General features: G+C 71.6%; 54 protein-coding genes and 1 pseudogene (3 of these 55 only partly in view). 36 read left to right on the top strand and 19 right to left on the bottom strand.

The window, feature by feature from the left end:
• On the top strand, positions 1-42 hold the 3' portion of the coding sequence (locus tag LRD69_RS04425; RefSeq protein WP_277325230.1) for a helical backbone metal receptor. It extends 687 nt beyond the left edge of the window; only the last 42 of its 729 coding nucleotides appear in the window; the start codon falls outside the window, past its left edge; the stop codon is at positions 40-42.
• On the opposite strand, the gene LRD69_RS04420 is transcribed toward LRD69_RS04425, so the two are convergent.
• On the bottom strand, positions 1-1,123 hold the 5' portion of the coding sequence (locus tag LRD69_RS04420) for a TDT family transporter (protein ID WP_277325229.1). 20 nt of this gene lie to the left of the window's left edge; the window shows 1,123 of its 1,143 coding nt (coding positions 1-1,123); it begins with the start codon at positions 1,121-1,123; the stop codon falls past the left edge of the window. The two genes, LRD69_RS04425 and LRD69_RS04420, sit on opposite strands and share 62 nt — an antisense overlap.
• A gap of 70 nt (positions 1,124-1,193) precedes the next feature.
• Between LRD69_RS04420 and LRD69_RS04415 the strand changes: the two genes are divergently transcribed.
• The gene (locus tag LRD69_RS04415; RefSeq protein ID WP_277325228.1) at positions 1,194-2,123 is read left to right on the top strand and encodes a LysR family transcriptional regulator; all 930 of its coding nucleotides are present in this window, start codon (positions 1,194-1,196) and stop codon (positions 2,121-2,123) included.
• A 259-nt stretch (positions 2,124-2,382) separates the two neighbouring features.
• Positions 2,383-3,351, top strand: a complete 969-nt coding sequence (locus LRD69_RS04410; protein ID WP_277325227.1) for an aminoglycoside phosphotransferase family protein — start codon at positions 2,383-2,385, stop codon at positions 3,349-3,351.
• An 18-nt stretch (positions 3,352-3,369) separates the two neighbouring features.
• On the opposite strand, the gene LRD69_RS04405 is transcribed toward LRD69_RS04410, so the two are convergent.
• A complete protein-coding gene (locus LRD69_RS04405; protein ID WP_277325226.1) occupies positions 3,370-4,065 on the bottom strand; it encodes a gamma-glutamyl-gamma-aminobutyrate hydrolase family protein in 696 nt (231 codons plus the stop codon).
• Positions 4,066-4,174: 109 nt separating this feature from the next.
• Between LRD69_RS04405 and LRD69_RS04400 the strand changes: the two genes are divergently transcribed.
• The 4 genes from LRD69_RS04400 (at position 4,175) to LRD69_RS04385 (ending at position 8,713) form a co-directional block, all read left to right on the top strand.
• Positions 4,175-5,536 carry a glutamine synthetase family protein gene (locus tag LRD69_RS04400; RefSeq protein WP_277325225.1) on the top strand — a complete coding sequence of 454 codons (1,362 nt, stop codon included), beginning with the start codon at positions 4,175-4,177 and terminating at the stop codon, positions 5,534-5,536.
• Positions 5,537-5,544: 8 nt separating this feature from the next.
• Positions 5,545-6,909, top strand: a complete 1,365-nt coding sequence (locus LRD69_RS04395) for an aldehyde dehydrogenase family protein (RefSeq protein ID WP_277325224.1) — start codon at positions 5,545-5,547, stop codon at positions 6,907-6,909.
• Positions 6,910-6,915: 6 nt separating this feature from the next.
• Positions 6,916-7,704: a 3-oxoacyl-ACP reductase gene (locus tag LRD69_RS04390; protein ID WP_277325223.1), complete on the top strand. Its 789-nt coding sequence runs from the start codon at positions 6,916-6,918 to the stop codon at positions 7,702-7,704.
• A gap of 97 nt (positions 7,705-7,801) precedes the next feature.
• Entirely contained in the window at positions 7,802-8,713 is a 912-nt protein-coding gene (locus tag LRD69_RS04385; RefSeq protein WP_277325222.1) for a DUF2510 domain-containing protein, read from the top strand.
• 18 nt (positions 8,714-8,731) lie between these two features.
• Here the strand turns inward: LRD69_RS04385 and LRD69_RS04380 are convergent, their stop codons facing one another.
• Complete coding sequence (locus LRD69_RS04380) at positions 8,732-9,934, bottom strand: amino acid deaminase/aldolase (protein ID WP_277325221.1); 1,203 nt, start codon at positions 9,932-9,934, stop codon at positions 8,732-8,734.
• 537 nt (positions 9,935-10,471) lie between these two features.
• Here LRD69_RS04380 and LRD69_RS04375 point away from each other — a divergent pair.
• Together LRD69_RS04375 and mycP are read left to right on the top strand one after the other, a co-directional pair.
• A complete protein-coding gene (locus tag LRD69_RS04375) occupies positions 10,472-11,359 on the top strand; it encodes a hypothetical protein (protein ID WP_277329619.1) in 888 nt (295 codons plus the stop codon).
• A complete protein-coding gene (gene mycP, locus LRD69_RS04370; protein ID WP_277325220.1) occupies positions 11,356-12,561 on the top strand; it encodes a type VII secretion-associated serine protease mycosin in 1,206 nt (401 codons plus the stop codon). Before LRD69_RS04375 ends, mycP begins: the two co-directional genes overlap by 4 nt.
• A gap of 79 nt (positions 12,562-12,640) precedes the next feature.
• Here the strand turns inward: mycP and LRD69_RS04365 are convergent, their stop codons facing one another.
• Complete coding sequence (locus LRD69_RS04365; RefSeq protein ID WP_346771896.1) at positions 12,641-13,537, bottom strand: serine hydrolase; 897 nt, start codon at positions 13,535-13,537, stop codon at positions 12,641-12,643.
• 146 nt (positions 13,538-13,683) lie between these two features.
• Between LRD69_RS04365 and LRD69_RS04360 the strand changes: the two genes are divergently transcribed.
• A complete protein-coding gene (locus LRD69_RS04360; RefSeq protein WP_277325218.1) occupies positions 13,684-14,415 on the top strand; it encodes an SseB family protein in 732 nt (243 codons plus the stop codon).
• Positions 14,416-14,508: 93 nt separating this feature from the next.
• Here LRD69_RS04360 and LRD69_RS04355 read toward each other — a convergent pair whose 3' ends face one another.
• Complete coding sequence (locus LRD69_RS04355) at positions 14,509-14,871, bottom strand: DUF1844 domain-containing protein (RefSeq protein ID WP_277325217.1); 363 nt, start codon at positions 14,869-14,871, stop codon at positions 14,509-14,511.
• 356 nt (positions 14,872-15,227) lie between these two features.
• Here LRD69_RS04355 and infC point away from each other — a divergent pair, with 356 nt between their 5' ends.
• The 9 genes from infC to LRD69_RS04310 all read left to right on the top strand — a co-directional run bounded on the left by infC (position 15,228) and on the right by LRD69_RS04310 (position 25,217).
• Positions 15,228-15,926, top strand: a complete 699-nt coding sequence (gene infC / locus LRD69_RS04350; RefSeq protein WP_277325216.1) for a translation initiation factor IF-3 — start codon at positions 15,228-15,230, stop codon at positions 15,924-15,926.
• A gap of 120 nt (positions 15,927-16,046) precedes the next feature.
• Positions 16,047-16,241, top strand: coding sequence for a 50S ribosomal protein L35 (gene rpmI, locus LRD69_RS04345; RefSeq protein WP_030918579.1), 195 nt, complete (start codon positions 16,047-16,049; stop codon positions 16,239-16,241).
• Between the two features lie 114 nt (positions 16,242-16,355).
• Positions 16,356-16,739 (top strand): 50S ribosomal protein L20, encoded by a 384-nt coding sequence (gene rplT, locus LRD69_RS04340; RefSeq protein ID WP_277325215.1) that lies wholly within the window; start codon positions 16,356-16,358, stop codon positions 16,737-16,739.
• A gap of 133 nt (positions 16,740-16,872) precedes the next feature.
• Positions 16,873-17,715 (top strand): RNA methyltransferase, encoded by an 843-nt coding sequence (locus LRD69_RS04335; RefSeq protein WP_277325214.1) that lies wholly within the window; start codon positions 16,873-16,875, stop codon positions 17,713-17,715.
• 132 nt (positions 17,716-17,847) lie between these two features.
• Complete coding sequence (locus LRD69_RS04330) at positions 17,848-18,978, top strand: ATP-binding protein (protein WP_277325213.1); 1,131 nt, start codon at positions 17,848-17,850, stop codon at positions 18,976-18,978.
• A 145-nt stretch (positions 18,979-19,123) separates the two neighbouring features.
• The gene (gene pheS / locus LRD69_RS04325) at positions 19,124-20,263 is read left to right on the top strand and encodes a phenylalanine--tRNA ligase subunit alpha (protein WP_277325212.1); all 1,140 of its coding nucleotides are present in this window, start codon (positions 19,124-19,126) and stop codon (positions 20,261-20,263) included.
• The gene (gene pheT, locus LRD69_RS04320; protein WP_277325211.1) at positions 20,263-22,776 is read left to right on the top strand and encodes a phenylalanine--tRNA ligase subunit beta; all 2,514 of its coding nucleotides are present in this window, start codon (positions 20,263-20,265) and stop codon (positions 22,774-22,776) included. Before pheS ends, pheT begins: the two co-directional genes overlap by 1 nt.
• 505 nt (positions 22,777-23,281) lie before the next feature.
• Positions 23,282-24,622: a transcriptional regulator gene (locus LRD69_RS04315; RefSeq protein WP_277325210.1), complete on the top strand. Its 1,341-nt coding sequence runs from the start codon at positions 23,282-23,284 to the stop codon at positions 24,620-24,622.
• 64 nt (positions 24,623-24,686) lie between these two features.
• Positions 24,687-25,217: an NUDIX domain-containing protein gene (locus tag LRD69_RS04310; protein ID WP_277325209.1), complete on the top strand. Its 531-nt coding sequence runs from the start codon at positions 24,687-24,689 to the stop codon at positions 25,215-25,217.
• Positions 25,218-25,308: 91 nt separating this feature from the next.
• On the opposite strand, the gene LRD69_RS04305 is transcribed toward LRD69_RS04310, so the two are convergent.
• Positions 25,309-26,169, bottom strand: a complete 861-nt coding sequence (locus LRD69_RS04305; protein WP_277325208.1) for a 3-hydroxybutyryl-CoA dehydrogenase — start codon at positions 26,167-26,169, stop codon at positions 25,309-25,311.
• 188 nt (positions 26,170-26,357) lie between these two features.
• Between LRD69_RS04305 and LRD69_RS04300 the strand changes: the two genes are divergently transcribed.
• Positions 26,358-27,650, top strand: a complete 1,293-nt coding sequence (locus LRD69_RS04300; protein WP_277325207.1) for a family 10 glycosylhydrolase — start codon at positions 26,358-26,360, stop codon at positions 27,648-27,650.
• A 62-nt stretch (positions 27,651-27,712) separates the two neighbouring features.
• Here LRD69_RS04300 and LRD69_RS04295 read toward each other — a convergent pair whose 3' ends face one another.
• Complete coding sequence (locus LRD69_RS04295) at positions 27,713-27,925, bottom strand: DUF1918 domain-containing protein (protein ID WP_277325206.1); 213 nt, start codon at positions 27,923-27,925, stop codon at positions 27,713-27,715.
• A gap of 78 nt (positions 27,926-28,003) precedes the next feature.
• Positions 28,004-28,915, bottom strand: a complete 912-nt coding sequence (locus LRD69_RS04290) for a DMT family transporter (RefSeq protein ID WP_277325205.1) — start codon at positions 28,913-28,915, stop codon at positions 28,004-28,006.
• Between LRD69_RS04290 and LRD69_RS04285 the strand changes: the two genes are divergently transcribed.
• The 4 genes from LRD69_RS04285 (at position 28,914) to LRD69_RS04270 (ending at position 32,711) form a co-directional block, all read left to right on the top strand.
• The gene (locus tag LRD69_RS04285; protein ID WP_277325204.1) at positions 28,914-30,392 is read left to right on the top strand and encodes a PLP-dependent aminotransferase family protein; all 1,479 of its coding nucleotides are present in this window, start codon (positions 28,914-28,916) and stop codon (positions 30,390-30,392) included. The genes LRD69_RS04290 and LRD69_RS04285 overlap by 2 nt on opposite strands.
• A gap of 195 nt (positions 30,393-30,587) precedes the next feature.
• Positions 30,588-30,836, top strand: a complete 249-nt coding sequence (locus LRD69_RS31025; protein ID WP_346771895.1) for a hypothetical protein — start codon at positions 30,588-30,590, stop codon at positions 30,834-30,836.
• A 33-nt stretch (positions 30,837-30,869) separates the two neighbouring features.
• Positions 30,870-31,445: a histidine phosphatase family protein gene (locus LRD69_RS04275; RefSeq protein ID WP_277325203.1), complete on the top strand. Its 576-nt coding sequence runs from the start codon at positions 30,870-30,872 to the stop codon at positions 31,443-31,445.
• Between the two features lie 114 nt (positions 31,446-31,559).
• Complete coding sequence (locus LRD69_RS04270; protein ID WP_277325202.1) at positions 31,560-32,711, top strand: serine hydrolase domain-containing protein; 1,152 nt, start codon at positions 31,560-31,562, stop codon at positions 32,709-32,711.
• Between the two features lie 138 nt (positions 32,712-32,849).
• Here LRD69_RS04270 and LRD69_RS04265 read toward each other — a convergent pair whose 3' ends face one another.
• The 3 genes from LRD69_RS04265 to LRD69_RS04255 all read right to left on the bottom strand — a co-directional run bounded on the left by LRD69_RS04265 (position 32,850) and on the right by LRD69_RS04255 (position 34,606).
• A complete protein-coding gene (locus LRD69_RS04265; RefSeq protein WP_277325201.1) occupies positions 32,850-33,041 on the bottom strand; it encodes a DUF1059 domain-containing protein in 192 nt (63 codons plus the stop codon).
• Between the two features lie 98 nt (positions 33,042-33,139).
• On the bottom strand, positions 33,140-33,880 hold the full coding sequence (locus tag LRD69_RS04260; RefSeq protein WP_277325200.1) for a Clp protease N-terminal domain-containing protein: 741 nt from the start codon (positions 33,878-33,880) through the stop codon (positions 33,140-33,142).
• A 228-nt stretch (positions 33,881-34,108) separates the two neighbouring features.
• Positions 34,109-34,606 carry a peptidylprolyl isomerase gene (locus LRD69_RS04255; RefSeq protein ID WP_277325199.1) on the bottom strand — a complete coding sequence of 166 codons (498 nt, stop codon included), beginning with the start codon at positions 34,604-34,606 and terminating at the stop codon, positions 34,109-34,111.
• 544 nt (positions 34,607-35,150) lie between these two features.
• Here LRD69_RS04255 and LRD69_RS04250 point away from each other — a divergent pair.
• Positions 35,151-36,425, top strand: a complete 1,275-nt coding sequence (locus tag LRD69_RS04250; protein ID WP_277325198.1) for a hypothetical protein — start codon at positions 35,151-35,153, stop codon at positions 36,423-36,425.
• A gap of 12 nt (positions 36,426-36,437) precedes the next feature.
• Here LRD69_RS04250 and LRD69_RS04245 read toward each other — a convergent pair whose 3' ends face one another.
• Together LRD69_RS04245 and LRD69_RS04240 are read right to left on the bottom strand one after the other, a co-directional pair.
• A complete protein-coding gene (locus tag LRD69_RS04245) occupies positions 36,438-36,569 on the bottom strand; it encodes a hypothetical protein (RefSeq protein ID WP_277325197.1) in 132 nt (43 codons plus the stop codon).
• 622 nt (positions 36,570-37,191) lie between these two features.
• Positions 37,192-37,749 carry a TetR/AcrR family transcriptional regulator gene (locus tag LRD69_RS04240; RefSeq protein ID WP_277325196.1) on the bottom strand — a complete coding sequence of 186 codons (558 nt, stop codon included), beginning with the start codon at positions 37,747-37,749 and terminating at the stop codon, positions 37,192-37,194.
• 126 nt (positions 37,750-37,875) lie between these two features.
• Here LRD69_RS04240 and LRD69_RS04235 point away from each other — a divergent pair, with 126 nt between their 5' ends.
• From LRD69_RS04235 to LRD69_RS04225, 3 genes are all read left to right on the top strand, one after another.
• A complete protein-coding gene (locus tag LRD69_RS04235; protein WP_277325195.1) occupies positions 37,876-38,559 on the top strand; it encodes an SDR family oxidoreductase in 684 nt (227 codons plus the stop codon).
• 67 nt (positions 38,560-38,626) lie between these two features.
• Entirely contained in the window at positions 38,627-39,688 is a 1,062-nt protein-coding gene (locus LRD69_RS04230) for a hypothetical protein (protein WP_277325194.1), read from the top strand.
• 506 nt (positions 39,689-40,194) lie between these two features.
• The gene (locus LRD69_RS04225; RefSeq protein ID WP_277325193.1) at positions 40,195-41,061 is read left to right on the top strand and encodes a GNAT family N-acetyltransferase; all 867 of its coding nucleotides are present in this window, start codon (positions 40,195-40,197) and stop codon (positions 41,059-41,061) included.
• Between the two features lie 135 nt (positions 41,062-41,196).
• Here the strand turns inward: LRD69_RS04225 and LRD69_RS04220 are convergent.
• From LRD69_RS04220 to LRD69_RS04210, 3 genes and pseudogenes are all read right to left on the bottom strand, one after another.
• Positions 41,197-41,429, bottom strand: a pseudogene (locus tag LRD69_RS04220) (IS701 family transposase); the annotation flags it as partial.
• A gap of 395 nt (positions 41,430-41,824) precedes the next feature.
• Positions 41,825-42,823, bottom strand: a complete 999-nt coding sequence (gene gap / locus LRD69_RS04215) for a type I glyceraldehyde-3-phosphate dehydrogenase (RefSeq protein WP_277325192.1) — start codon at positions 42,821-42,823, stop codon at positions 41,825-41,827.
• Positions 42,824-42,929: 106 nt separating this feature from the next.
• Positions 42,930-43,886, bottom strand: a complete 957-nt coding sequence (locus LRD69_RS04210) for a helix-turn-helix domain-containing protein (protein ID WP_277325191.1) — start codon at positions 43,884-43,886, stop codon at positions 42,930-42,932.
• Positions 43,887-44,176: 290 nt separating this feature from the next.
• On the opposite strand from LRD69_RS04210, the gene LRD69_RS04205 reads away from it, so the two are divergent.
• The gene (locus tag LRD69_RS04205; RefSeq protein WP_277329618.1) at positions 44,177-46,387 is read left to right on the top strand and encodes an AAA family ATPase; all 2,211 of its coding nucleotides are present in this window, start codon (positions 44,177-44,179) and stop codon (positions 46,385-46,387) included.
• A gap of 249 nt (positions 46,388-46,636) precedes the next feature.
• Entirely contained in the window at positions 46,637-47,989 is a 1,353-nt protein-coding gene (locus tag LRD69_RS04200) for an MFS transporter (protein ID WP_277329617.1), read from the top strand.
• 265 nt (positions 47,990-48,254) lie between these two features.
• Here LRD69_RS04200 and rox read toward each other — a convergent pair whose 3' ends face one another.
• A complete protein-coding gene (gene rox, locus LRD69_RS04195; RefSeq protein ID WP_277329616.1) occupies positions 48,255-49,682 on the bottom strand; it encodes a rifampin monooxygenase in 1,428 nt (475 codons plus the stop codon).
• Positions 49,683-50,800: 1,118 nt separating this feature from the next.
• Here rox and LRD69_RS04190 point away from each other — a divergent pair.
• A complete protein-coding gene (locus LRD69_RS04190; RefSeq protein WP_277325190.1) occupies positions 50,801-51,076 on the top strand; it encodes a hypothetical protein in 276 nt (91 codons plus the stop codon).
• Between the two features lie 162 nt (positions 51,077-51,238).
• On the opposite strand, the gene LRD69_RS04185 is transcribed toward LRD69_RS04190, so the two are convergent.
• Complete coding sequence (locus LRD69_RS04185) at positions 51,239-51,568, bottom strand: DUF6193 family natural product biosynthesis protein (protein ID WP_277325189.1); 330 nt, start codon at positions 51,566-51,568, stop codon at positions 51,239-51,241.
• A 199-nt stretch (positions 51,569-51,767) separates the two neighbouring features.
• Here LRD69_RS04185 and argC point away from each other — a divergent pair, with 199 nt between their 5' ends.
• From argC to LRD69_RS04160, 5 genes are all read left to right on the top strand, one after another.
• Positions 51,768-52,796 (top strand): N-acetyl-gamma-glutamyl-phosphate reductase, encoded by a 1,029-nt coding sequence (gene argC / locus LRD69_RS04180; protein WP_277325188.1) that lies wholly within the window; start codon positions 51,768-51,770, stop codon positions 52,794-52,796.
• 88 nt (positions 52,797-52,884) lie between these two features.
• Positions 52,885-54,039, top strand: coding sequence for a bifunctional glutamate N-acetyltransferase/amino-acid acetyltransferase ArgJ (gene argJ, locus LRD69_RS04175; protein ID WP_277325187.1), 1,155 nt, complete (start codon positions 52,885-52,887; stop codon positions 54,037-54,039).
• Entirely contained in the window at positions 54,036-54,974 is a 939-nt protein-coding gene (gene argB / locus LRD69_RS04170; protein WP_277325186.1) for an acetylglutamate kinase, read from the top strand. The genes argJ and argB overlap by 4 nt, the downstream gene beginning before the upstream one ends.
• On the top strand, positions 54,971-56,182 hold the full coding sequence (locus LRD69_RS04165) for an acetylornithine transaminase (protein ID WP_277325185.1): 1,212 nt from the start codon (positions 54,971-54,973) through the stop codon (positions 56,180-56,182). Before argB ends, LRD69_RS04165 begins: the two co-directional genes overlap by 4 nt.
• A gap of 10 nt (positions 56,183-56,192) precedes the next feature.
• Positions 56,193-56,729 (top strand): arginine repressor, encoded by a 537-nt coding sequence (locus LRD69_RS04160; protein ID WP_277325184.1) that lies wholly within the window; start codon positions 56,193-56,195, stop codon positions 56,727-56,729.
• Between the two features lie 16 nt (positions 56,730-56,745).
• Here LRD69_RS04160 and LRD69_RS04155 read toward each other — a convergent pair whose 3' ends face one another.
• Positions 56,746-57,011: the 3' portion of a L,D-transpeptidase family protein gene (locus LRD69_RS04155; protein WP_277325183.1), read on the bottom strand. It continues 442 nt past the right edge of the window; only the last 266 of its 708 coding nucleotides appear in the window; its start codon lies off the right edge, out of view — the gene reads right to left on this strand; it ends in the stop codon at positions 56,746-56,748.

The raw sequence follows: 57,011 nt of genomic DNA, 5'->3' as shown, positions 1-57,011 counted from the left end.
CTGGCCGGGGCGCCTGCGGTGCTGCGAGCAGCGCTCCGCTGAACAGCCCGCGCACCGTGCGCAGCCCCGCGGTCGCCCAGGCCGCCACCAGCAGTACGTACAGTGCGACGGCCAGCCAGGTGAACGCCGTCAGACCGGTGTGCCGGGCCAGTCCCGCAGCGCCCGTGACGCACGTACCGACCGGGAACGTGAAGCCCCACCAGGTCATGCCGAACGTCATGCCGTCCCGTGCGGCCCGCACCACCATCGCGGTGGCCAGCGCCAGCCACAGCAGTGCGAACCCCATCACCGGCACGCCGTACAGCACGGCGAACGCCCCGAGCGCGGAGACGTACGGCGCCGGGATCGCGCCCGGCGCCACATCGGCGAGCTGATTGACCGCGGTCGTCGACTGCCCCAGCGGACCCAGGACCAGGAACAGCGTGGGGGCCAGGGCCGGCGGCAGCGGCCCGTGGTGGACCAGCCGCGCGAAGATCAGCGGCAGCATCACCAGCGTCGCCAGCAGGCTCAGCCCGAACATCGCGTAGCAGGCGAGCAGCATCGCCTCCCGCCACTGACCGGCGGGCAGTTCCGGCACCAGCAACGGGCCGAGCGCCGCGGAGACCATCGGCGCCACCACCGGCAGCAGCCAGACCGGCGACGCCGTACCGGGCGCCGGACGGTGGCGCACGACCATCAGATACGGGATCGCGACCGCGGCGACCAGGCCGACGGCCGTGCCCGCGGTGTAGAGCACCACGTCCACGGCGAGGGCCGCCCGATGCCCGACGACGTCCCCGCCGACCACCAGGGTGGAGCCGCCGACGGCCAGCAGCGCCATCGAGAGGCAGCCGTAGAACGGGGCGACGGCCGGGTCGAGGAGATGGGCGCGGGCCTGGTCGCGGTGGGCCATCCAGTGTCCGGTGCGGCCGGCGAGAACGGCGACGAGAAGCACCGCCGCGAGCATCCACACCAGCACGCAGGCCGTACGCAGCCCGGGGATGTGCACGGGCAGCGCCGCACCGGCGCTCGCGACGATCGAGGTGCCCATCACCGCGGCGTACCAGTTGGGGCCCAGATGCCTCAGGGACGGGAACCGCAGCGCGGTGGAGTACGGGGCGAGAACGCGCGGAAAGATGGCCATGCCACGATCCTGTTTCCGGGTGCCCCCTCCCGCCAGGGATCTCGTCTCTATGAGGTCATAAGCTGGCTTTATGCCCAGCGACGCACCGGAACCGGTCCTCCTCTCCCACCGGGTTCCCGATCTCGGAGCCCTGGAGCTGCTGCTCGCCGTGGCCCGGCACGGCAGCCTCGGTCGGGCCGCGCGGGACGTCGGCATCACCCAGCCCGCCGCGAGCAGCCGCATCCGGTCGATGGAGCGGCAGCTCGGCGTGGCCCTCCTCGACCGCTCGCCGCGCGGCTCCCGGCTCACCGACGCGGGCGCGCTCGTCACCGACTGGGCGCGCCGGATCGTCGAGGCCGCCGAGGCGTTCGACGTGGGCGCGCAGGCGCTGCGCGACCGGCGCGACTCCCGGCTCCGGGTCGCCGCCTCCATGACCATCGCCGAATATCTGCTGCCCGGCTGGCTGATCGCGCTGCGCACGGGACGGCCGGACACCGCGGTCTCGCTGCTCGCCGGCAACTCGACGGCGGTGGCACAGCGGCTGCGCGCGGGGGAGGCCGACCTCGGATTCGTGGAGGGCCTGTCCGTGCCGGAAGGCCTCGACGGTACGGTCATCGCCCACGACCGGCTCGTCGTCGTGGTCGCCCCGTCGCACGCCTGGGCAGCCCGCCGCACCCCGCTGACCCCGCAGGAGCTGGCCGCGACCCCGCTGATCCTGCGCGAGCGCGGCTCCGGCACGCGGCAGGTCCTGGACGCGGCGCTCGCCGTGCACGGCGGTCTGGCGCAGCCCCTGCTGGAACTGTCGTCGACGACCGCGGTGAAGGGTGCGGCGGAGAGCGGCGCGGGCCCGTGCGTACTGAGCGAACTGGCCCTGGGGGAGGAACTGTCGTCACGCCGACTCGTGAAGATCCCCGTGGCGGGAGTGCGGCTGCGACGCCAGCTGCGCGCGGTGTGGCCCTCGGGCCACCGCCCCACGGGGCCGGCGCGCGACCTGCTGTCGCTGACGGCAGGCGGGGCCTGAGGGCTGTCCCGTAATCCCCGGTGGATCAGCGCGCGGCGTCAGATGCGGTGCATCGCAAGGCGGAGGGGCGTTCTCATACCGGTTGCATTCGGGCGTCCCGGCAACGCGGCGAGGTGCCACAGCTGTCGTCGTGCGCCCGCCAGGGATGACGGGACAGCCCTTGGCGGGCGGAACGTCAGGAACACGGGGGAGGCGTGACGCCCTACGCCCCCTCATAAACCGGTTGGCCGGACCCCCGCCGGAGGCCGAGGATGCGCAGATGGATGTCACCGCGCCGCCCGCGACCGGCGTACGCCACCGGTGGGCCGACCTACCGGACTCCGTGCGCAGCGCCGTCGAGTCGATCCTCGGCTCCCGCGTCGTCGACGCGCGGAGCCAGAGCGGCGGCTTCTCGCCGGGCGTCGCGGCCCGGATCCGCCTCGCCGACGGCCGGCGTGCGTTCGTGAAGGCGGTCAGCGCCGCGACGAACCCCACCAGCCCCCGTCTGCACCGCGCCGAGGCCCGCAACACCGCGGCCCTCCCGGCCGGCGTTCCCGCACCACGACTGCTGGGCTCGTACGACGACGGAACCAGCGTCGCCCTCGTCCTTCAGGACATCGACGGCCGCCGGCCCCGCATCCCCTGGATCCCCGCCGAGCTCGACCGCGTCCTGAGCGCGATCGGCGAACTGAACCGGACCCTGACCCCGGCCCCCATCGAGGCGCCCGCCGTGGCCGACAGCGAGGCCGAGTCGTTCACCGGCTGGCGCACCCTGCGCGCCGCGCGCGACGCCGGGCAGCCGTCCGGCCGGCTCGACCCGTGGGCGGTATGCCACCTCGACGTCCTCGCGGAACTGGAGTCCGGCTGGGCCGGGCCCGCCACCGGCGACAGCCTCGCCCACGGAGACCTGCGCGCCGACAACATCCTGCTCACCGACGACCGGGTCGTGTTCGTCGACTGGCCCCACGCGCTGCGAGCCGCGCCCTGGTTCGATCTGCTGGCGATGCTGCCGAGCGTGGCGGCCCAGGGCGGCCCCGACCCGGACACCGTGTTCACCACCCACCCTCTGGGACGCGCCGCCGACCCGGAGGGCGTGAACGCGGTGCTGGCCGCGGTCGCCGGCTACTTCGTCGCACATGCGCTGATGCCGGACCCGCCGGGGCTGCCGACCGTGCGGGCGTTCCAGGGCGCGCAGGGGACGGCGGCGCTGGCATGGCTGCGCGGCAGGCTCGGACGGCGCACGCCGTAGCCATCGGCCGGCGAAGGGTCAGCCGCGCGCCGCCTCCGCCACCAGCGCCCGCATCACCCGCAGGTCGTCGCCCATCTCCGGATGCCACTGCACCCCCAGCACCCACTTCGGCCCCGGGGACTCGACGGCCTCCACCGTTCCGTCCGCCGCGTGGGCCGACGCCACGAGGCCCGGAGCAAGCCGGTCCACGGCCTGGTGATGGTAGGTCGGCACGGGGGAGTCCTCGGGCACGATCGACGCGAAGCGCGTCCCCGGGACCGGCGTCACGACATGCTCGCCGAAGGCCCCGGCCGCGCCCAGCGGGTTGGTGTGCCCGTCCAGGTGCTGGACGAGCGTGCCGCCGAACGCCACATTCATCAGCTGCATGCCGCGGCAGATGCCGAGCACCGGCGTACCCGAGTCCAGGGCGGCTCCGATCAGGGCCAGTTCCCAGGCATCGCGCTCCGGCGCGGGCGGCCCGGTCCGCGGATGCCGGTCGGCCCCGTACCGTGCCGGGTCCACATCGGGCCCGCCCGCGATCACCACCGCGTCGAGCCGGGCCACCACCGAAGCCGCGAGGTCCGGATCGTCCGGCGGGAGGACTGCGGCCAGACCGCCCGACGCGCGGACCAGGCGTGCGTAGCCCGCCGGCAGCAGCGTCGCGGGCAGGTCCCACACACCCCAGCGCGCCGAACCCTCCAGATAGGCGCTGATTCCGATCAGCGGACGGTTCATCCGATCCCTCTCTCGCACGGCACGCGGAACGCATGCGCACCGTATCCAAATCCCTTGCGCTACCCATAGGTTTGGATCATCTTCCGGCCTGCGAGGAGAGGATCCATCCGTGTCCGACCGAACAGCCCCGCTCGCCGTCGAGGAACTGCGTGTCCTTGTCGGAAACGGTGAGATCGACACCGTGGTCCTGGCCTTCCCCGACATGCAGGGAAGGCTGCAGGGCAAGCGATTCGCCGCCGGCTTCTTTCTCGACGAGGTCCTGGAACACGGCACCGAGGGGTGCAACTATCTGCTCGCCGTCGACACCGACATGAACACCGTCGACGGCTACGCCATGTCCTCCTGGGAGCGCGGATACGGCGACTTCGCCATGCGCCCCGACCTCACCACCCTGCGCCGCGTCCCGTGGAACGACGGCACGGCCATGGTCATCGCCGACCTCGCCTGGGAGGACGGTTCGCCCGTCGTCGCCGCGCCCCGCCAGATCCTCCGCCGTCAGCTGGAGCGCCTCGCCGGGCACGGCTTCACCGCCCACGTCGGCACCGAACTCGAATTCATCGTCTTCAAGGACACCTACGAACAGGCGTGGGACCGCAACTACCGTGGTCTGACCCCCGCCAACCAGTACAACATCGACTACTCGGTCCTCGGCACCGGCCGTATCGAGCCCCTGCTGCGCCGCATCCGCAACGAGATGGCGGCCGCGGGCCTGACCGTCGAGTCCGCGAAAGGCGAGTGCAACCCCGGTCAGCACGAGATCGTCTTCCGGTACGACGAGGCCCTGGTCACCTGCGACCAGCACGCCGTCTACAAGACCGGCGCCAAGGAGATCGCCGCCCAGGAGGGCGTCGCACTCACCTTCATGGCCAAGTTCAACGAGCGCGAGGGGAATTCCTGTCACATCCACCTCTCCCTCCAGGACGCGGACGGGCGCAACGTCATGGCAGGCGAAGAAGGCGGCATGTCCCCGCTGATGCGCCACTTCCTCGCCGGACAGCTCGCCGCGCTGCGCGAGTTCTCCCTCCTCTACGCACCGAACATCAACTCGTACAAACGCTTCCAGCCCGGCTCGTTCGCTCCGACCGCGGTCGCCTGGGGCCACGACAACCGCACCTGTGCGCTCCGCGTCGTCGGCCACGGCCGCTCGATCCGGTTCGAGAACCGGCTGCCCGGCGGTGACGTCAACCCGCACCTCGCCGTCGCCGGACTGATCGCCGCCGGCCTGCACGGCATCGAGCAGAAGCTCGAACTCCCCGACCCCTGCGAGGGAAACGCCTACACCGCCGCCTACGACCACGTCCCCACCACACTCCGCGAGGCCGCCGAACTCTGGGAGAAGAGCGACCTGGCCAGGGCGGCCTTCGGTGAGGACGTCGTCGCGCACTACCGCACCATGGCGCGCGTCGAACTCGAGGCCTTCGACGCCGCGGTGACCGACTGGGAGCTCCGCCGCTCCTTCGAACGTCTGTGAGGCACTCCGTGATCACCGAGCATCAGGTACTCAACCCGGCGACCGAAGAAGTCGTCGCGATCGTCCCCGCCACCACCGCGGCCGAGGCCGACACCGCCGTGCGCCGCGCCGCGGCCGCCCAGCGCACCTGGGCGGCGATGGCCCCCGCCGACCGCGCCCGCCTGCTGCGCCGCTTCGCCGCGGCCGTCGACGAACACCGCGAGGAGCTGGCCCGGCTGGAGGTCCGCGAGGCGGGCCACACGCTCGGCAACGCCCGCTGGGAAGCCGGCAACGTCCGCGATCTGCTCGAATTCGCCGCCGGGGGAGTCGAGCGGCTCAGCGGCCGGCAGATCCCGGTCCCGGGCGGCATCGACCTCACCCTGCTCGAACCCCTCGGCGTCGTCGGCGTGATCGCCCCGTGGAACTTCCCGATGCCGATCGCCGCCTGGGGCGTCGCCCCCGCCCTCGCGGCAGGCAACGCCGTCCTCCTCAAGCCCGCCGAGACCACCCCGCTCACCGCACTGCGACTCGCCCAACTCGCCCTGGAAGCAGGGCTGCCCGAGCATCTCTTCCAGGTGCTGCCCGGAGCCGGTGCCGAAACGGGCAACGCCCTCGTCGAACACCCCGGTGTCGCCAAGATCGTCTTCACCGGCTCCACCCGGGTCGGCAAGCAGATCATGGCCAGGTGCGCCGAGCGTGTGAAGCGGCTCACCCTCGAACTCGGCGGCAAGAGCCCCAACATCGTCTTCGCCGACGCCGACATCGAGGCGGCCGCGGCCGCCGCCCCCATGGCGTTCCTCGACAACGCGGGCCAGGACTGCTGCGCCCGCACCCGCATCCTCGTCCAGCGCGCCGCCTACGACCGCTTCCTCGATCTCCTCGCCCCGGCCGTCGCCTCGGTCGTCGTCGGCGATCCGGCCGATGAGAAGACCGGGATGGGGCCGCTGATCTCCCGGGCCCAGCTGGACCGTGTGCGGTCGTACGTCCCCGAGGGCGCGACCGCGATCCGGGGCGCAGCACCCGAGGGCCCCGGCTTCTGGTTCCCGCCCACCGTGCTGACCGATGTCCGCCCCGACTCGCCCGTGGCCACCGAAGAGGTCTTCGGGCCGGTCGCCGTTGTCCTGCCGTTCGAGGACGAAGCCGACGCCGTCCGGCTCGCGAACGCGACCGAGTACGGTCTCGCCGGCTCCATCTGGACCCGTGACGTCGGCCGCGCGCTGCGCGTCTCCCAGGCGGTCCAGGCCGGGAACCTGTCCGTCAACTCGCACTCCAGCGTCCGCTACTGGACCCCGTTCGGCGGCTACAAGCAGTCCGGTCTCGGCCGGGAACTGGGCCCCGACGCCCTGGCCGCCTTCACCGAAACCAAGAACGTCTTCCTCAGCACGGAGGCCTGAACCAGTATGACGACCGACACCGAGAACATCTGCCGCCGCCTGGTCGGCCGCACCGCCGTCATCACCGGTGCCGGCAGCGGCATCGGCCTCGCCACCGCGCGCCGCCTGGCGTCCGAGGGTGCCCACATCGTCTGCGCGGACATCGACGAGACCGCGGGCAAGGCCGCGGCCGACGAGGTGGGCGGACTTTTCGTACGGACCGATGTCACCGACCCCGAACAGGTCGAGGCGCTCTTCAAGGCCGCCCACGACACCTACGGATCCGTCGACATCGCCTTCAACAACGCGGGCATCTCGCCGCCCGACGACGACTCCATCCTGACCACCGGACTGGAGGCATGGAAGCGCGTCCAGGACGTCAACCTCACCTCCGTCTACCTCTGCTGCAAGGCGGCCCTTCCCTACATGCGCCGCCAGGGCCGCGGCTCGATCATCAACACCGCGTCGTTCGTGGCGATCATGGGGGCGGCCACCAGCCAGATCTCGTACACCGCTTCCAAGGGCGGCGTGCTCGCCATGTCCCGCGAGCTCGGTGTCCAGTTCGCCCGCGAAGGCATCCGGGTCAACGCGCTCTGCCCCGGGCCGGTCAACACCCCACTGCTCCAGGAGCTGTTCGCCAAGGACCCGGAGCGAGCGGCGCGCCGGCTCGTGCACATCCCGGTTGGCCGGTTCGCCGAGGCGACCGAGATCGCGGCGGCGGTCGCCTTCCTCGCGAGCGACGACTCCTCGTTCGTCAACGCCTCCGACTTCGTTGTGGACGGCGGCATTTCCGGCGCGTACGTCACGCCCGTCTGATCAGGTCCTGTCGCGGGACCGCCCGGGGTCCCGCGACCGCCCGCCCCCAACAGCCCTCCCCCGGACCGGGGTCGGCGGCGAACCCTAGAGTGGAGGGATGAGCAACGCGACACCGCCCGGCTGGTATCCGGACACCTCCGCCCCGGGCACCGACCGGTGGTGGGACGGCTCGGCGTGGACCGCGCACACCCGCCCGAACACCCCGGCACCGCAGCAGCCGGTCCCACTCCCGTACGCGAGCGGAGGCAGCGGTGGCGGGGGCGGTGCCCGGACCGCGGCGATCGTGCTGGCCGCCCTGGTCGTCGTCGGCGCGGCGGTCACCGGAGCCGTCCTGCTGGGCAGGGGCGACAGCGGTACGGAGCCCAAGGCGTCCGGGCCGACGGGTTCCGCTCCGACCTCCAGCGCCACCGCCACGACCGGCGGGGAAGGGCCGGCGCCGGACCCGAAGCTGCTCGTCGACCAGCTCAACGGCATCACCCTGCCGATCCCGGACGGCTGGGAGAAGCCGGAGAGCACCGTGGAGAAGGCGCTCGCCATGCGCACGGTCGGCTCCTACACCTGCCCCGGCGCGTCCTCGGCCTTCTGCTACCACGGCACGGTGACCACCCGGACCGCGAACGAGACGGACACGACGTCCCCCGAGGCCCTGGCCGAGCGGGACATCGCCGACGCGGCCGACAGCGCGTACGAGGAGAACATCGTCGGCGTCCGGATCCACGGCGGCATCACGTCCCACGAGCAGCTGAGATCCGCATCGGTCAGCGTGGCCGGCCGCACGGGCTACGAGGTGCGCTGGCGGGTCCACACGGCCAAGGGCCCCGGCGGCTATGTGCAGTCGCTCGTCTTCCCGTCGACGGTCGGCAGCGAGTCGCCGGTCATCGTGCGCTACGCCTTCGACGCGGCACCGGACGGTCCGCCGCTCGCCCTCATGGACACCCTCACCCGGGCCATCCGGCCGATCGACGACAGCGCGACGAGCGGCGGCGTCGGCAGCTCCGTGGCCCCCTGACACCGGTCGGGAAGGACGTCAGAGGAACGTCTGTCCCTCGCCCCGGTACGTCGGCACGGTCGCCGTCACCCGGTCGCCCTCGATCAGCTGGAGCTCGGCGAAACGCTCGCACAGCTCCCCGGCCTTCGCGTGCCGGAACCACACCTTGTCACCGATCAGCAGATCGTCGGCCGGGGCGCCGAGCAGCGGCGTCTGCACCTCGCCGGGACCTTCCTGCGGGTCGTAGCGCAGCCCCTCCGGGAGATAGGGACCGGGCAGCCGGTCCGCGCCCGCGGCCCCGGACGCCGGGTAGCCGCCGCCGAGCACCGTCACCACCCCGACACCGGGCCGCCGCACCACGGGCTGTGCGAACAGCGCCGCCGGGCGGGCCGTGAACGACGTGTAGTTGTCGAACAGCCGCGGTACGTAGAGCCCCGACCCGGCCGCGATCTCGGTCACCGCCGCCTCCGCCGCCGTGTGCTGCACGCTGCCGGTGCCACCGCCGTTCACGAACTCCAGGTCCGGTGCCACCGCCCGCACCGCCCGGACCACCTCGGCGCGCCGGGCGGCCAGCTCCTTGCGGCCCGCGGCCTGCATCAGCCGGATCGCCCGGGAACGCAGCGGCCGCCCCGCGACCGCATCCCCGACCCCGGCGATATGCCCCTCGTACGCCATCAGGCCGACCAGCCGGAAACCCGGCCTGCGCACCACCGAGCGGGCCAGCTCCGCGAGCTGCGCGGGGGAGCGCAGCGGCGAACGCAGCGCGCCGATCCTGACCCGGCCGCCGAGCAGCTGCAGAGAGGTGTCCAGTTCCAGACAGACCCGGATCTCCTCCCGGCCGCCGGCCCGCGCCGCGTCGATCAGCTCCAGCTGCGCGTGGTCGTCCACCATCACCGTCACCGCGGCGGCCAGCTTCGGGTCACCGGCCAGCTCGGCGAAGGCGGACCGGTCGGCCGACGGATAGGCCAGCAGTACGTCGTCGAAACCGGCCCGGGCCAGCCACAGCGACTCGGCCAGCGTGAAGGACATGAGCCCGGCGAACCCCGGCCGTGCGAGCACCCGCTCCAGCAGCGCCCGGCAGCGCACCGACTTGCTCGCGACCCGGACCGGTTTCCCCGCCGCCCTGCGGACGAGGTCATCGGCGTTCGCATCGAAGGCATCCAGATCGACCACGGCGATCGGGGCGTCGAGATGGGCGGTGGCCCGGTCGTACCGGGTCCGGTCAGCGGCACGCGCAGTCATGGCCGCAGCTTGCCAGACACCTCTACCACTGGGTAGGGGGACGATCGGGGCAGATCCCCCGGGGTGCGGCGCCCGACTCCCACCGGGCCCGCCGGAACCCGTAGAGTTACGGCATGCGGTGACCAACGGGCCTGCCTGCGAGGGTGATCCGTGGGCGGTACGGAACGTGGACCAGGGGGGCGGATGAGTACCGAGGCGCAGCGCGCTGCCGTCCCGCCCCGACCGACGACGCCACCACGTCCGGCTGCCCCGCCGGACGAACCGCAGCAGACGTCACGCGCCGGCCACGAGTCGGCTCCGGCCACCCCCGCAGCCGAGCGCACCGCGCCCGCCGCCCTCGTACCGGCGTCCCCTGCCGCAGCCCCCGCCTTCCCGCACACGCAGGGGCCGAGGCCGGTCACGACGCCTTCGCAGGAGCCCGGACCGGACCCGGTGGAGACGACCACCAGGCTCCGTGTCGTGCCATCGGCCCCCACCACCCCGCCCCGCCCCGGGACGCCGCCGCCCACGGCGACCCGGCGCCGGCCCGTCGGTGCGGTGGACCTCACCCCGCGGCCCGGCGCGACCCCGCCGTACCCCGGTGGCCACGTCCCGCAGGTCCACCCCCATCCGTACCCCCGGCCCGAGACGCCCGCCGAGACCACCACCCGGCTGCGCCCCGTCCGCACCCGCCACCCCGCACGGGCCGCGGCCGCGGCGGCCTGCGTCGTGCTCGGGCTCGGACTGATCGGCGGAGCGGTCACCGGGAGCTGGCTCACCAGCGACTCCTCAGCCGACGGCGACGCGCGCAACTCCTACGCCACGGCCCGCACCGCCTGGCACAACGTCCCCGTGGACACGCTGTTCCCCCGCACCCTCAAGGGGGACGGCGCGGGGCCCGGCGGCGCGGACCGGGTCTGGACCCGGATCGCCGTCGCCCCGGACGGCGGCTGCACGTCGGCCCTCGACCCGCTGCTGCTCAAGACGCTCCGCCCGGTCGGCTGCGAGCGGCTGCTGCGCGCCACGTACAGGGATGCCACCTTCAGCAGCGTCACCACGGTCGGAATGATCTTCACCGAGGGTGACACCGAGGCCATGAGAGCGCTGAGCACCAGATTCTCCGACCAGCATCTCGACGCGCGCACCGACCTGATGCCCCGTACCTATGCCGTCGAGGACAGCGTTGCCGCGGGGTTCGGCGACCGGCAGCGCGCCAGCTGGACCGTCCATGTGCTGACCGAGGTGCCGGTCGTGGTGTTCGCCGTCTCCGGGTTCGCGGACGGGCGTGCGGTGACCGACCCGCAGCCGGCCGAGAAGGCGCTGGCCGCGGACGCGACCACGGCCGCCGCGCAGGCCGGCCTCGGCCATGAGGCCAAGGGCATCGCCGACCGGATCGAGCGCGGGCTGCGCCGGACCGTCACCGACCTCTCGGAGAATCCGCAATGAGCAGCCCCCGACGCCGTCGTCGTGCCCTCGGCGCGCTCTGCGCCGCCACGGCGTTCACCCTGGTCCCGGCCGTCCCCGCCCATGCGGACACCATCCGGCCGCAGCAGTGGGGACTGCAGGCGCTCCACACCGACCGGGCCTGGCAGACCACCAAGGGCAAGGGCATCACCGTCGCCGTCGTCGACACCGGGGTCGACGACAGCCTCCCCGACCTCGCGGGCCAGGTGCTGCCGGGCAAGGACCTGATCGGCTTCGGCGCCGAGCCCGGTGACCGGGCCTGGGCCCGGCACGGCACCGCGATGGCAGGGATCATCGCCGGCCGCGGTCACGGCGTCGGCCGCGCCGACGGTGTGCTCGGTATCGCCCCCGAGGCGAAGATCCTCCCGGTCCGGGTGATCCTCGAAGCCTCCGACCCGTCCCGTGCCAAGGCCCGCGAGTCCCGAGGCACGGCCCTGGCCGACGGCATCCGCTGGGCCGCCGACCACGGAGCGGACGTCATCAACCTCTCCCTCGGCGACGACAGCGCGTCCGCGCACCCGGAGGGCGGTGAGGACGCCGCCATCCAGTACGCGCTGAGGAAGGGCGCCGTCGTCGTCGCATCGGCGGGCAACGGGGGCGAGAAGGGCGACCACATCTCGTACCCCGCCGCCTACCCGGGCGTGATAGCGGTCGCCGCCGTCGACCGCTACGGCACCCACGCGGCGTTCTCCACCCGCCACTGGTACGCCACCGTCAGCGCCCCCGGCGTCGACATAGTCGTCCCCGCCCCCGACCGCCACTACTACATCGAGTGGGGCACATCGGCCGCCTCCGCATTCGTCTCCGGGGCCGTCGCGCTGGTCCGTGCCGCCCATCCGGGGCTGTCGCCCGCCCAGGTGAAGAAGCTCCTCACGGACACCGCCCGCAGCTCCCCGGAGGGCGGCCGCGACGACTCGCGGGGGTACGGGATCGTCGATCCGGCCGCAGCGATCGACGCGGGCGGCAAGCTCCGGCCGGCCGGCCTGCGGGCGGAGTCGGCCGAGGCAGCCGGCTCCGTGAAGGCCGGTTACCGCAAGCGGTACTTCGGGCCGGGCCCCACCGCGCGGCACGAGGACGACGGCCCGGCAGGGTGGCTCGCCCCGGCCGCGGGCGGCCTCGGCGCCGTACTGCTGGCGCTGGCCGTGCTGCTGTGGCGCAGCAGGAACCCGTCCGCGCGCCGCTGAAGCGACCCGGGCCCGTCCCGGCGACCTCGGCCCCGGCTCCCGGCCACCCCTCCGGCCGGCCACCGCCCCGTGTGCCGGTTCATGACGCGTTCCATCGCGCCCGCTCCAGTACCCCCACGGCGGCCTTCGCGACCGACTCGACACGCGCGATCCCCGTGGCCATCGTCTGCTGACCCGTGGAGAGCACCGCCATCAGATACGTGTGCCCGTGGGCGGTCACCTGCCCGATGCTGTTGATGTCCCACAGCCCGGTGGCGCTGCGCGGCATCCACCCGTTCTTCAGCGCCCATCGGCTGCCCGCAGCGGACACCCCCCAGTGCTGACCGGCCGAGACGTTCCGCATCAGCCCCTGCAGATACGAACGGGAGTCCCCGGTCAGCTTCGAGTCCGCGCCGAACACGGTCCTCAGCAGCACCAGCTGATCCGCCGCCGTGGTCTGCGTCAGTCCCCACCGGGGCGCCGCGGTCGTCATGGTCAGGCCGAAGCGCCTGTTCGCCGCGTCGAGCCCGGCCGCCCCGCCGATCGTCTGCAGCAGTGCGGTCGCGGCGTCGTTGTCGCTGTGCTCGATCATGGTGACGGCACGGCTGCGTTCGAAGGCGGTGAGGTCCCGTCCGTGGTCCTGGGCCTGGAGCAGCAGCGCCGCGAGGATGTCGACCTTGACGATGCTCGCGGTGGCGTACGTCCGGTGCCCGTACACCGCACCGGGCCCGTCGACGGCGTCCAGCACGGCGACCGACACCCTGGACCCACCGGTGAGATCCCTGGACCCACCGGTGAGCGGCGACACCGCCGCGGCCAGCTCCGCATCCAGATCCACCTCGGGCTCCTCGCTCGGCACCGCCTGGGCGGGCGGGCCCGGAGCCGGCTCCGCCGCCGACGACACGGACGCGACGGGGCCGGGCCCCGGATCCGACACCCGGCCCACCAGATACATGCTGCCCGCGACGGAACCGGCCAGCACCAACACGGTCGTCACGGAAGCGGACAGTGCGGACGTACGCATCTTCGTACTTGTCTTCGAAATCGGCAGGGGTGGGGAACCGGACGCCACGAAACGCACCTGACAGCGGGCCGTGGTCACCTGAAGGCCTCGTCGGAAACCGCACCGACTACGCTCGCCCTGTGGCGCAGAAGAACATTCCGGACTCCGGTTACTCCGACGACGATGGCACGGCCGACCCCGTATTGACCGCGGCACTCGCCGCCTGGGCCGACGACCGTACGGCCATCGGCCCAGTGCTCGAAGCACTCAGAGGGGCCCGGCTCCTGGTCCCCGTCGTCGCCGTCCTCGGGGAAGTGGAGGAGGACGAGGAGAGCGGTCTGCGCCGGGAGAAGACCAGCGACATGGCCGTGCCCACCCTCCAGGCAGGCGACCGCCGCGCCCTGCCCGCCTTCACCTCGACCGCGTCCCTGGCCCGCTGGGACCCGCAGGCCCGCCCCGTCGCCGTCCCCCTGCACCAGGCGCTGCAGGCAGCCGCGCACGAGAAGGCGGACACCGTGGTGCTCGACCTGGCGGGCCCCGTCGCCTTCGAGCTGACCGGCTCCGCGCTGCTCGCCCTCGCCGAGGGCCGTACCAGCGCCGACCCGCTGGACGACCCGGCGGTCACCTCCGCGGTACGGGAGGCGATCGCCGCCGAGCCCGCAGTGGTCCGCGCCCATCTCGTGCCGGGTCGGTCCGGCGGCACCCTCGCCCTGGTCCTGGCGCCCGACGCGGTCCCGGCCGAGGCGGCCCACCGCGTCGCGCAGTCGCTGGCCGCCGACGAGGTGCTGCGCGCCCGGCTGGTGCGGGGCCTGGATCTGGCGCTGCTTCCGGCCGACGCGAACATGCCCGGTGAGCCGCTTTTCGCACGCTGATCTCCCGGCCGGCCCGCGTACGCCGTGAGCCCCCTGCCCGGCCGGGCAGGGGGCTCACGATCGTGGAAAGGGAAACGGACGGGCGGCGGGTGCTCAGCCGAAGACGGGACCGGTGTACTTCTCGCCGGGACCCTGACCCGGCTCGTCCGGCACGAGCGACGCCTCGCGGAACGCCAGCTGCAGCGACTTCAGACCGTCCCGCAGCGGCGCCGCGTGGAACGAGCTGATCTCGGTGGTGCTCGCGTCGAGCAGGCCGGCCAGCGCGTGGACCAGCTTGCGGGCCTCGTCGAGGTCCTTGTGCTTGTCGCCGTCCTCGGTCAGCCCGAGCTTCACGGCGGCGGCGCTCATCAGATTGACGGCGACCGTCACGATCACCTCGACCGCGGGGACCTCCGCGATGTCGCGGGCCATGTCGTCGAAGTCGGGGGTTTCACTGCTGGGGGTCGCGTCACTCATGCGCCATACGATAGGCGCATGCCCGTACGCCCCCGTCCGCGGGAGTACCGACGGCGGCTGTGACCCTGCGCACGGGTTCGCACCATCCCGGGGGAGCTGCTAACCTTGTGTAACGACCGGCTGGGCAGCTATGTGCCCGGCCCACAAGTGGAGGCTCCGATCTCCCACCTGGCCGTCCTGTAGGACGGCGGGTCACCGGTCAGGTGGCGCCCATCGTTCCGTACGGACGATGGAGCCGCCCGATGCGCCCCGCGGTTGACCGCGGCGGTGTTCCGGTTTGCCAGGAGCCCCGCCTGTGTCCCGTCCGGGGCATTTTTGATGCGCTGGTGCGGTTGGTCTCACGAAACAGACGTTGCGTGGCTGTCCGCCAGACGGCCGCGTGGTGCTACCGAGGAGGATCCATCAGCGCCGAGCCCCGCATCAACGACCGGATTCGCGTTCCCGAGGTGCGACTTGTCGGTCCCAGCGGCGAGCAGGTCGGGATTGTTCCGCTTGCCAAGGCCCTGGAACTCGCACAGGAGTACGACCTCGACCTGGTCGAGGTGGCGGCGACCGCCCGTCCGCCCGTGTGCAAGCTCATGGACTACGGGAAGTTCAAGTACGAGTCGGCCATGAAGGCCCGTGAGGCGCGCAAGAACCAGGCGCACACGGTCATCAAGGAGATGAAGCTCCGGCCGAAGATCGACCCGCACGACTATGACACCAAGAAGGGTCACGTCGTCCGGTTCCTCAAGCAGGGCGACAAGGTCAAGATCACGATCATGTTCCGTGGTCGTGAGCAGTCCCGCCCCGAACTTGGCTTCCGACTGCTTCAGCGTCTCGCTTCGGATGTCGAGGAGCTCGGCTTCATCGAGTCGAACCCGAAGCAGGACGGCCGGAACATGATCATGGTTCTGGGCCCGCACAAGAAGAAGACCGAAGCCATGGCCGAGGCCCGTGAGGCCCAGGCCGCCCGCAAGGCGGGGCGTCAGGGTTCCACCCCCGACGCCGAGGCTGCCGAGGCTCCCGCCGAGGCGCAGCCCGAGGCTCCGGGCGAAACACCTTCCGAGGCGTGACCTCAGGGGGCGCCATCCAGGCGGCCCCGGGTCCCCTCGGGATCCCCACCAAGATCTGACGCCCCTGCTGTCCGGTGCCCGCACCGAGAGGGGCGCCACTGACGAGGAGAGAACGGCGCGATGCCGAAGAACAAGACGCACAGCGGTGCCAGCAAGCGCTTCAAGATCACCGGCTCCGGCAAGGTGCTCCGTGAGAAGGCCGGCAAGCGCCACCTGCTCGAGCACAAGTCGTCCAAGAAGACCCGCTCGCTGACCGGCACGGTCGTCGTGGCTCCGGCCGACGCCAAGAAGATCAAGAAGCTTCTCGGCAAGTGAGGCCCGGCCCCCGGTGAATCCGGGGGCGCGACCTCTGTCACACCGGGACCAATTCGTTTCCGGGCTGGGTGAGTCGATATCGTGAACACCAGCCCCGCTACAAGGAGTTAACAAGTGGCACGCGTCAAGCGGGCAGTCAACGCCCACAAGAAGCGCCGGGCAATCCTCGAGGCCGCCAGCGGTTACCGCGGTCAGCGCTCGCGCCTGTACCGCAAGGCCAAGGAGCAGGTCACCCACTCCCTGGTCTACAACTACAACGACCGCAAGAAGCGCAAGGGCGACTTCCGTCAGCTGTGGATCCAGCGCATCAACGCCGCTGCCCGCCAGAACGGCATGACGTACAACCGCCTCATCCAGGGTCTGAAGGCCGCCAACGTCGAGGTGGACCGCAAGATCCTGGCCGAGCTCGCGGTCAACGACGCCAACGCGTTCGCCGCCCTCGTCGAGGTTGCCCAGAAGGCCCTCCCGAGCGACGTCAACGCCCCGAAGGCCGCCTGATCCAGGGCACACTTCTTGGTTTTGAGCCGGACCCGCAGGCGCTCGTCGTCTGCGGGTCCGGTGCGTTGCACGACGTGCTCCGTATCTCCGCCCCGATCCGTACCTCCGCACGCAGAGAGGCCCGCCGCCGACCATGGGCACCCCCGAACTGATCTCCCCGCGATCGCCGCGCGTCGCCGCCGCCCGACGGCTGGCCAGGCGCAACTTCCGCGGCAAGGAGCGACGGTTCATCGCCGAGGGGCCACAGGCCGTGCGCGAGGCCGCCGAACACCGCGGCACCGACGGTGAGCCGACCCTGCTGGAGCTCTTCGCCACCGTCGAGGCGGCCGAGAGGTACGCCGACATCATCGCCGCCGCCCACACCGCCGGCGCCCGGGTGCACCTCGCCGACGGCGACACGCTCGCCGATGTGTCGCAGACCGTCACCCCTCAGGGGCTGATCGGCGTCTGCCGGTTCCTCGACACGCCGTTCGAGGCCATCGTCGCCGCGAAGCCCAAGCTGGTCGCCGTCCTCGCCCACGTACGCGACCCCGGGAACGCCGGTACGGTGCTGCGCTGCGCCGACGCCGCGGGCGCCGACGCCGTCGTCCTCACCGACGCCTCCGTGGACCTGTACAACCCCAAGTCCGTGCGTGCGTCGGTCGGTTCGCTCTTCCATCTGCCGGTCGCCGTCGGCGTCCCCGTCGAACAGGCCGTCCAAGGGCTGCGGGACGCGGGCGTGCGGATCCTCGCCGCCGACGGCGCGGGTGACGACGACCTCGACGACGAGCTCGACGCGGGCACCATGGGCGGGCCGACCGCCTGGGTCTTCGGCAACGAGGCCTGGGGGCTGCCGGAGGAGACCCGGGCGCTCGCCGACGCCGTCGTACGCGTACCGATTCACGGCAAGGCCGAGAGCCTCAACCTCGCCACCGCCGCGGCCGTCTGCCTGTACGCCTCCGCGCGCGCCCAGCGTCCCCGTCGTACCACCGGCTGACCGGCCCCGTACCCCGCCCCCCGGCGCATCGCAGCAGTGCGCCCCCACAGGGTGTCGCTCCGTCACCGACGACTAGTAGGGTGACGAACTCGGGGCCCACTGCACCGGTGCGAGAGGTGGGGTTACGGGAATATGGCTGTCGGCACGAGCGGGCCGCGCGAGACGCACGTCGACCGCGCGCACAGCACCGCGGCCGCCACCGCTGACGCGGACACGGCCGCAGCCGTCGATCCGGACGACCTGCCCGACGGCCTCGTCATCGCCGACGAGTCGGGCCGGGTCATCTGCTTCAACGCCGCCGCCACCCGGATCACCGCCGTCCCCCGGGCTGCCGCACTGGGCCGCCCGCTCGACCACGCACTGCCGCTGGAGGACCTGAAGGGCCGCCGCTGGTGGGCCCTGACCGATCCGTACGGCGGTCTCGCCACCCGGGTCGGCCAGCCCGAGCGCAACCTGCTGCTCCCCGGCGGCCGCGAGGTCCTGGTCTCCGCCCGGTACGTACGCGAGCGTCCCACCGGACCCGTGCGCCGGCTCGTGATCAGCCTGCGCGGCACCGAGGCCCGCCGCCGCACCGAGCGCAGTCACGCCGAACTGATCGCGACCGTCGCCCATGAACTGCGCTCCCCGCTGACGTCCGTCAAGGGCTTCACTGCGACGCTGCTCGCCAAATGGGAACGGTTCACGGACGACCAGAAGAGGCTGATGCTGGAGACGGTCGACGCCGACGCCCACCGTGTCACCCGGCTCATCGCCGAGTTGCTCGACATCTCCCGGATCGACTCCGGACGACTGGAGCTGCGCCGCCAGCCGGTCGACCTCTCCGCCGCCGTCGAACGCCACATCCAGGCCCTCATCGCGGCCGGCCAGGCCCCCGACCGCTTCCTCGTCCGCACCCGGCAGCCGCTGCCCGCCGTATGGGCCGACCCGGACAAGGTCGACCAGGTGCTGGGCAACCTGCTGGAAAACGCGGTGCGCCACGGCGAGGGAACCGTCACCATTGAGGTCGCACCCGCGACCAGCGACGAGAAGGGAACGGCCGTCACCGTGAGCGACGAGGGCCCCGGTATCCCCGAGGAGTCGATGGGCCGCGTCTTCACCCGTTTCTGGCGCGGGAGCAAGCGGGGCGGGACGGGTCTGGGCCTCTACATCGTCAAGGGCATCGTGGAGGCGCACGGCGGCACGATCACGGTCGGCCGCGGGCCCGGCGGCGGCGCCGAGTTCCGATTTATTTTGCCCGTGGGGGCGCCGGCCTACCTGGCCTGAGCCGCCCGCGGGCTTCTTCCACCCTCAGCGACCTTTAGACTCGACCTTTGGCACCTCTGTGTCCTCCAGTCGTCGAGCGGGGCCACGGGGGTCCGGGGTATCCCCCGGTAAGAGCAGTATCAGCCAATCGGAAGCACGGGAAGAGATGTCGGCACCGAACAAGTCGTACGACCCAGTCGAGGTCGAGGCACTGAAACCGGAAGAGATCGAGCGCATGCGGGACGAGGCGTTCGCCGCCTTCGCCGCCGCGGGTGACCTCGACGCGCTCGCCCAGGCGAAGACTGCGCACACCGGTGGAACCTCGCCGCTGTCGCTCGCCAACCGGGAGATCGGCGCACTGCCCCCGCAGGCCAAGGCCGAGGCGGGCAAGCGCGTGGGCCAGGCCCGCGGCGCCGTGAGCAAGGCCCTCGCCGCCCGTCAGACGGAGCTGGAGGCCGAGCGGGACGCCCGTGTGCTGGTCGAGGAGGCGGTGGACGTCACGCTGCCGTACGACCGCACCCCGGCCGGCGCCCGCCACCCGCTGACGACCATCATGGAGCGCGTCGCGGACGTCTTCGTGGCCATGGGCTACGAGGTCGCCGAGGGCCCCGAGGTCGAGGCGGAGTGGTTCAACTTCGACGCACTGAACTTCGTGCCCGACCACCCGGCCCGGCAGATGCAGGACACCTTCTTCGTCCAGGGCACCACGCCCGACGGGAAGCCGACCACGGGCGACGAGTCCGGCATCGTGCTGCGTACGCACACCTCGCCGGTCCAGGCCCGCACCCTGCTCGACCGCGAGCCGCCCGTCTACGTCGTCTGCCCCGGGCGGGTCTACCGCACCGACGAGCTCGACGCGACGCACACCCCGGTCTTCCACCAGATCGAGCTGCTGGCCGTCGACGAGGGCCTCACCATGGCGGACCTCAAGGGCACCCTCGACCACATGGTCCAGGCGCTCTTCGGCCCGGAGATGAAGACCCGGCTGCGGCCGAACTTCTTCCCGTTCACCGAGCCGTCCGCCGAGATGGACATGGTCTGCTACGTCTGCCGCGGCACCTCCGTCGGCAACCCGGACCGCCCCTGCCGCACTTGCGGCAGCGAGGGCTGGATCGAGCTCGGCGGCTGCGGCATGGTCAACCCCAAGGTGCTCATCGCCTGCGGCGTCGACCCCCAGAAGTACAGCGGATTCGCCTTCGGGTTCGGCATCGAACGGATGCTGATGTTCCGCCACAACGTCGAAGACATGCGAGACATGGTCGAGGGTGACGTCCGGTTCACCCGGCCGTTCGGGATGGAGATCTGATGCGCGTCCCGCTTTCCTGGCTGCGGGAGTACGTCGACCTACCGGCGACGGAGACCGGCCGTGACGTACAGGCCAAGCTCGTCGCCGTCGGCCTCGAGGTCGAGACCGTCGAGCAGATCGGCGCCGGACTCAAGGGTCCCCTGGTCGTCGGACAGGTACTGACCATCGAGGAGCTGGAGGGCTTCAAGAAGCCCATCCGCTTCTGCACCGTCGACGTCGGCTCCGCCAACGGCACCGGTGAGCCGCAGGAGATCGTCTGCGGAGCCCGTAACTTCGCCGTCGGCGACAAGGTCGTCGTGGTCCTCCCCGGCGCCGTGCTGCCCGGCGACTTCGCGATCGCCGCACGCAAGACGTACGGCCGCACCTCGCACGGCATGATCTGCTCCACCGACGAACTCGGCATGGGCGACGACGGCACGCACGGCATCATCGTGCTGGCTCCGGAGCACGAGGTCGGCACCGACGCGATCGAGCTGCTCCAGCTCGTCGACGAGGTACTCGACATCGCGGTCACCCCCGACCGCGGCTACTGCCTCTCCATGCGCGGCGTCGCCCGCGAGACCGCCATCGCGTACGGGCTGCCGCTGCGCGACCCGGCCCTCCTCGACGTGCCCGCGCCGAACGCGTTCGGCTACCCGGTGAAGGTGGCCGACCCGATCGGCTGCGACCGGTTCACCGCGCGCACCGTCGTCGGCCTGGACCCCGAGGCGCGTTCCCCGATCTGGATGCAGCGCAGGCTGCAGAAGGCCGGGATGCGCCCGATCTCGCTCACCGTCGACATCACCAACTACGTGATGCTGGAGCTCGGTCAGCCGCTGCACGCCTACGACCGCACCCGTGTCGACGGGCCGATCGGGGTGCGCCGCGCCCAGCAGGGCGAGAAGCTCACCACGCTCGACGGCACGGTCCGCGTCCTGGACGCCGAGGACCTGGTCATCACCGACAACCGCGGGCCGATCGGTCTCGCGGGTGTCATGGGCGGCGCCAACACGGAGATCGCAGACGCCCAGAACGGTGAGAACACCAGCACCGAGGTCGTCATCGAGGCCGCGCACTTCGACGCGATCTCGATCGCCCGGACCGCGCGCCGTCACAAGCTGTCCTCCGAGGCGTCCAAGCGCTTCGAGCGCGGCGCGGACCCGGAGGCCGCGGCCGCCGCCGCGCAGCGCACCGTCGACCTGCTGGTGCTCCTCGCGGGCGGTACCGCCGAGGCCGGTGTCACCGAGGTCGCGGTTCCGTCCGCGCCCCGCACCATCGCGATGCCCGCGGACCACCCCGACCGGGTGGCCGGGGTCGTGTACGGCCGCGAGACCGTCGTACGCCGCCTGCAGGAGGTCGGCTGCGACGCCTACGGGCAGGACGAGCTGCTCGTCACAGTGCCGTCCTGGCGGCCCGACCTGAGCGAGCCGAACGACCTCGCCGAAGAGGTCATCCGGCTGGAGGGCTACGAGAACCTTCCGTCGACGCTGCCGACGCCGCCGTCCGGGCGCGGGCTCACCGACCGCCAGCGGCTGCACCGCAGGGTCGGCCGGGCGCTCGCCGGAGCCGGCTACGTCGAGGCGCTGAACTACCCGTTCATCGGGGACGCCGTCCTCGACCAGCTCGGGTTCGACGCCGACGACGCCCGCCGCCGTACGGTCAAGCTCGTCAACCCGCTCTCCGACGAGGAGCCGGCGCTGCGCACCACGCTGCTGCCGGGCCTCCTCGGCGCGCTGCGGCGCAACGACGGCCGCGGCAGCCACGACCTGGCTCTCTTCGAGACCGGTCTCGTCTTCAGGCCGACGGGCGACGAGACCCAGGCCGTGCGCCTGCCCGTCGAGCACCGGCCCAGCGACGAGCAGATCGCCGAACTGAACGCCGCGCTGCCGCGGCAGCCGCGCCGTGCCGCGGTCGTCCTCGCGGGCGCCCGTGAGCAGGCCGGCTGGTGGGGCAAGGGCCGTCCGGTGGACTGGGCGGACTCCATCGAGGCCGCCCGTGCCATCGCCCGCGAGGCGGGTGTCGAGCTCACCGTCCGCAACGACCAGCACGCGCCGTGGCACCCCGGCCGCTGCGCCGCACTGTTCGTCACGGCGAACGACGCGGAGGCCCTCGTCGGGCACGCAGGTGAGCTGCACCCGCGCGTCATCAAGGAGCTCCATCTGCCGGAGCGGACCTGCGCCATGGAGATCGACCTCGACCTCCTGGAGCAGGCCGTCGACGGTGCGCTCCAGGCGCCGCGGATCTCCACCTTCCCGGTGGCGACCCAGGACGTCGCGCTCGTCGTCGCGCAGGACGTGCCGGCCGCCGAGGTGGAGCACGCGCTGCGTGCGGGTGCGGGTGAACTCCTCGAATCGCTGCGGCTGTTCGACGTCTTCACCGGTGAGCAGATCGGCGAGGGCAGGAAGTCGCTGGCGTACGCGCTGCGGTTCCGGGCGCCGGACCGCACGCTGACCGTCGACGAGGCCACGGCCGCCCGCGATGCGGCGGTCGCCCTGGCCGCCGAGCGGACCGGCGCGGTGCTGCGCGGAGCGTAGCGGCCGGCCGCGACGCCGTCGGGCCGCGCGGTGTCCTCGGCCGGGCGGGTCCGGGACAGGTCCGTCCGGTGGCCCGGGACGGACCGGGCGCAGAAGTGAGGAGGGGGCGTATCCGGATACCGGGTACGCCCCCTCCTTCTGTGCTCGCCGAACGGCGGCGGGACCGCACGCGGGCCCCGGTCCGGCCCGGGGGAACCCGGTTCCGGTACGGTCCCGCAGCCACCCTCCGATCAGTGGGCAGTGGGTCGTGCGATCCGGCGCCGTCCGTACTGCCACGGAGTGTCGGGCAGGTCGGCAGTGTTGAACGGCGCGGGTGCGGGTCGTCGACTGTACGAGGGGGAGCAGACGACCCGGCCGCCTCTTGCGAGGCGACTGATTCAACCGATCCGCGGCCCGGCGCAACAGCGTGCGCAGCGGGACGGTTCGGGCATTCCGTTCACACCCCGTGTGAAACGTGCTCCACTGGGGCGACACGTCACGAGGCGTGTCCGGCGGAGGAGGGGCAATGGAGCCCAACATTCTGCTTGAGGCCCTGATCGACGAGGCGGGTGTCTCCCGTGCGGGTCTCGCCGCGCACGTCAACCGGGCCGGGCGCGCCCGAGGGCTGTCCCTGCGGTACGAACACACCGCCGTGGCACGCTGGCTGAGGGGCCAGCGCCCGCGCGGCCGGGTGCCCGACCTGATCTGCGAGGTGCTCGGCAACCGGCTCCACCGGCCCGTTTCGCTCGACGACATCGGCATGGCGTCCCCCGGCGCCGGCGTGCCCGTACCGGGCTGCACGCTCACCGGATTCGTCGAACGGGCCACCGCGCTGTGGCGCTCGGACGAGCAGCAGCGCCCGCCCGTACACGCTGCAGCGGCCGTCACGGGCACGTCGGCGGTGATGCCCGTGTGGGAGTGGGAGAACCCGCCGGAGGACGCCGATGTCTCCCGTGACGGTACGACCCGGGTCTCGATGGCCGACATCGTCATGCTGCGTGCGGCCCGTTCCCACTACGAACTGATGTACCGCAGGGCCGGCGGCGTCGCGACCCGTTCCCGCATCGTCGGCTTCCTCAACGCGGAGACCGCCCCGCTGCTGCGCGGTGGCTACAGCGACGCGCTGGGCCGCCGGCTGCACCGGGCGACGAGCGGGCTGGTGGCCGTGGCGGGCATCTGCACCTACGACTCCGACGCGCACGGTCTCGCCCAGCGTTACTTCCACCAGGCGCTGCGGCTGGCCAAGGCGAGCGGGGACCGGGGACTCGGCGCGTATGTGATCGCCCTGCTGGTCAACCAGTCGCTGTTCCTCGGCGAGTACCGGCAGTCCGTCGCGTTCGCGGAGGCGGCGCTGCGGGCCGCCGGGCGCGACCTCACCCCCGCGCTGGCCGCCGACCTGTACGCGATGCAGGCCAAGGCGTACGCGCATCTCGGCGACGGCTCCAGCGCCATGGAACGCATCCGGTGCGCCGAGTCCGAGGCCGGCCGCATCCGCCCGGGGCACGAGCCGGACGAGACGGGGTACGTCGAGCCGGGCCTGATCAATGTGCAGGTGGCGGAGGCCTTGCTGCGCCTCGGTGATCTGCCCGGTGCGCGGGAGCACGCCGCCGTGGCGGTACGCACCCCGGCGCACGACCGGGGGCGCGTGCACCGGCTGGCCATGCTGACCCATATCGAGCTCCGGCAGGGGGAGGCGGACCGGGCGGCCGGTACGGCGACGGAGATGGCGCAACGGGCCGGAGGCATGGAGTCGCAGCGGCTGCGGGACCGGTTGCGGGCGGTGCGCGAGGACCTGGTCGCGAGCGGCTGTGCCGACGCGGGGCGGGCCGCCGAACTCATCGACGGGGCGCTGCGCGTCCCGCTCTGATGTTCCCCTCCGGGTTCGCTCCTGCTGCGATGTCGTCACCAACGTGTCGGAAGGTGGCAGAACTGTGCAGTGGACGAATCTGAACGAACAAACGGTGTATGAAAACCGCTGGTTCCGGGTCAATCTGGCCGATGTCGCACTTCCCGACGGCCGTCATCTGGACCACTACCTCGTGCGGCTGCGCCCCGTTGCCGCGGCAACCGTCGTCAACGAGGCCAACGAGGTGCTGCTGCTGTGGCGGCACCGGTTCATCACGGACAGCTGGGGCTGGGAACTCGCCGCGGGCGTCGTCGAGGACGGTGAGGACATCGCTGCCGCGGCCGCGCGGGAGATGGAGGAGGAGACCGGCTGGCGCCCCGGGCCGCTGCAGCCGCTGCTGACCGTGGAGCCGTCGAACGGCCTCACCGACGCCCGGCACCACCTCTACTGGGCGCAGGAGGCCAGCTGGACCGGCCCTCCCCAGGACGCCTTCGAGTCGTCGCGGCGTGAATGGATACCGCTCAAGCTGGTGCCCGACATGATCGTCCGGGGCGAGATCCCGGCCGCCAACATGGTGGCCGGGCTGATGATGCTCCATCACTTACGGCTCGGCTGAGGCCTGGTCGACGGCCTCGGCCTCGCGCGCACCACGCAGGCGGGGCCGGCCGGGGATGTCCCGGCCGGCCCCGCATGGGCTCGATCGGCGGTCAGGCGTACGGGTAGAAGCCCGAGCCCGTCTTGCGGCCGAGCCGGCCCGCGTCCACCATCCTCTGGAGCAGCGGGGGAGCGGCGTACAGCGGCTCCTTGAACTCGGCGTACATCGAGTCGGCGACCGAGGCCACGGTGTCCAGACCGATCAGGTCCGCGAGCTTCAGCGGGCCCATCGGGTGGGCGCAGCCGAGCTCCATGCCGTTGTCGATGTCCTCGCGGCTGGCGATACCCGACTCGAACATCCGGATCGCGGACAGCAGATACGGGATCAGCAGCGCGTTGACGACGAAGCCGGAGCGGTCCTGGGCGCGGATCGGGTGCTTGCCGAGCACGTCCTGCACCAGGGTCTCGGCGCGCTTCACCGTGTCGTCCGACGTGGTCAGCGCGGGGATCAGCTCGACGAGCTTCTGCACCGGGGCCGGGTTGAAGAAGTGGATGCCGATGACCTGATCCGGGCGGGAGGTTGCGACGGCCAGCTTCACCAGCGGGATGGAGGAGGTGTTGGAGGCGAGGATCGCGTCCCGCCGGGTCACCACCTGGTCGAGAACCTGGAAGATCTCGGTCTTGACCTGCTCGTTCTCCACGACGGCCTCGATGACGAGATCGCGGTCCGCGAACTCGCCGAGGTCGGTGGTGAAGCTGAGGCGGCCGAGCGTCTCGTCGCGCTCCGCCTCAGTGATCTTGCCGCGTTCGGCGGCTTTGGAGAGGGAGTTGTGGAGCCGGGTGCGACCGATCTCCAGGGCCTCGCCGGTGGTCTCGGCCACCTTGACCTCGAGGCCGCTGCGGGCGCACACCTCCGCGATGCCCGCGCCCATCTGGCCGCAGCCCACCACTCCGACGCGTGCAATGTCGGCCATAGAGTCCGTCACCTCGTGCCTTTCGCTGATCTCCGTTCGGCAGGTCCCGTCTGATTCCGGGCCTCGCCTCGACCCCCCGACGTTACTCCGCAAACTGCTGGTCATGACGGGCCGGGGCGGGCATGCTCTGCGTGACGCCCGACACCAGGGTGATGGATGAGCACATAGAGACGGCAGGTGCTTGGAAAATGCGGCAATTGGCCCGAAGAGGCTTTGTGGCGGGAGCGGCCGGAGTGGTCGCCGGAGTAGTGGCCGGAGTCACTGCAGCGGGGGACGCCGTCGCGGCCCCGCTCCAGGGGTCCGGCCGGCACGCTGCTCCGTCCCGGCACGACGCCCATGACCGTCGTGTCGCGCGGCGCGAGCTGCGGGGCATGTGGGTCGCCACCGTCGCCAACGTCGACTGGCCCTCGGTCCCCGGCCTCTCGGCGGCGGAACAGCAGGCGGAGCTGATCGCGTATCTCGACGCGGCGGTCGAGCGGCGGCTGAACGCGGTGATCTTCCAGGTGCGGCCGACCGCGGATGCACTGTGGCCCTCACCGTACGAGCCGTGGGCCCAGTACCTCACCGGTGTACAGGGCCAGGACCCCGGCTGGGACCCGCTGGGCACCGCCGTCCGCGAGGCGCACCGCCGCGGCCTGGAACTGCACGCGTGGTTCAACCCGTACCGGGTCGCCAACCACACCGACCTGTCCAGGCTGGTACCCACCCACCCCGCACGCCTGCACCCCGAATGGGTCCTGCCGTACGGCGGGAAGCTCTACTACAACCCGGGTCTGCCCGAGGTCCGCCGATTCGTCCAGGACGCCATGCTCGACGCGGTCCGCCGCTACGACATCGACGCCGTCCACTGGGACGACTACTTCTACCCCTACCCGGTCGCCGGACAGGTCTTCGACGACGACGCCACGTACGCGCAGTACGGCGCGGGCTTCCCGGACAAGGCCGCCTGGCGCCGGGACAACACCGACAAACTGGTGCGCGAGATGGCCGCGCGGATCAAGGACATCAAGAAGAACGTCCAGTTCGGGATCAGCCCGTTCGGCGTCTGGCGCAACGCCGCGACCGACCCGCTCGGCTCGGACACCACAGCCGGCGTGCAGACCTACGACAATCTGCACGCGGACACCCGCGGCTGGGTCAAGAAGGGCTGGATCGACTACATCTGCCCGCAGATCTACTGGAACATCGGCTTCACCGCCGCCGACTACGCGAAGCTGCTCCCCTGGTGGGACGACGTCGTACGGGGCACGGGCGTCGATCTCTTCATCGGTGAGGCGCTCTACAAGGCGGGCGACCCGGCCCAGCCCGCCGCCTGGCAGGACCCGGCGGAACTCTCCCGCCATATCGACTTCGCAGCCGCCTACGACCAGGTACGCGGCCACGTCTACTTCTCCGGCAAGGATGTCGTGACCGACCGGATCGGTGCGATGCAGCACGTGGTCACCGACCACTACCGCAACAGGGTGCGCCCGCCTCGCTGACCCGGGGGCCGGAGGGGGCGCACCGTGCGGTGACGCGGTCGGGGCGAGTCCGCCCGGAGGCCCTACAGGGGCTCCGGGCGCCGGTGCCGGACCTCGGTGTGCTGGACGACGGCGTCGGGGCCTGGTGAAACCAGGTGTTCGTGTCCGTCGTCGGAGCGGACGCGGTACGGGGGAGCGCCCCCGTCACCGAGCACTTCGACGATCTCTGCGACCCTGTCGTGCTGTCCCACGGTCCTGCCGTGCGTCAGCAGCCGGTCGCCCGGGTGTGCCTCCATCGGGAGTGACCTCCTCACGGGTGGCGGTCCTTGTCGACAAGTCTATGACCCGATGTGCTCGCGCACCGGCCGGACTGCTCAGGCCCCCGCCCGCTGGGTGGCCGCGATGCAGACGAGGACGGCAAGTGCCGCCACCGGCGCGGCCGCCGAGACCTTTTCGCCGAGCAGCAGGAACGACCACACCAGGGTCAGCAGCGGCTGTGCGAGCTGAAGCTGACTGGCCCGCGGAACGCCGATCTCCGCCATGCCGCGGTACCAGACGTACAGGCCGACGAAGGCCGACCCCGCGGCCACCCAGACCAGTCCGATGATCCCGTGCGCGGTCGGCCGTACCGGCTCGAAGCAGAGCGCGACCGCCGTGCCCGCCACCATCGGCGGCGCCGCGAGGATCAGTGCCCAGCCGATCACCTGCCAGCCCGGCATCGCCCGGGCCAGCCTGCCGCCCTCCGTGTACCCCGCCGCGCACACCAGCAGCGCGCCGAACAGATACAGATCGCTGACCGAGAGCGCCCCGCCGCTCTGCTGCACGGTGAAGGCGATGACCACGGCCGCCCCGGCCAGCGCCGCGATCCAGAAGCGGCGCGGCGGGCGCGTCCCGGTCCGCAACGACGAGAACACCGCCGTGGTCAGGGGCAGCAGCCCCACCACGACGGCTGCGTGCGACGACGTGGAGGTCTGCAGGGCCAGTGACGTCAGCAGCGGAAAACCCACCACCACGCCGCCCGCGACGACCACGAGCCCGCTCCAGTGGCGGCGGTCCGGTACCGGGACCCGTCCCGCGAGCAGCACGCCGCCCGCGATCAGCGCGGCGAGCAGGCTGCGCAGGGTCACCAGCGACCAGGGGCCGAAGCTCTCCAGCCCCCAGACAGTGGACGGGAACGTCAGTGAGAAGGCGACGACGCCGAGCCCGGCGAGAAGAGTGCCGCTGCGTCCCGCCTTGGGGGCAACCGCTATCGACGCGGAGTGGGTAGCGCTATCCTGTGCTGTCATGCAAGAGCGTAGCAGCGTTGCCGCATTGGCTCATTCTCTCCGTAGCGAGCTGAACCGCTACTCAGTGGGAGAGAAGCTGCCATCCAGTCGGGCCCTGGTGGAGCGCTTCCGGGTCAGCCCCGTGACCGTCTCCCGGGCCATCGCGCAGCTCGCAGCCGAAGGGCTCGTCGTCACCCGTCCCGGCTCCGGCGCCTTCCGGGCGCAGCCCCGTACCGATGTGCCCCCGCCCGGAGACACCTCCTGGCAGGAGGTCTCCCTCAGCGGCGACGGCGGCCCCGAGGTCGTGCCCCGCACCGTCGACGCCTCCGGTGTCCTGGTCACGCTTGCCGCGCCGCCCCCTGGCGTCATCGAACTGAACGGCGGCTATCTCCACCCCTCGCTCCAGCCCGAACGGGCCCTCGCCGCCGCTCTCGCCCGGGCCGGCCGGCGCCCCGGAGCCTGGGACCGGCCCCCCACCGACGGGCTCACCGAGCTGCGCGCCTGGTTCGCCCGCGAGATCGGGCCCTCACTCACCGCCGCCGACGTACTCATCACCGCGGGCGGCCAGAGCGCCCTGGCCACGGCCCTGCGCGCGCTCGCCCCGCCCGGCGCACCCGTTCTCGTCGAATCGCCCACCTACCCGGGCATGCTGGCCGCCGCCCGCGCCACCGGACTGCGCCCGGTGCCGGTACCGGTCGACGCCGACGGGGTGCGGCCCGAACTGCTCGCAGCAGCCTTCCGGGTCACCGGCGCCCGCGTCTTCGTCTGCCAGCCGCTCTTCCAGAACCCGACCGGCGCGGTCCTCGCCCCGGACCGGCGCAGGGCGGTCGTCCGGATCGCCCGCGAGGCGGGGGCGTTCGTCGTCGAGGACGACTTCGCCCGCCGCCTCGTGCACGACGACGCGGGCCCGCTGCCCGCACCCCTCGCCGCCGACGACCCCGACGGCGTCGTCGTGCACGTCTGCTCGCTGACCAAGGTCACCTCGCCCAGCCTCCGGGTGGGGGCGCTGGCCGCCCGCGGCCCGGTGCTGGAACGGCTGCGGGCCATCCAGGTCGTCGACAGCTTCTTCGTCCCGCGCCCGCTCCAGGAAGCCGCGCTCGAACTGGTCGGCTCCCCGGCCTGGGGTCACCATCTGCGGTCCGTGTCGACGGAGTTGAAGAACCGGCGCACCGCCATGACGGCCGCGCTACGGCTGCAACTCCCCGATTTCTCGCTCCCGTTCGTCCCCCCGGGCGGCGGCAGCCTCTGGCTGCGGCTGCCGGACGCCGAAACCGGTCCGGACGAAGCGGCGCTCGTCTCGGCGGCCCTGCGCGCGGGCGTCGCGATCGCGCCAGGCCGCCCCTACTACTGCGCCGAACCCCCGGCCGCGCAGGTGCGGTTGAGCTTCGCCGCGGTCGCCGGAGCGGGCGAGATCGCCGAGGGCGTAAGGCGGCTGCGCATCGCCTGCGACGAACTCTTCGCCGCCCCCGGGACCGCACCACCTGCCCTCCGGGCATGACGGACATGCGCCGGCAGCGGTAAGAGATCTCGTCCGATCCGGCCCGGCCGGACCCGGCCCGGATCCACCCCTGGCTCTCCACCGACGCCCACCGGGCCCTCGGCCGTACCCGCGACGAGCAGGACGTTTGCCCTCTCCGGATCGCTCACTTCGACCCGTCCGGCGTCACGTCGGGCGCGCGGTCGGCTGCGCCGGGTGGTGACGGACCATGTCACCTCCGCCTGGCGCAGCGATGTGCACGTCGACCGGTCGGCCCGCGGCCTCGGTCTCGGCACCCGACCCGCCGCCGTGCGCGACCACCTCGCCCCGACCGGCATCCGCAGACTCATGCTCGCCGACGACGACGCCCACGGCGTCCACGAGAGCGTCGGCTTCAAGCCGCTGAGGAACCCCGAGACCTGCGGCTCGACGCCCTCGGATCCGTCCGACCCGGCGCCCTCTTGACCTGGGCGGCGTTTCAGCTCCACGATCTCCGCCATGAGTGTTCGAGTCTCGCTCGTCGCCGCGGCGCGCAGCTCCTCTTTGCTCGCCGAGCGCTTCGACGACGACCGGCCGCTCGACCAGGCCGGCTGGCACGAGGTGCAGCTCGCCGCGCAGGCCCTGGTGCCCCTGGGCGCCGCCGAACTGCGCTACTGCTCACCGACGCCACGCAGCCGCGCCACCGGGGAGGCGCTCGGCTACGCCCCGATGGCTCAGCCGGCCCTGCGCGACTGCGACATGGGCCGCTGGCGCGGCTTGACCCTGTCCGACGTGGCGGCGCGCGAACCGGCCGCGGTGGACGCCTGGCTCGCCGATCCGCGCTCCGCACCGCATGGCGGCGAACCGCTGCTCGCGTTCATCGCACGGATAGGGGGCTGGCTGGACACCCGCCCCGCCCAGGAGGGGTCGATCGTCGCCGTCGCCGAACCGGCCGTCGTCCGGGCCGCGCTGGTCTACGCGCTGAAGGCGCCGCCGTCGACGTACTGGAACGTCGACGTCCGCCCGCTCTCCACGGTCACCCTCACCGGCCTTCCGGGCCGCTGGAGCCTGCGCCTCGAAGCGGGCGCCCGCTGATGTGATGAACCGGCCCCGAGAGGTGCGCGACGTCTTCCCGCCTGTCCGACCAGTCGGTATGTTGCCCGTCATTGATCCCGCACCACCCGGCATGCCCGGACGAGGGAGGCCATCGTGCCGCAGATCCACGGCCACTGCGACGACCGATTCTCAGGCGTGCGCGCCGCATTCGAAGCGAATTTCCGCGAGCGTGACGAACTCGGTGCCGCCGTCACCGTCCTGGTCGACGGGGAACCCGTGGCCGACCTCTGGGGCGGCTGGGCGGACGGCGCCCGCACCCGCCCCTGGGAGCGCGAGACCGTGGTCAACGTCTGGTCCACGAGCAAGGGCCCGACCGCACTGTGCGCCCACATCCTCGCCGACCGGGGACTGCTCGACTTCGACGCCCCCGTCGCCGCGTACTGGCCGGAGTTCGCCGCGGCCGGCAAGGAAGCCGTTCTCGTGCGCCACCTGCTCTCGCACCGTTCGGGCGTGGCCGGACTGCGCGAGCCGCACAGCCTGGCCGACCTGTACGACTGGGACTTGACCACGGCCCGGCTGGCGGCCACCGAGCCCTGGTGGGAGCCCGGCACCCGGTCCGGCTACCACGCGCTCTCGTACGGCTTCCTGGTCGGCGAGGTCGTCCGCCGGATCACCGGCCTGCTGCCGGGTGAGTTCCTCCGTCAGGAGGTCACCGGACCGCTCGGCATCGACTTCACCATCGGCCTGCCGGAGAAGGAGGCGGACCGTGTCGCGGAACTCGTCGTCCCGAAGTCCGCCGCGGGCGCCCAGCTGGAGCTGTTCGCCCGGATGGAGCCGGTGGCCATCGCCTCGCTGCTCAACCCGCCCAGCGGCGCGGCCGCCGCCAACACGCCCGAGTGGCGGGCCGCCGAGATTCCCGCGGCCAACGGCCACGGCACCGCCCGCGCCATCGCCGCGCTGTACGGGATCTTCGCTGGACGGGGCATGTTCGGGGACCGGCGGATCCTCTCCGAGGAGGCCGCCGAGCGGGCCAGGGAGGGTCAGGGGAGCTGTCGGGACCTGGTCCTCGGCATCGGCTTCGACCACGACACCGAGATCGCGCTCGGACTGTGGCTGAGCGGCCCGCAGGGTTCGTACGGTCCCAACCCGCGCGCCTTCGGCCACGACGGCGCCGGCGGCTCCTGCGGCCTCGCCGACCCGGAGTCGGGCGTCTCCCTGGGGTACGTCATGAACCGGATGGGCCCGCGGATCGCCGACGACCCGCGCAAGATGGCGCTGATCGAGGCGGTGTACGACGCACTCTGACCCGTCGCCGGAACGGTTTCCCGGCGCTCACCGGCCGCGGCGCGGCCGGGACGCCGGGCATCCGCCATCGGGAGGCGTGCGCCGCGGCGGACCCCTCTGTGTCCGTGTGTGTTCCTCTTTGTTCGTCCGGGATACGGCTCAGGCGAGCTCCGTGGCCTCGTCCTGCAGTCCGGCCCTGATCTGCTCCCGCGATTCCTGGTCATCCGCATGACCGTGCACCGACACAGCCAGATCGCTGGTGGCGCGGACCACTTCCTCCGGCTCGCCGGAGAGGGCAAGGGTGCATTTCGTCTCGCTCGGGAACTCCCGGGAGTCGGCAACCTTCCGCATGAGGCACCTCCTTGCTCCCCTCCACTCTATTGCGGCGGGTCACGCGGGGGAGGGGAGCGCGGAAGCGGCTCTGCGCGCGGTGGGAAGGCCGGGGAGGGTCATTCCCCCTTGTGCGCGGCGACGGCGAGTGTGACGGCATCGAGGAGGGCGGTCTCCGCGGTCGCCTTGTCGAGGCCCAGCCCGCTCAGCACGCCGGTGCCGTCCTCGTGCTCCAGCAGGGCGAGCAGGATGTGCTCCGTGCCGATGTAGTTGTGCCCCATCCGCAGCGCCTCCCGGAACGTCAGCTCCAGCACCTTGCGCGACCCGGCGTCGTACGGGATGAGCTCCGGGACCTCGTGTACGGCGGGCGGCAGTGAGTCGGTCGCGGCCTGCCGCACGGAGTCCAGCGGGATGCCCTGGGCCTTGATGAACGCCGCGGCGAGTCCTTCCGGCTCGCTGAGCAGCCCCAGCGCCAGGTGCTCGGGCCGGATCTCGTCGTTGCCCGCGGCGCGGGCCTCGTTCTGCGCGGCCATCACGACGTTCCGCGCCCGCGGGGTGAAGCGGCTGAACCCCTGGCTGGGGTCGAGATCCGACGGTTCGCCCGGGTCCTTGGCGACGAAGCGCTTCTGGGCCGCCTGCCGGGTGACGCCCATGCTCTTGCCGATGTCCGTCCAGGAGGCTCCTGAGCGCCGGGCCTGATCGACGAAGTGGCCGATCAGGTGGTCGGCCACGTCACCGAGGTGGTCGGCGGCGATGACCGCGTCCGAGAGCTGCTCGAGCGCGTCGGAATGAACCTTCTTGATGGCCTCGATCAAATCGTCGAGCCGGACCGGATTGGTCATGCGTACGGGATTCGTCATGCGTCAACCTTAGGTTGACAGTCCAGCGGTGTCAACCTTCAGTTGACACTTGAAGGGAAAGTGGATGCCGCGACGCACAGAGCGCGCCGGGCCGGCGGAAAGCCGGTCCGACGCGCTCGGATGCGGGTCGCAATGCGGGGGAGCGGGTGTCGCGTCCGGAGGGGGCCCGGAGCCATGGCGGCGATCCCGGCCAGGCGCCTCAGGCGCGCCCGCGAGTCCCTCGTACGGTCAGAGGACGCCGCAGTCGGCGATGGTGATCTTCGCCCGGGTCTTGCCGCTCTGCGAGCCGTAGCTCTCGATCTTCTTGACCAGGTCCATGCTCTCCTGGCCGTCGACCTCGCCGAAGACGACGTGCTTGCCGTCCAGCCACGACGTCACGACCGTCGTGATGAAGAACTGGGAGCCGTTGGAGTTCGGGCCCGCGTTCGCCATCGAGAGCAGACCGGGCTTGTTGTGCGTGAGCTTGAAGTTCTCGTCGGCGAACTTCTCGCCGTAGATGCTCTTGCCGCCCCGGCCGTCGCCACTGGTGAAGTCGCCGCCCTGGAGCATGAAGTCCGGGATGACGCGGTGGAAGGACGAGCCCTTGTAGCCGAAGCCCTTCTCGCCGGTCGCCAGCGCGCGGAAGTTCTCCGTCGTCTTCGGGACCACGTCGTCGAACAGGTTGAAGGTGATCCGCCCGGAGGGCTCGTCATTGATGGTGATGTCGAAAAAAACCTTGGTCGTCATGGTTCCATCCTGACATCCGGCCTGTCGGCCACCACCAGACGGGGTGGCCCGAGAGCCCGTTCGCCCTGGTGGCGCCGGGGTGCCCCGGCGTGGCGGCCGGTGCGCCGGGAGCCGCGAGGCGGGAGCGTGCGGGCTGAAGGCCACGGCGGCGGATCGAGGCCGTGCATGGCGTGTCGGTGCTGTCGCGCAACATGCCCGGCGAGTGCGTGGACCGTGATCCGTGCCGAGGGGCCGGGCGGCGTCGTGAGAGACCGCAGGGAGTCGTCGGCGGACCGTGACGCGTTCGCGGCGCCGATCGACGGGACCGACCACAGCGGCGACCAGGGGTGGTTCCCGTGCTCGTGAGACCCGACGGCCGAAGTGCGACCGTCGAGCCAGGGCGACGTCCGCAACCGGATCCATGCCATCGGTGACGGTCGGTCAAACGGGCCGCAGAGGAGCGAATACGTGTCCATCATGACAGCTCAGCGGGTGTTTTCGTAGGACCAACGGCACAGCCCGGCAGCCTTGTTCCACCGGCTCCCCCGCTCGCAGAATCGCGGTCATGAATCCCACCCGGAGAGTTGATCAGGACGCCGTGCTGCGTGCACGGACCATGCTGCTCGGATCGGGCGAACTGAGCCTCGTACAGAAGCTCGAGGCGTACCGGGTGCTCGCGGAGGTGAGTCCGCGGGCCTATCTGCCCAAGCTGTGCCGGGCGTTGCTCTCGCGCGGCTACGACGGCGAGTTCCGGTCCCGGCCGGACATACAGCTGGCCCTGCACGCCGAGGCGGCTTCCGCGGCCCGGCGTATCGACACCGCCGAACCGACGCGGACCGCGCTTCTCGTCGATGCCCTGGACGCCTACCGGTACACGCTGTACGCCACCGGTCGGCGGGCGGAAGGTCTGGCCGTCTGCGAGGAGATGGCTGCTGCGGCGCGGCGCGGGTTCGAGGACAAGCAGGTCACGAGCCGCGCGCACGGACAGCACCGGCTGGCCGCAGTGCTTGCGGAGGAGGGCCGCCACCGGGAGGCTGCCGAGATCTACGGGAGCTCCGTGCAGTCCGGGGACCCCGACGACGTCGACTTCTGGGGCAGGGTCGAGTGGGCGGCCGAACTGGACGCAGCCGGACAGCGCACCGAGGCGCTGGACGTTTTCGGGAGGCTCGTGGACCTGACCCGGCGGGACTGCGCGGCAGGCGGCATCTCGCCGGCCGTCCTGACGTGGGAGCTGGTCCACCACTCCCACATGTTCGGCACCGCAGGGCTCGGGTCCGAGGCGCGTGCGGCCCGGAAGGAAGCCCTCGTTCTCCTCGAAGAACTGGGGCGAACCGGCGAACACAGGAACGGGAACAACGACCTCGACTGGTGGGCCTGCCTGTTCGCCCTGTCGGGCCGGACGGCTGAGCCGGCCGCGTCCTCCCGGACCCCGGCGCCGCCCTTCGGTTCTCACATCCACCGCTGGTCGCCCGACGTCAGGCACACGTACTTCGAAGGCATCCCGGCCCTCGAAGCGGCGGCGGCCGCCCTGGCCGAACCGGCCAGGACCGACCCGCACAACCTCCTCACGGAGCTGATCGCCGTACACCGCAGGCTCACCATCCGCTCGGCGCTCTCCTCGACGAAGCGCACCCACCGCATCCTGAAACCGCTCCGCCCGGTCTTCGACGAGGGCGTGACCCTTGCGCGCCGGCTGGCCGGCCTGCCCGCTGCGAGCCCGGACCTCAGCCGGGAAACCCTGTGCAGGGCCCTGACCGACCGGTCCATGTTCCTCGTCGCTGCGAAGCAGCACGGCGAGGCGTACGAGGACTTCAGGGAGGCCGCGGCGCTGGTGGACTGATTGCCGGCCGCCTCAGCCGGTCGCGTCCAGCCACGCCGTGTACCAGTCGTAGAAGGCCGGGCCGGGGCTCAGACCACCCTGGTCGGGGTCGTCGCACCACACCTGCCCCGCGCTCTCCCCGGTGACGACCAGGCGGGAGAACATCCCGCATCCCTGCTCCGCGATGACGAGACTGCCCTGCACCGAGTAGTTGGCGCTGCCCGCCTTGCCGGGGCCCGGCCAGGCCGGGTGTGCGGAAACGGTACAGACAGGAAGCCGGCCTGCCGGCTCTCCTCGCGCGTGTCGTACACCGCGTCCTCGCCGTCCAGTTCCTCGGTGAGTCCGAGTACGCCGTAGTGGGGACCGGCTCCCCCGTCAGCGACATCCGTGAGGAAGCTGCGGTAGGAGCCGGGCGACCGGACGCCGTACTCGTGCTCGAGGGCCTGGACCCGCTGTTCGGTCAGGGGAGGCCGCAGGCGGTATCCATGGTGGTCGGCGGCGAATCGCCGACGCCCGGGGTCCTGTTCCGCCATGGCCGCGATACGGGCCCGTACCCGAGCACCGTCCCAGATCCTCCTCGGGCCGGCGGCCGCCTGGTGACCCGTCACGTCTGTCGGCACGAGGCCACCCCGTTTCCCGCTCGCCGCGCGGTGGCCGATGCGTCCGCCCTGCGGTCGAATTCATGATCGGTGGCAGCGTATCTGCCCGTGATCGGAGAGCTGCCCGCGATCGGCGCGACGGCTCCCGTGGTGCGGGCTCCTTCATCGGTACCCGGCCGGGGCGCCGGTCAGCTGCCGCCCGCCAGGGCCCTGTGGGCGGCGTGGAGGATCTCGTCGGACAGCGGGGAGCCGTGGGTGGCGCGAGACAGCAGGAGGGCACCGACCATGGTGGCCAGGCGGGCCAGGCCGTCTTCGTCGTCGGTGGAGAGCCACTCGGCGAACTCGCGCACACCCTCCGTGTAGATCTCGCGGGCGGCGTCGCCCGTGTCGCGTGACACATCGGCGGCGAGTGCGGCGGCGGGGCAGCCGTCGGCGGCGCTGTCGCGGTGGCGGGCGGACAGGTAGTAGTCGATCAACGCCTGGCGCGCGGCATCCTGCTGCCCGTCGTGCTCGTCGAGCTCCGTGGCGCGGCGTGCATTCAGTTCGGTGAAGGCGTGGGCGGTGGCCTCGCCGATCAGGGCCTCCTTGGACGCGAACTGTTTGTAGAAGCCGCCCTGGGTCAGTCCGGCCGACTTCATCAGGTCCGCGACGCTGACGCCGGTTCCCTTCTCGCGGAACAGCCGGGACGCCGTGGCGACCACACGCTCCCGGTTCTCCTGTGCCTGTGCCTGGGAAACGCGGCCCACTGGGCACCCCCTTCAATTGGATTTCGGTTGCAATCTATCCTAGTACTCTGTTTAGATTATGAGTGAAATCTATTGTGGCCGCGGCCCGCGCGACGAGTGGCTGCCGCGACCGGCACAAGGGGAACCATGGAACTGAAGGACTCTGTAGCCGTCGTCACCGGCGCCAACCGGGGCCTGGGCCGCCGGCTGACCACGCAGCTCCTCGATCGCGGCGCGAAGGTGTACGCGGCCACGCGCCGTCCGCAGAGCGGGAACGTGGACGGGGCGGTACCGCTGCACCTGGACCTGACCGACGCCGCGTCCATCGAGGCCGCGGCGCGCATCGCCTCGGATGCGACGGTGCTGGTCAACAACGCCGGAATCTTCACCCCCACCGCGCTGATCGCCGGGGAGGAGGAGGCGGTTCGGCTTGAGATGGAGACGAACTACTTCGGCCCGCTCGCGGTGACCCGGGCCTTCGCGCCGGTGATCGAGGCCAACGGCGGTGGCGCCGTACTCAACGTGCTGTCGGTCCTGTCCTGGCTGCACCTGCCCGCGTCCGGGGCCTACTCCGCGGCCAAGGCCGCCTCCTGGGCGCTGACCGGCGCGGTCCGCCAGGAGCTGGCTCCGCGCGGCATCACCGTGTCCGGACTGTACGTCGGCTTCATGGACACCGACATGGCCGCCCAGGTCCCCGCCGACCAGAAGTCCGACCCGGCATCGGTGGCCGCGCAGGCCCTGGACGGGCTGGAGAAGGGGCTCCCCGAGATCCTCGCCGACGAGGTCAGCCGACAGATCAAGCAGAGCCTGGCCGCGCCGCCCGCCGCCTGACACGCCATGGGGTCCCGCGCCCTGATGGCCTCATGGCCCACCACCTACGCAACACCGGAGTTACTTGATGACACCCACCGTCGGACCTGCCTCGGCCCACACCCAGGAGGCAGCCTCACCGCCCGGCCCCGTTCCCGCAGAGGCCTCGGCGCCGCGCCCCCAGGGCCCGGGGAACCGGCCGCCGTTGCGGACGCTGCTGCAGCCCGCGCTGATCGCCCTGGTCATCGTCTCGGCCTTCATCGGCTGTTACGTCGGGCTGCAGCGCGATCCGAAGCCGCACCAGCTGCCGGTGGCGGTCGTGGGCAGCGCCCTCGCGCACGAGATCGAGCAGTCGCTCGGCGACAGCGTCGACGTACACCCGGTGGCGAATGCGGCCGCGGCCCGCCACGCCGTGGAAGGGCATGACGTGGTGGCCGCGCTGAGTTCCGGCGGCGCAGGCCGGCTGAGTCTGGAGGTCGCGGGAGCGACAGGCAAGTCCACCACGAGCGCGGTCGAGAGCGTGGTGTCCGCGTACGCCGCCGGATCCGGCCGGCACGTCACCACGACCGACGTGGTGCCGCTCGCTCACTTCGACGCGCGAGGCCTTGCCGGGTTCTACGTGTCCTTCGGCGTCACGCTCGCCGGATTCGTCCTGGCCCAGAACGCGCTCGGCATGGCGAACCTGCTGCGCCTGCGGCACCGGTTCTGGCTGCTCGCAGGCGTCTCGGTGGCGATCGGCACGATCGCGGCGACCATCGCGGGCCCCGTCCTGGACGCGGTCCCTGCCCCGTTCCTCCCCCTGACGGCCACCCTCGCGCTGCTGGCGGCCGCAGCGGCGTTCACCACCAAGCTGCTGGGCACCTACCTCGGCCCCGTCGGGGTCCCGGTGGCGACGCTGCTCCTGCTCACGGTGGGCAACTCCACCAGCGGTGCCACCATCAGCTCCGACCTGCTCCCGGCCGTGGCCCGAGCCGTCTCCGCACTGCTGCCGCCCGGCGCGGCGGTACGGGCGGTGAGCGATCTGAGCTACTTCGACGGCGCCCACGCAGGACTGCCGCTCCTCACCCTCGCCCTCTGGGCCGTGCTGTCCGCACTCCTCGTGGCCGTCAAGCCCCGGCTGCGCCGCGCCCGCTCCCTCACAGCTGCCTGACCCGGCGAGCCCGCTCCCGCCCGGCGCGTCCCCGCCCGGCGCGTCCCCGCCCGGCGGGAGCGCACCGGCCGGACCGCGATGTCGCCACGGGCCTGCCTCAGGTCCTCGGCCGTCCGGCCACCACCCGGCTCATGACGCGAAGCCGCCGACGGGCGTCTGCCTGCCGCGCGACGGCGACCAGGCGCCGCCGACCTGATCCGGGAGGCCCGGCGCCCGAGCTCCGAGCAGCTCCACGGCACCCGGACCGTGCCGGGGAACCCTGCAGAGGTGACCGCACCGATCCCGGGGACAGGCGCTGATTCGCTCGGCTCTCTCGTGACCGCTCAGCGTGCGGTGCGGCGCAGCCGGTGGCGGACCGCGCGCTGGGCCACCGGCCCGTTGGTGCGAGTGGGGTGGCTGGAGAGACGGACCGGACAGACGAAACTCGGTTGGGCCGCACCAGGAGAGCTACCTGTGAGCCGGTTAATGGGTTGCAGACCTCCGGGACGGGGTGTCAGATCCCGGCTATGACGATTGTGCTGCGAACGCCGACTGCAGCCGGGGTGCGCGAGGCTATGGGCGCGCTGCGGGAGTGGCAGTACGACGGAGCGCCGATGCAGCTGCATTTGGGGGACATCGGCTGGAACTATCGGTTCGGAACGGCTGAGACGGCCGCGGTGGTTCGGACCTGGAGCCGGGGCGGACGGATCCTCGCCGTCGGGATGCTGGACTCGCCGACGGTGATGCGGATGACGGTCGCTCCCGACGCCTTCCAGGACGAGGACTTGGCGCGGCGGCTTGTCGAGGACCTTTCGCTGCCTGAGCGCGGCGTGCTGCCGGAAGGAGCGGTGTCCATCGAGGCGCCGCTGGGCCTGCTGCTTCACGACCTGCTGACCAAGGAGGGCTGGGGCGTTGACGAGCCGTGGACGCCGCTCTTCCGTGACCTCGCGGAAGCGGTGGAGGACCCCGGCGTGCGGATCACGGCGATCGGCCCGGAGCAGGCGCAGGACTTCGCCGACGTTCTGCGGTCGGCGTTCAACACCTCGCGGCCTACGCGCGAGTACTGGCATGCGATGTCGGCGGGGCCGTTCTATGCCGACGCCCGCTGCCTGGGCGTCTACGACGACCAGGGCGACCCGGCGGCGGTGGTGACGGTCTGGTCGGCCGGCCCGGGGAAGCCGGGACTGGTCGAGCCGATGGGCGTCCACGAGGACCACCGCGGTCGCGGATACGGCCGGGCGATCACCGTCGCCGGGGCGGCCGCGCTGCGGGAGATGGGCTCGTCGAGCGTTCGTGTGTGCACACCGAGCTCCAACGTCGGTGGCGTCGCCACGTACAAGGCGGCCGGGTTCGAGGCGAGGCCGGAGATCGGCGACAGGATCCGCAAGGCCTGACGCCGATACAGCCCGGGCCCCCTTCGATCCCGGGGGTCCGCCGAGCGGAGCTGCCAGCACCGGCGACAGGCCACCCGCACCGCATGAAGCTCGTGACCAGGCCCAACGGTGTTCGTGGGCACGGTCGCGCCCGAAGAGCATCGTGGCCGGCAGGCGGGTTATCTCCTGGCAGGTCAGCGGGATCATGTCGGCGTCGTCGGGCAGTTCGGGCTGTCCGGCGGCCAGGACCGTCAGGAAGGCGTGGGCGAGCATGGCCGGCACGGTCCAGCGGGCCCAGGAGGTGGAGCGGCGGACTTGGTGTTCATCGAGGCATGTCAGGCCCTTCCGGCCTGGAACGATTCCTCAACCCGCCACCTCGCGCCGGCGACCCCCCACCAACTCGTGCAATGCGACGGACTGTGGGCAGTTCACCCGCGGCGGCTCGGCCGGCAGCGTGCTGATGAACGCCGAGGCGTGCCGCCGCGGCTCCACCCTCCGAAATGCGTGCGCGAACACGCCCAGGAACTGGGCGAATCTCTCACCGCACGCGTCAAGGTTTGACCTCCGGGACGCAGCCGCCGTGCCCTTCATGTCTTCACACACATGATGATCAACGGCGGCTGCCTCGTCTCTCCAGCCACCCCCGTCACACCAGCAACGAAGTACGGCTGCCGTATAGGGGTCGAGTAGCAGGCAGACACGACCCCCGATGGCTGTGAGCCGGAGCTGACGGAAGACGCCGGGCAGCCCGGTTTCCGGCGGTGGGGACCGCCCCGGGGGCCGTTCAGCGAGTGGCGAGGAGCGTGAGCGTGTCGATCACGCGGTTCGAGAAGCCCCACTCGTTGTCGTACCAGGCCACCACCTTGATGTGGCGGCCGTCGACGCGGGTGAGGGCGGAGTCGAAGATCGACGAGGCAGGATTGCCCGTGATGTCGGACGACACGAGCGGGTCGTCCGAGTACTCGAGCACGCCGGCCAGCGGCCCCTGCGCCGCAGCGCGGTACGCCGCCAGCACGTCGTCGCGCGTCACGTCGCGGGCAACGCTCGTGTTGAGTTCGACGATCGAGCCCACCGGAACCGGCACGCGGATCGAGTCGCCCGACAGCTTGCCCTCGAGGTTCGGCAGCACGAGGCCTATCGCCTTGGCGGCGCCCGTCGTGGTCGGCACGATGTTGACAGCGGCGTTGCGGGCGCGGCGGGCGTCGCGGTGCGGACCATCCTGCAGGTTCTGCTCCTGCGTGTAGGCGTGCACCGTCGTCATGAAGCCGTGCTCGATGCCGGCGAGTTCGTCGAGTACCGCGGCGAGCGGCGCAAGGGCGTTGGTCGTGCACGACGCGTTCGAGACGATCGTGTGCAGGTCCGGGTCGTACGCGTCGTTGTTGACCCCGTACGCGAGGGTGACGTCGGCGCCGTCCGACGGCGCACTGACGAGCACCTTCTTCGCGCCCGCGTCGAGGTGGGCGCGGGCGGCCGCAGCCGACGTGAAGCGGCCGGTCGCCTCGAGCACGATGTCGATGCCGAGTTCGGCCCACGGCAGCTGCTTCGGTTCCCGCTCGGCGAGCACCGTGATGCGACGGCCGTCGACGACGAGGGTGTTCCCGTCGACGGTCACCGGGCGACCGAGCCGGCCGGCCGTGCTGTCGAAGGCGAGCAGCCGCGCAAGAGTGGCGGGCTCCGTGAGGTCGTTGACGGCGACGACCTCGAGGTCGCTTTCGCGTGCGAGCAGTGCGCGCAGCACATTGCGTCCGATGCGGCCGAATCCGTTGATGGCGATGCGAGTCATGAGCGATGTCCCTTCGGTTCGCCACAAGATTCGCGCCCGGAACCCGCCCGCGACAGCGGCGTGATCGCCACGGTCCAAAAGGATCTCGCCATGCGAGGGCGGCGGACTATTCGCCCTGGGTGAAGGTGCGCCGGTACTCGCTCGGGGTGGTGCCGAGAATGCGCTGGAAGTGCAACCGCAGATTCGCACCGGTGCCGAGACCGACGTCGGCGGCGATCTGCTCGACGCTCCGCTCCGAACGCTCGAGCAGCTCACGGGCCACGTCGATCCGGGCGCGCATGACCCATTGCATCGGCGTGTACCCCGTGTCCTCGACAAAGCGTCGCGAGAACGTGCGGGGCGACACCGCCGCGTGCTGGGCGAGCGCATCGAGGGTGAGGGGCTCGGCGAGCCGGTGCAATACCCACTCACGGGTGGCGGCGAACCGCTCGCCCAGCGGTTCGGGCACGCTGCGCGGCACATACTGCGCTTGGCCACCACTGCGGTAGGGGGCCGCGACCAGGCGCCGGGCCGCGTAGTTCGACGCGGCCACCCCGAGGTCGCGGCGCAGAATGTGCAGGCACAGGTCGATGCCGGAGGCGGCGCCGGCCGATGTCAGCACGCTGCCCGCGTCGACGAACAGGACGTTCTCGTCGACCTGGACGAGCGGATGCTTCGCCACGAGCGCCCTCGTGTAATGCCAGTGGGTCGTGGCGCGCCTGCCGTCGAGCAGGCCCGTGGCGGCGAGCGCGAACGCGCCCGTCGAGATGGCGGCGAGCCGCGCCCCCCGGTCGTGGGCGGCGATCAGCGCGTCGATGACGGCCTGCGGCGGGTCGTCGCGGTCCGGGAACCGGTAGCCGGGGACGAAGACGATGTCGGCCCACACAAGCGCGTCGAGCCCGTGGGTGACGTGGTACGACAGGCCGTCGCCGCCGGTCACGAGGCCGGGTGCCGCGCCGCACACTCGCACCTCGTACGGCATGCTCGCGCGGGTCGTGAAAACCTGCGCAGGAATGCCGACATCGAGCGGCTTCGCACCCTCGAGCACAAGGACGGCGACGCGATGCAGGCGGGAGGCTGACACAGGAAAGAGGGTACGCGGGGTGGGTTTCGACAGGCCGGCTGCGTGGTCAGGGCAGGGATTCGGGCACGGCGCGGACGTGCTCCCGGTGCGCGCGCGGCAGCGTCCGCCGTGACCCCGGCGAGGCCATCGTCCCCGAGCACAGGAAATCCCCGTTCCGCAATTGCGGCACGGGGATTTGCTCACGTATATTGAATGGTTCTCTGTACCCACAGAAAAGGCCCCTCACTGAGGGCCACTAGAAACACCATATCCGGCAGGGAGCGATTTTGTCAACTCGCGAAAACGTCGAATTGCAGAAGGAGCAGGAATTCATCGACCGGGTCTACGACCGTGTCGACACGCTGCGCGGGGTCACCGCGCAGCATGTCGAGGAGGCGTTGACCCCGGTGGGGAACGGTCTGCAGGCCCGTCTCGAACGCGATGTGCTCGTCGCCGAGCGCTCCGGTCTCCTGGCGGCCCTCAACGCGGTGGACGGCTCGCTGTGCTTCGGCCGCATCGATCTCCGCGACGGTGCCGCGCACCACATCGGCCGTATCGGAATTCGTGAGGACGACACCGAACACACGCCGCTGCTGATCGACTGGCGGGCGCCGGTCGCCCGGCCCTTCTATCTCGCCACCGGACATACGCCCATGGGGCTGCGCCGACGCAGGCACATCACCACCGAGGGCCGCACGGTGACCGAGCTGCACGACGAGATCCTCGATCTCGGCGACCGCGAACGCAGCGGTTTCGAGGACCCGAGCGGTGATGCCGTGCTGCTCGCCGCGCTCGGCTCCGCCCGCACCGGCCGCATGGGCGACATCGTGCGGACCATCCAGGCGGAACAGGACCGCATCATCCGTGCTCCGCACCGTGGTGTCCTCGTCGTCGAGGGCGGCCCCGGCACCGGCAAGACGGCGGTCGCGCTGCACCGCGCGGCGTTCCTGCTGTACGAGCACCGTGAACTGCTGGCCAAGCGCGCGGTCCTGGTCGTGGGTCCCAATGCGGCCTTCCTGCGCTACATCGGCGAGGTGCTGCCCGCCCTCGGCGAGACCGGCGTCATGCTGGCCACGCAGGCCGAGCTCTTCCCCGGTGTCCACGCCCGAGGCACCGATACCGCCCGCGCGGCAGCCGTCAAGGGCGGCGCGGGGATGGCGGAGGCGCTCGCCCTCGCCGTACGCGACCGGCAGGGGCTGCCGGAGCCCGGCGCGCCGATGGTCATCCCGCACGACGACGGGGAACTCGTCCTGGACTGGGAGATCGCATACCAGGCCCGGCAGGCGGCCCGCGAGACCCGTCTGCCGCACAACCTCGCCCGTCCGTACTTCGCGTTCCACGTCGTCGACGCCCTCACCGCACAGCTCACCGAGCGCATCGGCGCGGACCCGTACGGCGGCCCGAACTTCCTCGGTGCGGACGACATCGCCCAGCTCGGCAAGAGCGTCGCCGCGAGCGAGAAGGTGCACGCCGCCGTCGGAGAGCTGTGGCCGCTGCTCACCCCCGAGGAGTTCCTCGCGGGTTATCTGGCCGAGCCGGTGTACGTGGCGGACGAGGACGCCGAAGCCATCCGGCGCGTTCCCGGTGACGGGGAGTGGACCCCGGCCGATGTGCCGCTCCTCGACGAGGCGGCCGAGCTGCTCGGGGCCGACGACAGTGCCGAGCGGGCCGCCGCCGAGGCCGAGCGCCAGGAGCGGGTCGCTTACGCGCAGGGCGTCCTGGAGCTGTCCCGGGGTTCCGAGACGTACGAGTTCGAGGACGAGGAGTCCGAACGTCTGGCCGCCCACGACATCATCGACGCCGAGCGGATGGCCGAGCGGCAGGAGGAGGCCGATCACCGGAGCGCGGCCGAGCGGGCCGCCGCCGACCGGACCTGGGCGTTCGGGCACATCATCGTCGACGAGGCGCAGGAACTGTCACCGATGGCGTGGCGGCTGCTGATGCGCCGCTCACCGACCCGCTCGCTGACCCTGGTCGGTGATCCGGCGCAGACCTCCGAGGAGGCGGGCGTCGGCTCGTGGGAGAGGATCCTGGAGCCGTACGTCGGCGACCGTTTCGAGCACGTGAGGCTGGGGGTCAACTACCGTACGCCCGCGGAGATCATGGAACTGGCCGCCAGGGTCGTACGGGCCCAGGACCCCTCGTTCGAGCCGCCCGGGTCGGTGCGCTCCACCGGCGAGACGCCGTGGACGCGGGATGCCGGTGCGGATCTGGCGGGCGCGGTGGCTCGGGCCGTCGCGGAGCTGACGCCCGAGGAGGGGCGCCTCGCGGTGATCGCACCGCGAGCGCTGCACGAGGAGATCGCGGCCCCGCTCGACGGAGTCACGGCCGGCGCCGAACCCGACCTCACCCGTCCGGTGGTGCTGCTCGGCCCGCGTGAGGCCAAGGGGCTCGAATTCGACCATGTCCTGGTCGTGGAACCGGGGCGGTTCGGAACCAGTGACCTGTACGTGGCGCTGACCCGCGCTACGCAGCGCCTGGGCATCGTCCACCGGGAGGAACTGCCCGAGGCGCTGCGCTGACCGGCGCGGCGGGCGACCCCGACCGGTGCGACCGAGCACCGTACCCGGCCGGACCGGCCGAGTACGGTGCTCGGCAACCGGCATCCCCAGGCGCACCGTTGACGACGCGGTTCGGCGTGCGAGCCCGGCACGCCGCCGGACTGCTCAAGTCACGGGAGGCGTTCGTCCCGGACATACCGTGTCGTCATGGTGCACGCCGGTGGTACCGAGGCCGAGCGGCCGGACGGGCCTGCGGCTTCGGGCCGGCCCCTGGCACCGCTTCTCGCGGTCTGCGCGGGCTACTTCATGGTCATCCTGGACGTGACCGTCATCAACGTCGCGGTTCCGGTGGTGGGACGGGAACTGTCGGCGTCGCTCACCGGGATCCAATGGATCACGGACGGCTACACCCTGGTCTTCGCCGGCCTGCTGCTCACCGGCGGCGCGCTGGGGGACCGGCTGGGCAACCGCCGGATCTTCTGTACCGGGGTGGTGGTGTTCACCGTCGCCTCGGTCGGCTGCGGACTGGCACGGAGCGCCGGGATCCTGGTCGGCGCCCGGCTGCTGGAGGGACTCGGCGCGGCACTGATCGTGCCCGGCTCCCTCGCCCTCCTCCAACAGGCCTATCCCTCACCCGCCGAGCGCTCCCGGGCCTTCGGCCTGTGGGGCTCCATGGCGGGCATCGCAGCTTCCGCCGGGCCCCTCCTGGGCGGCCTCCTGGTCTCCACCGTGGGCTGGCGCTGGGTGTTCTTCATCAATCTGCCTGTCGGATGCGCCTGCCTGTTGCTGACGCTGCGCCACGTCCCCGCGTCGGCCCGTCGCGCGGACCGCCCCGTGGACTGGCCGGCCCAGTGCGCGCTGATCGCGATGGTGGCCCTGCTGATCTCCGTCCTCAACGAAGCCGGACGGCGTGGTTGGACGGACCCGCTGATCCTCGCCGGCGCCGGCCTGTGCCTGCTGGCAGCCTTCGCGTTCGTCCTTCGCGAACGCCTGGCCCGCAACCCCGTGCTGCCCCTGCGACTGCTGCGCTCACGCCCGATGAGCGGGGGATCGGCCATCGGCCTGCTGTTCAACTTCGCCTTCTACGGCATGATCTTCACCGCCAGCCTGTACTTCCAGCACCAGCGCGGCCTGAGCGCGCTGCGCACCGGGGCCGCTCTCTTCCCGGCGGTGGCGATGACGATGTTCGCCTCCGTCCTGTCCGGGCGACTGGCCCGCCGCACCGGACACCGTCCGCTCGTGGTCACGGGCATGTTCGTGGGAGCGGCAGGTCTGACCGGCTGGGCCGCCGCAGGACAGAACCCGGACTACCTGCTCCTCGTGGCGCCGATGATGGCTGCGGGCTTCGGCACGTCCTTCGCCCTCACCGGATCGACCGCCACCGTGATGTCGGCCGCCCCGGACACGTACTCCGGCACCGCCTCAGCCCTGTTCAACACCGCCCGCCAGATCGGCAGCGCCGCAGGCGTCGCGCTGGGAGGCTCGCTGCTGGCCTCCGCAGCCAGTTTCACCACCGGGCTGCGCACCGGCATGGCCGTCGGCGCGGCCGCGTACCTGACGGCCGCCGCCCTCGCGCTCGTCTGCATCCCACGGAAGCACCCCGCGACGTCGCCGGCTGAATGACGACGGGCCAGTGCGACGACGGGCCAATGCGGTGAGTCAGGGCAGGTACGCCGGAGGTGATGTCCGCCGCCGGTGCGATTCAGCGGTTCAGCCGGCCCGTCAGCACCGGACTCCGCCCCGCTGTCGGCCGGCCCGGTCCGGTGGTGCGGCCCTCAGCCGGGGTCGGTGCACGTCGCTGGGGCTTCGAGCCGGCGGTGTGCGGCACCGTGCCGCGCCGAACCCGGCACGGTGCCGCACCCCGCCCCTGCGAGCCAGAACTGCGCGCTCAGCCGGCGGCAGCGCCGAACCACGTGGGCAGACTGCTGAGCAGATCCTGCTGGTCTTCACCGACCCACGCCACGTGGCCGTCCGGCCGCAGCAGCACCGCGGGCACGTCCAGTTCCTCGCTGACGTCGACGACGTGGTCGACCCGATCGGCCCAGCCCACCACCGAGAGCCGACCGGTCTGGTCGAGGAGCAGTCCGCGTCCGCCGTGCATCAGCTCGTACAGGCGACCCCGCTTCAGCTTCACGTCCCGCAGCCGCAGGCCGAGCAGTTCATGGCCCTCGCCGAAGTCGTAGCGGACCCCGACCGCGGTGATGATCCCGGTCACGTACCGGTTCACCTCTTCGAAGTCCATCAGCTTCGAGAACAGCTTCCGCAGCGCGGTCGCACCCGGATCGGTCCCCATCAGCGCGATCTGCGCACGGGTGTTGTCCAGCACGCGGGCGCCCACCGGGTGCCGTTCTGCGTGGTAGCTGTCCAGCAGCCCTTCCGGTGCCCAGCCGTCGACCGCGGCGGCCAGCTTCCAGCCGAGGTTGAACGCGTCCTGCAGGCCGAGGTTGAGCCCCTGCCCGCCCGCCGGCGGGTGAATGTGCGCCGCGTCGCCGGCCAGCAGCACCCGGCCGACCCGGTAGTGCTCGGCCTGCCGGGTGGCATCGCCGAACCGGGACAGCCAGCGCGGCGAGTGCACGCCGAAGTCGGTGCCCGCGGTGGCCCGCAGCTGCTGCTTGAACTCTTCGAGGGTCGTCGGGGCCGTGCGGTCCTCGGACACCCCTTCGGCGGGCACGACGAGGCGCCACCTCCCTTCCCCGAGGGAGGTGGCGCCGAACCGCAGTTGGGTTCTGCGGACTTCCTCGACGACGGCGGCAACCGTCGCCGGATCCTCGGTCAGCTCCATCTCGCCCAGCAGCGTCTCGACCGTGGCCGGCTCGCCGGGGAAACCGACGCCGAGTTGCTTGCGCACCGTGCTGCGGCCGCCGTCGCAGGCGACGAGGTAGCGCGAGCGCAACTGCGTGCCGTCCGCCAGCTCGACGGTCACCCCGTCCTCGTCCTGGCTCAGCCCGGCCACTTCGCAGCCGCGCCGGATCTCGGTACCGAGTTCGAGGGCACGCTCGTTGAGCAGCTGCTCGGTGACCGGCTGAGAGGCGGCGACGCCGTACGGGTGAGCCGTGTCCAACCGGTCGGGCCACGACTTCAGGATGCCGCCGAAGAGACCACCGACCTGGAACTTCTCACTGACCGCGAGGAACCGGTCCAGCAGACCTCGCTGGTCCATCATCTCGACGCTGCGCGCGTGCAGCCCCTGCCCGCGCGACTCCATGGTCGGCTCGGTGAGCTTCTCCAGCACGACCGTGTGCACACCGTGCAGCCGCAACTCGGCGGCCAGCATCAGGCCGGTCGGTCCGCCGCCGACCACGATCACGTCCATCATGAAAACGCCCATTCAACGAGATTGGATTTCGGCCGGCTGCTCCGCGCACTCCGGCGGTGCGTACAGCCGCACCTGCGCGCCGAGTCCTCGCTACCGCACCGCGATTCCCACCGGCGGTCCGGCCACCCGCGAGAGCTGTGCGTCGCCAGAAGTGCGCGTATGTCGCTCATCCCTGATTTCCGCAGGTTCTGGCATCGGCTGGAGATTCTGCACCACGAACCCGGCCTTGCCGCAAGGCCCCCTGTGCGCTATATCTTGATAGTGGCAAGGAGTGAGCAATTTCCTTGCCTTTGTTTTTTGCCGTCAGCTGTGGACGGACGAGTTCCTTCTCCGCCTTTTCTCTTTTTTCGCCTCTTCGTATTTCGCCTCTTCGGCAAGGCCCGTCAGAACGCCGTCGAAGGCGCGGCCGTTGTCATGAATCGTCACCGCGCGAGCGCCGGCCACAGTGGGGTGAACAGATCTCGGAGGGTCCAGGCCGGAGCGCGAGCTTCTCGCGGCAGGACTGGACTGATGCGTTCGTCCACTTGATCACTCACGCATGGCCATCACCGGAAGCCTGGACGGGCCGGAGGGCTCTCCGGTGACGGGGCCTCAGATGCCGGCTGTGTGCATCAGCCCCGTCCGCGGCCCGAGTTCTCACCCCGCCCCGTCGGCGTAGCGGCAGCCGGCAACTGCGTGGCCGGCTGGGCACACAGCGTGCCCGGCCGCCACCGGAGCCGATCGGCTCGTGGCGAGACGCCCCCCGTCGTACGGTGGAAGCAGCAGGTGGCGCGCCTCCGCAGCACTTTGGGGTGGTGTTCGTCTCGCCACGGGCCGCGCACCGTCCTGCGGCCGTTCCCATCGGCCGCCCCGGGGGCCGATGTCGTGGGCGGTTCCCCAGCACCTCTCCCAGAGGGGGACTCTCATGCGTGCCATCCCGACGTGCGATTTCAAGGAAACCGGGATCGGTACGAAGGGCTACGCCGTGGAGCTCTCGTCACGTCGAGGCGGCCGCATCGTTGCTCCAGCACCGTAGGAGAGGAGAAGCCCTCGTCGAGCGCCGTTCGGCGCCGTTCCCACACGGTTCGGGCACCGCCGGGGCCGGGCCGCGTGACAATCCCGGAAAGCAGGTGCGTCCCATGCGCACGTCGACACGCGTTGCCGGTGTCCTCGCCGGCCTGACCCTCACGCTCGGCGCCACAGCTCTCGCCACCCCTGCCGCCCACGCGGACATCCCCGCCTGCACGAACATGGCCGCTCAGGCAGGTGTCGGCGTCACCGACGCCGTCACGACGGCGTGCCACCGTGGTGTGAGCGGCGACCTGCAGAGCTGTGTGAACGGGCTGACCGGGGCCGGAGTGCCGGGCGGCGCTGCGAACGGCGCCTGCCGGTTGGCAGCCCACGAACCACGATAGAGAGCCACGAGGCACAGGTTCCAAGGGTCCTGGAGCGACGGTTGGGGTGCATATCTGAACACCGCACCCTTTGCGGTATCCCGAAGGACCCCAGGTAGACCCGGGCGCGGCCACCCTGCGGGCCACGGGGACCGCTCAGCTCCCGGCGGAGCGTGGAGCGTGTCATGCCAACGTGCCCTTGGCCTGCGGAGATGTCTCAGAGGGCGGCGGCTGGAGTGGCGGACCGAGCGCGATCGGGCCAAGGCCGGACGGCAACTGGCGCACGGCCTTCGCCACGGCCTCGTGCGCTGTGGCGAACAGACCGAGGTCCGGAGTCATCAAGCCCATTCCAGCCCCGTACGTGCCGTCGCCGTTCGCGGTCAGGCACGGTCCGACGACGGTCAGGCGGGGGCGGACGGTGGTCGAGAAGCGCAGCGCCCAGTGACTCGTGAACGGGTAGAGGGCGCGCAACGCCGGCTCGGCGTGGGCCGCCTCGCGGGACAGGTCCACCACCGTCCACGCATCGATTAACGCAGGTCAGGGCTTCGGCCCCGACGGACGAGGCCGTCTAGAAAGCTCACAGGGGCCAGGTGGATCGGTAAAGGGCAACTCTGGCGCTCGGCCTCACACGCGGCGCGCCGTGTGCGCGCGAGGGGCGTTGCATAAACGTGCGACGATGCGTATAGTCATGCCATCGACGAGGAGGATTTCGATGGCGGTACGTGCAGCGGTAGCAGGAGCAAGCGGATACGCCGGCGGGGAGCTGCTCCGTCTGCTGCTGGTTCATCCCGAGGTCGAGATCGATGCCCTCACCGGCAATTCCAACGCGGGCCAGACGCTCGGATCCCTGCAGCCGCATCTGCGGCCCCTCGCCGAGCGGGTGCTGCAGCCGACCACCCCCGAGGTCCTCGCCGGGCACGACGTCGTCTTTCTCGCGCTGCCGCACGGGCAGTCCGCCGCCGTCGCGGAGCAGCTCGGTGACGAGGTGCTCGTCGTCGACATGGGTGCCGACTTCCGGCTGAACGAGGCCGCCGACTGGGAGAAGTTCTACGGATCGCCGCACGCCGGGACGTGGCCCTACGGTCTGCCCGAACTGCCCGGGGCCCGCGCCGCGTTGGTGGGGTCGAAGCGGATCGCGGTGCCCGGCTGCTACCCGACGGCCGTCTCCCTCGCGCTCTTCCCCGCGTACGCGGCTCAGCTCGCCGAGTCCGAGGCCGTGATCGTCGCCGCGTCCGGTACGTCCGGGGCGGGCAAGGCGGCCAAGCCGCATCTGCTCGGCTCCGAGGTGATGGGCAACATGTCCCCCTACGGTGTCGGCGGCGTGCACCGGCACACCCCCGAGATGATCCAGAACCTCAGCGCCGCGGCCGGTGAGCCGGTCAGCGTTTCGTTCACGCCGACCCTCGCGCCCATGCCCCGCGGCATCCTCGCCACGTGCAGTGCGAAGGCGAAGCCCGGCGTGAGTGCCGAGGCGGTGCGCGCGGCGTACGAGAAGGCGTTCGCCGACGAGCCGTTCGTGGACCTCCTGCCCGAGGGGCAGTGGCCCGCCACAGCGTCCGTCTACGGTTCCAACGCCGTACAGATCCAGGTCGCCCACGACGCCGCGGCAGGCCGGATCATTGCGATCAGCGCCATCGACAACCTCGCCAAGGGCACTGCGGGCGGCGCCCTGCAGAGCATGAACATCGCCCTCGGACTCGCCGAGGACACGGGACTTTCCACGATCGGAGTGGCTCCGTGAGCGACGCACGTGCAGCCGCCGGGCTGCGGACAACGACGAAGGCCGCGCCGTCGAGGCGCGCGGCCGCAGAAGCGAACGAGGAGATGCAGTGAGCGTCACGGCAGCACAGGGATTCTCGGCGGCAGGCATCGCCGCGGGGATCAAGGAGAGCGGCAACCCGGACCTGGCCCTCGTGGTCAACCGCGGCCCGCGTCGCGCCGCCGCGGGCGTCTTCACCTCCAACCGTGTCAAGGCCGCCCCCGTCCTCTGGTCGGAGCAGGTCCTCAGGGGCGGCGAAGTCACCGCCGTCGTGCTCAACTCCGGTGGTGCCAACGCCTGTACGGGCCCGAAGGGCTTCCAGGACACCCACGCCACCGCCGAGAAGGCCGCCGAGGTCCTCATCGGTCACAGCGCCGGCGAGATCGCCGTCGCCTCGACCGGGCTGATCGGCACACTGCTTCCGATGGACAAGCTGCTGCCCGGCATCGAGAGGGCCGCCGCGGAGCTGAGCGAGCACGGCGGCGAGAGGGCCGCCATCGCGATCAAGACCACGGACACCGTCCACAAGACCGCCGTCGCGGGCGGCGAGGGGTGGACCGTCGGCGGTATGGCCAAGGGTGCGGGCATGCTCGCGCCGGGACTCGCCACCATGCTGGTCGTCCTCACCACCGACGCCGATGTGGACGCGGCCGGACTCGACTCCGCGCTGCGTGCCGCGACCCGCACCACCTTCGACCGGGTCGACTCCGACGGCTGCATGTCGACCAACGACACCGTGCTGCTGCTGGCCTCCGGCGCGAGCGGGATCACCCCTGGGCAGGACGAGTTCGCCGAGGCCGTACGTGCCGTCTGCGCCGATCTGGCCCGGCAGCTGATCGGCGACGCGGAGGGCGCCTCCAAGGACATCCGGATCGAGGTCGTGGGCGCCGCGACCGAGGACGACGCCGTCGAAGTGGGCCGTTCCATCGCCCGCAACAACCTCCTCAAATGCGCCATCCACGGCGAGGACCCCAACTGGGGCCGGGTCCTCTCCGCGATCGGCACGACGAAGGCCGTCTTCGAACCCGACCAGCTCAATGTCGCCATCAACGACGTCTGGGTCTGCAAGAACGGCAGTGTCGGCGAGGACCGCGGCCTCGTCGACATGCGCTACCGCGAGGTGAAGATCACCGCCGACCTCGCCGCCGGTTCCGAGTCGGCCGTCATCTGGGCCAACGACCTCACCGCGGACTACGTCCACGAGAACAGCGCGTACAGCTCATGAGCGCGGCGCGGAAACACACCGCACTCCCGAAGGCGCAGATCCTCATCGAGGCGCTGCCGTGGCTGACCCGGCACAACGGCAAGACGGTCGTCATCAAGTTCGGCGGAAACGCCATGGTCGACGACGAGTTGAAGGCGGCCTTCGCCCAGGACGTCGTCTTCCTGCGGCAGGCCGGCCTCAAGCCCGTCGTCGTGCACGGCGGCGGCCCGCAGATCAACGCCCAGCTCGACAAGCAGGGCCTGGTCAGCGAGTTCAAGGCCGGGCTGCGCGTCACCACGCCCGAGGCGATGGACGTCGTGCGGATGGTGCTGGCCGGACAGGTCCAGCGCGAGCTCGTCGGCCTGCTCAACCAGCACGGCCCGCTCGCCGTCGGCATGACCGGCGAGGACGCCCAGACCATCACCGCCACCCAGCACCGGCCCCTCATAGACGGTGAACTCGTCGACATCGGCCGGGTCGGCGAGATCACCGCGATCGACACCGGGGCCATCCAGGCGCTGCTGGACGACGGCCGGATCCCGGTCGTCTCCTCCATCGCGCGCTCCGCCGACGACAACCACGTCTACAACGTCAACGCCGATACGGCGGCCGCCGCACTCGCCGCCGCGCTGAACGCCGAGACGCTGATGGTCCTCACCGACGTCGAGGGTCTCTACGAGGACTGGCCCCACAGCGACGACGTGATCAGCAGGCTCACCGCGACCGAGCTGGAGAAGCTGCTGCCGGAGCTGTCCAGCGGCATGGTCCCGAAGATGCAGGGCTGCCTGCACGCCGTACGCAACGGTGTCGAGACCGCCCGTGTCATCGACGGCCGGGTCCAGCACTCGATCCTGCTGGAGATCTTCACCGACGAAGGTGTCGGCACGATGGTCGTGCCCGACTCACCCGAAGCACCCGACTCATCCGAAGCACCCGACGCACAGGGGGAAGCATGACCAACGCCGAGCTTTCGCAGCGCTGGCAGGGCTCGCTCATGGACAACTACGGCACCCCGCGGCTTCCCCTGGTCCGCGGCGAGGGCGCCCATGTGTGGGACGCCGACGGCACCGAGTACCTCGACTTCGTCGGCGGTATCGCGGTGAACGCGCTGGGCCACGCCCACCCCGCCGTCGTCGAGGCCGTCTCCACCCAGATCGCCTCCCTCGGCCATGTCTCCAACCTCTTCATCGCCGAACCGCCCGTCGCGCTCGCCGAACGGCTCCTGCAGCTCTTCGGCCGGACCGGACGCGTCTACTTCTCCAACTCGGGCGCCGAGGCCAACGAGGCCGCCTTCAAGATCGGCCGGCTCACCGGGCGGCCCCATATGGTCGCGACCGACGGCGGCTTCCACGGCCGGACCATGGGCGCCCTCGCCCTCACCGGCCAGCCGAAGAAGCGGGAGCCCTTCCTCCCGCTGCCCGGCGATGTCACGCATGTGCCGTACGGCGATGTGGACGCCCTCCGCGCCGCGGTGACCACCGACACCGCGCTGGTGATCATCGAGCCCATCCAGGGCGAGAACGGTGTGGTCGTCCCGCCCAAGGGCTACCTGGAGGCCGCCCGGGAGATCACGCGGGCCACGGGCACCCTGCTCGTCCTCGACGAGGTGCAGACCGGTATCGGCCGGTGCGGCCAGTGGTTCGAGCACCAGGCCCACCAGGGCGTCGAGCCGGACATCGTCACCCTCGCCAAGGGGCTCGGCGGCGGACTTCCGATCGGCGCCACCGTCGCCTTCGGCGCGACGGCCGACCTGCTCAAGCCCGGCCAGCACGGCACGACGTTCGGCGGCAACCCCATCGCCTGCGCCGCCGGACTCGCCGTCCTGGACACCCTCGCCGCCGACGGTGCACTGGACCGGGTGAAGCGGCTCGGCGAGAAGATCCGGGACGGCGTCGAAGAGCTGGGGCATCCATTGGTCTCCCACGTCCGTGGCTCCGGTCTGCTGCTGGGTATCGTGCTCACCGAGCCCCTCGCGCCTCAGGTGCAACAGGCGGCTCAGGGAGCCGGACTTCTGGTGAACGCACCCGCCCCCGATGTCGTACGGCTCATGCCGCCGCTGATCATCGGTGACGCGGAGGTGGAGGCGTTCCTCGAGGCACTGCCCGGCGCTCTCGACGCGGCACACGGGGACGGACGATCCGGAGAGAAGAGCTCCGGAGAATGAGGCGACGACGATGACCGAGGCGCAGGAATCCGAGTTCGGCGGGCCGTCCGTACCGCAGACCCGCACGGCACGCCACCGCCGGATCGTGGACATCCTGAACCGGCTGCCGGTGCGTTCGCAGAGCCAGCTGGCGAAGCTGCTGGCCGACGACGGACTGAGCGTCACCCAGGCGACGCTCTCCCGCGATCTGGATGAACTCGGCGCGGTGAAGATCCGCAACACCGGCGGCGAGCTGATCTACGCCGTGCCGAGCGAGGGCGGCTTCCGCACTCCGCATGCACCGCTCGGCGAGTCCGCCAAGGAGGAGCGGATGCGGCGTCTCTCCAGCGAACTGCTCATCTCGGCGGAGGCCTCGGCCAACCTCGTGGTGCTGCGTACGCCCCCGGGCGCGGCCCAGTTCCTCGCCTCGGCCATCGACCAGGCCGAACTGCACGACGTCCTCGGCACCATTGCGGGCGACGACACACTGATGCTGATCAGCCGCGACCCGGCGGGCGGTCAGGCGCTCGCCGACCACCTGCTGCGGCTGGCGCAGAACGAGCGATGAGCCACGCCGGTCCGGCTCAGTAGCGGGTGATCGCGGTCGGGCCCGAACGGGTCCCGATCGCGATGTGCGGACGCCGGGCCGGATCCGCCCAGGCCAGGATCCGGTCCATCGCGCCCGCCGGTACGGAGACACAGCCGGCAGTCGCACCGCCCCCGTTCACATGCAGAAATATCCCCGCACCCCGCCCGCGAACCGGCCGGTGGTAGTTGAACCCGACGACCAGGGCGCGGGCGTACTGCACCGGGTACGTGATCAGGTGCTCGGCCTCGCCCGCCCGGCAGT

It is taken from the genome of Streptomyces sp. JH14, from assembly GCF_029428675.1.
Lineage (GTDB): Bacteria > Actinomycetota > Actinomycetes > Streptomycetales > Streptomycetaceae > Streptomyces.
The sequence above is the reverse complement of the archived record's forward strand: the minus strand, read 5'-3'. Positions and strand labels throughout refer to the sequence as shown.

Coding starts and splice junctions, on each gene's coding strand:
- LRD69_RS04260 (WP_277325200.1), bottom strand. CDS start 33,880: ATGACGAATCCCGTACGCATGACCAATCCGGTCCGGCTCGACGATTTG.
- LRD69_RS04335 (WP_277325214.1), top strand. CDS start 16,873: ATGGGCACCCCCGAACTGATCTCCCCGCGATCGCCGCGCGTCGCCGCC.
- LRD69_RS04410 (WP_277325227.1), top strand. CDS start 2,383: ATGGATGTCACCGCGCCGCCCGCGACCGGCGTACGCCACCGGTGGGCC.
- LRD69_RS04330 (WP_277325213.1), top strand. CDS start 17,848: ATGGCTGTCGGCACGAGCGGGCCGCGCGAGACGCACGTCGACCGCGCG.
- gap (WP_277325192.1), bottom strand. CDS start 42,823: ATGACTCGCATCGCCATCAACGGATTCGGCCGCATCGGACGCAATGTG.
- argC (WP_277325188.1), top strand. CDS start 51,768: ATGGCGGTACGTGCAGCGGTAGCAGGAGCAAGCGGATACGCCGGCGGG.
- rpmI (WP_030918579.1), top strand. CDS start 16,047: ATGCCGAAGAACAAGACGCACAGCGGTGCCAGCAAGCGCTTCAAGATC.
- LRD69_RS04380 (WP_277325221.1), bottom strand. CDS start 9,934: ATGACTGCGCGTGCCGCTGACCGGACCCGGTACGACCGGGCCACCGCC.
- LRD69_RS04295 (WP_277325206.1), bottom strand. CDS start 27,925: ATGGAGGCACACCCGGGCGACCGGCTGCTGACGCACGGCAGGACCGTG.
- LRD69_RS04285 (WP_277325204.1), top strand. CDS start 28,914: ATGCAAGAGCGTAGCAGCGTTGCCGCATTGGCTCATTCTCTCCGTAGC.
- LRD69_RS04230 (WP_277325194.1), top strand. CDS start 38,627: ATGACACCCACCGTCGGACCTGCCTCGGCCCACACCCAGGAGGCAGCC.
- mycP (WP_277325220.1), top strand. CDS start 11,356: ATGAGCAGCCCCCGACGCCGTCGTCGTGCCCTCGGCGCGCTCTGCGCC.
- LRD69_RS04275 (WP_277325203.1), top strand. CDS start 30,870: ATGAGTGTTCGAGTCTCGCTCGTCGCCGCGGCGCGCAGCTCCTCTTTG.
- LRD69_RS04225 (WP_277325193.1), top strand. CDS start 40,195: ATGACGATTGTGCTGCGAACGCCGACTGCAGCCGGGGTGCGCGAGGCT.
- LRD69_RS04385 (WP_277325222.1), top strand. CDS start 7,802: ATGAGCAACGCGACACCGCCCGGCTGGTATCCGGACACCTCCGCCCCG.
- argB (WP_277325186.1), top strand. CDS start 54,036: ATGAGCGCGGCGCGGAAACACACCGCACTCCCGAAGGCGCAGATCCTC.
- LRD69_RS04290 (WP_277325205.1), bottom strand. CDS start 28,915: ATGACAGCACAGGATAGCGCTACCCACTCCGCGTCGATAGCGGTTGCC.
- LRD69_RS04255 (WP_277325199.1), bottom strand. CDS start 34,606: ATGACGACCAAGGTTTTTTTCGACATCACCATCAATGACGAGCCCTCC.
- LRD69_RS04315 (WP_277325210.1), top strand. CDS start 23,282: ATGGAGCCCAACATTCTGCTTGAGGCCCTGATCGACGAGGCGGGTGTC.
- LRD69_RS04390 (WP_277325223.1), top strand. CDS start 6,916: ATGACGACCGACACCGAGAACATCTGCCGCCGCCTGGTCGGCCGCACC.
- LRD69_RS04405 (WP_277325226.1), bottom strand. CDS start 4,065: ATGAACCGTCCGCTGATCGGAATCAGCGCCTATCTGGAGGGTTCGGCG.
- LRD69_RS04300 (WP_277325207.1), top strand. CDS start 26,358: ATGCGGCAATTGGCCCGAAGAGGCTTTGTGGCGGGAGCGGCCGGAGTG.
- LRD69_RS04355 (WP_277325217.1), bottom strand. CDS start 14,871: ATGAGTGACGCGACCCCCAGCAGTGAAACCCCCGACTTCGACGACATG.
- LRD69_RS04250 (WP_277325198.1), top strand. CDS start 35,151: ATGAATCCCACCCGGAGAGTTGATCAGGACGCCGTGCTGCGTGCACGG.
- rox (WP_277329616.1), bottom strand. CDS start 49,682: ATGATGGACGTGATCGTGGTCGGCGGCGGACCGACCGGCCTGATGCTG.
- LRD69_RS04190 (WP_277325190.1), top strand. CDS start 50,801: ATGCGCACGTCGACACGCGTTGCCGGTGTCCTCGCCGGCCTGACCCTC.
- LRD69_RS04160 (WP_277325184.1), top strand. CDS start 56,193: ATGACCGAGGCGCAGGAATCCGAGTTCGGCGGGCCGTCCGTACCGCAG.
- LRD69_RS04245 (WP_277325197.1), bottom strand. CDS start 36,569: ATGTTCTCCCGCCTGGTCGTCACCGGGGAGAGCGCGGGGCAGGTGTGG.
- LRD69_RS04415 (WP_277325228.1), top strand. CDS start 1,194: ATGCCCAGCGACGCACCGGAACCGGTCCTCCTCTCCCACCGGGTTCCC.
- pheT (WP_277325211.1), top strand. CDS start 20,263: ATGCGCGTCCCGCTTTCCTGGCTGCGGGAGTACGTCGACCTACCGGCG.
- LRD69_RS04305 (WP_277325208.1), bottom strand. CDS start 26,169: ATGGCCGACATTGCACGCGTCGGAGTGGTGGGCTGCGGCCAGATGGGC.
- LRD69_RS04165 (WP_277325185.1), top strand. CDS start 54,971: ATGACCAACGCCGAGCTTTCGCAGCGCTGGCAGGGCTCGCTCATGGAC.
- LRD69_RS04265 (WP_277325201.1), bottom strand. CDS start 33,041: ATGCGGAAGGTTGCCGACTCCCGGGAGTTCCCGAGCGAGACGAAATGC.
- pheS (WP_277325212.1), top strand. CDS start 19,124: ATGTCGGCACCGAACAAGTCGTACGACCCAGTCGAGGTCGAGGCACTG.
- LRD69_RS04235 (WP_277325195.1), top strand. CDS start 37,876: ATGGAACTGAAGGACTCTGTAGCCGTCGTCACCGGCGCCAACCGGGGC.